Genomic DNA, 56,463 nt, shown 5'->3' with positions numbered 1-56,463 from the left:
CGTGGTCCAGGTTCGCGCCATGTCCGAGGACGTCCACGACCTGTCGGGTCTACGACAGATAGGGACTCTGCTGGCGACCGCATAGAAGTACGGCCGGCGTGCGGCGCCGGCCGTACGACGGTCGCCGGGCTGGGGTCAGCCCGCGATCAGCTCGTTGGTTCGTTCGTACTCTTCCTTGGCGGACTCGAGCAACTCGCGCCACGAGTCCACGTCAGGTCGCCGTCGAAGCAGCGCACGTCGTTCCCGTTCGGTCATACCGCCCCACACCCCGAACTCGATGCGATTGTCCAGTGCATCGGCGAGGCATTCGGTACGAACCGGGCAACCCCGGCAGATGAGCTTGGCTCTGTTCTGCGCGGCGCCCTGCACGAACAGGGCATCCGGATCCGCACCCTTACAGGCGGCACGGGAGGTCCAATCCGTGATCCACATTGTTCGACCCCACTCCCCTTAGGTGGTCAGTCGTCATTTGGGGCCGACGGGCGCGGGCGCCGAGCCTCCGTATTCAGTTGCCGCAGGGAGAACGTACGCAACTAGACGTTCGGGCCGACAGACCCCAGAGGACCAATTTCTCGCAGCAGTCTTGACCGGGAATGACTAGTCACCCCCGTCAGTCAAGGCGAAATGGTGTCGTGCTACCGGATAGGTCAGTCTTTCGACGTACCCTTGGTACCGTGCAAGCGCAGCGCAAAGATCGCTCTAACCCCGTACTCAACGTCCTGCGGCTCGTCATCGCCGGGGCCGCCGCGGGGGTACTCGCTGCCGCAGTGGCTCTGCCGGCGATCGGCGGAGCGGGCATGTCCACGAAGACCGCGGTCGAAGGGCTCAACCTCAAGCCCGAAAACCTCGACGAACCTCCTCTGCCCGAGCGCACCGAACTGTACGACGCCGATGGCAAGCAGATTGCGCAGTTCTACTTCGAGAACCGGCAGGTCGTCCGCCTCGACCAGGTCGCCCCGATCATGCAGACCGCGCTGATCGCGATCGAGGACTTCCGTTTCTACCAGCACGGGCCGATCGATGTGGAGGGAACGGCCAGAGCGCTCGTGAAAAACCTCACGAGCGGCGGCGTGATGCAGGGTGGCTCGTCGATCACCCAGCAGTACGTCAAGCAGGTGCTGGTCAACGCGGCCGAGACGCCCGAGGAGCAGGCCGCGGCCATCGCCCCCACGGTGTCGCGCAAGCTGAGCGAGCTGCGTTACGCGATGGCGATAGAGAAGAAGTACACCAAGAACCAGATTCTTGAGAAATATCTGAACATCGCCTACTTCGGCGCGGGCGCCCACGGGGTGCAGGCGGCGGCCAAGCGCTTCTTCGACAAGCCTGCCTCCAAGCTCAACCTGGTCGAGGCCGCCACCCTCGCCGGCGCGGTGCAGAACCCGGCGAGGACCGACCCCAACGTCGGCGCCGACGCCCGCAAGCGGCTGCTGGAGCGGCGCAACCTCGTCCTGGACCGGATGGCCGAGATCGGCAAGATCACCGTCCAGGAGGCCGCCGCGGCCAAGGCGAAGAAGCTGGGCTGGAAGGACGTCAAGGTCCCCGGCGGCTGCGAGGCCAGCAAATATCCGTACTTCTGCCTCTACGTCCAGTACGAGATCCTCAACAACGAGGACTTCGGCAAGAACCAGGAAGAGCGCAGGAAGCTGCTCCAGCGCGGCGGCCTGAGGATCAAGACCACGCTCGACCGCGACATGCAGGCCGCCGCCGAGCAGGCGATCAAGAAGTACGTCAGCTCCAAGGACAAGCCCGTGGCCTCGCAGGCCATGGTCGTCCCCGGCACCGGCGAGATCAAGGCGATGGCCGCCTCGCGCAAGTTCGGCCGCAGCAAGAAGAAGAACGAGATGAGCTACAACATCGTCGCCGACGGGGCGCACGGTGGCGGCCGCGGGTTCCAGCAGGGCTCGACGGCCAAGGTCTACACGCTTGCCGCGGCCCTGGAGGAGGGCCTCAAGTACGGTGACGGCTTCCCGGCGCCGTCCGGGTACAAGGCCGGCTCCTACAGCTCGTTCAAGAACTGCAAGGGCCAGAACGTCGGCGACCCCAGCCACACCGTGCGCAACTCCAGCGAGGGCGGCGGCGGCTTCAAGACCCTGGAGAGCGGCACCTGGGGCTCGGTCAACACCTTCTTCGTCAAGCTGCAGCAGAAGGTCGGGCTCTGCGACGTGGTCAAGATGGCCAAGAAGCTCGGCGTCAAGCGAGCCGACGGCCAGAAGCTGCAGGAGGTCGAGACGTTCACGCTCGGCGTCAACGAGGTCGACCCCGTCACGATCGCCAGCTCCTACGCGGTCTTCGCCTCGCGCGGCCAGTACTGCAGGCCGCTGGCCATCACCGAGATCAAGGACCGGGACGGCAAGGCCAAGCAGTACAAGCCGAAGTGCTCCCAGGTGCTGGAGGAGGAGGTCGCCGACGCGGTCAACGGCATCCTGTCCGGCGTCTTCACCAAGGGCACCATGTCCGACGTCGGCGGCATCGGGCGCGACGCGGCCGGCAAGACCGGCACGACCGACGACTACATGTCGGCCTGGTTCTCCGGCTACACCCCCAACCTGGCCTCCGCCGTCAGCCTGGGCGACCCGCGCGGCACCTCGGCCCACAAGCTGATCGGGATCACCATCGGCGGCCAGTACTACCCGTACGTGTACGGCTCGTCCATCTCCGGGCGCATCTGGAAAGACTCCATGATCAAGGCACTCAAGGGGGTCGAGGCGGCCGACTTCGCCTCGGTGGACCGGTCGCGGTTCGGCGGCTGCACCGACAACTGCGCGCCCAAGCCACCCAAGAAGAAGAAGGACGGCGACGGGCCGCGCGACCCGTTCGACATCTTCGACTTCGGCAACGGCGACAGGGACGGGCCGCGCGACGGGCGCGGCCCCGACCGCTTCGACGACGGCCCCGGCCGCGGTCGCGGCGGGGACGCCGGCCCGGTGGCCCCGCTCGGGGACACGGCCCCGATCACACCGGTCCGCTGAAGCCGCTGAGTCCTCCGCCCACGGCGTGGGAGGAGGACTCGACCTGGGCGATGACCAGGAGCGCCCCACAGGCCCGCAGAGAAGCCCTCAGCCCCTCGGGCGGGGCCGGGCGTGGTGTGCCTCGGGTCAGCCGGCGGCCAGTTTCGCCCGCACCGCCGCCGCCACCCGGCCACCCTCGGCCCGCCCGGCGACCTTCGGGTTGACGACCTTCATGACCTGCCCCATGGCTTGCGGCCCCGAGGCCCCGGTCTCGGCGACGGCCGCCTCGACCAGCGCGGCCAGCTCCTCGTCGGAGAGCTGCGCCGGCAGGTACTCCTCCAGCACCGCCTGCTCGTCCAGCTCCGCCTGAGCCTGCTCGGCCCGCCCCGCGTTGCCGAACGCCTCCGCCGCCTCGCGCCGCTTCTTCGCCTCCTTGGTCAGGACCTTGACGACCTCGTCGTCGGTCAGCTCGCGGGCCTGCTTGCCGGCGACCTCCTCGACGTTCACCGCGGCGAGTGCCATCCTGATCGTCCGGAGGCGTACCTCGTCCCGGCTCTTCAGCGAGGCCGTCAGATCGGCCTTCAGCTTGTCCTTCAATGCGCTCATGCGCTCCATCTTGCCGTCTGCGCGGACCACCAGGTCGCCTCGCGCCGGATCTCGGGCATCATGAGTACGTGAGGAAAGCCGTCGCACTGCCCCTGTCCCTGCTCGGGCTCGGCCTGGCCGGGCTGGGCTACGCCTCCGTGGTGGAGCGCAACTGGTTCCGTCTGCGCCGTTTCGACGTGCCCGTGCTGGAGCGCGGTCAGCGGCCCGTACGCGTCCTCCACCTGTCCGACCTGCACCTGACGCCACGCCGGACGATGCTGATCAACTGGGTCCGGTCGCTGGGCGCCCTGGAGCCCGACCTGGTCGTCAACACCGGCGACTCCCTGGCGCACCCGGAGGCCGTGCCCTCGCTCCTGCACGCCCTGGAGCCCCTGCTGTCGCGCCCCGGCCTGTTCGTCTACGGCAGCAACGACCTCTACGCCCCGCAGCCGAAGAACCCGGCCCGCTACCTGTGGCGCACCTCCAAGAACGACCGCCGCCAGCACGTGCCCAACCTGCCCTGGGAGGAGCTCGGGGCGGGCATGGCGGCCGAGGGCTGGCTCGACATGAACAACACCACGGCCCGCATCAAGGTCGGCGACCTCGACGTGGCCGTGGCGGGCATCCACGACTCCCACATCAACCGCGACCGCTACGACCTCGTGGCCGGCCCGGCCCCCGCCGACGCGGACCTGCGGCTCGGCGTCATGCACTCGCCCGAGCCCCGCAACATGACCCGCTTCGCCGCCGACGGCTACCAGCTCCTGCTCGCCGGCCACACGCACGGGGGCCAGCTCTGCATCCCGTTCTACGGCGCCCTGGTCACCAACTGCGGCATCGACCGCGCCCGGGTCAAGGGCCTGAGCCACCACGACTCGGCCTGGCTCCACGTCTCGGCCGGCCTCGGCACCTCCCCGTACGCCCCGGCCCGCTTCGCCTGCTTCCCGGAGGCGACCCTGCTGACCCTCGTACCGCGGCGATAAAGGCGGTCACAACCACCTTGGAAGTCCGCTAGACTTTTCCAAGCACGCGCAGCACGGCGTGCACCGGGGTGTAGCGCAGCTTGGCAGCGCGCTTCGTTCGGGACGAAGAGGTCGTGGGTTCAAATCCCGCCACCCCGACAGTTGTATCGCAGGTCAAGGGCCTGGTTCTCATGATCGAGAGCCAGGTCCTTGATCGTTTTGCCGTCATATGACCGTCCGTATGAACGCCGCCCATGGGCGCTAACGGGTTCACACGGGTTTCAGGGGGCACCGTGATCCCTGCGCTATGCGGGCGGCCAGCAGAGGCAGGTTCAAACGAAGGCCCTTGCCCGGCAGACGCCCCGCTAACGCGGCGGAGTCGTCGAGACGCCTCAGTTGTTGAGCATTGGTTCCAGGACAAGCGGCAGTGACGGTTGCGAGGTAGGGCCGACCGGCCGTACTCGGAGCAAGGTCGCTCATCACCGCGGTGCGTGGGCTGTCAAGAACGCACCGAGGCAAGGTGCCTGAGGAGCAGCTTGCTCGTGATGTCAGAGGCCTCTTCGGGAATGAAGTGCCCGATGCCCTTGAGGTTCTCCAGCCGATATGGTCCGGTGACCCAATTCTTCGTCGCTTGCACTCCCGACGGCGCGACCATCGGATCCTTCGTGCTCGCTATGAAGAGCGTCGGCACCGAAACCCGCTGCTCGTAGCCCTCGAAATCATTGGCCCGATACCAGTTCAGAGCGGCGGTCAAGGCACCCGGCCGGGAAAGCCGTCGGAAGTACTTCGCGCACTTCGCCGGGTCAACGCCCGGCAGCTTGAGCGGCCCTGAGGCGAGCATCATGTCCTCGGGGCCCGGGGCGGGCTGCCGGAAGTTGTCCATGTACTTGGAAGCCTCCTGCTGCACAGGATCCGTTCGTAGTGCTTCGGCGAACGCGCCGAGATGCGGCACAGAAACAGCGGTCAGCGAACGCACCCGCCGCGCGTACTTCGCTGCGGCGACCCATGCAACCGCAGCGCCCCAGTCGTGCCCGACAAGGTCGAACCTGCGCCAGCCCAGAGCATCAGCCATCGCCCGAACGTCCCGAACCGCATAGTCCAGCCGATATGCCTCGATCTCGGCAGGCCGTACACCTGGCGAATAGCCCCGCTGGTCAGGAGCTACCGCTCGATAACCACGCGCAGCGAGTGCCCGTATCTGGTGCTCCCACTCGATGCCGGCCTCGGGAAAGCCGTGGAGCAAGAGCACTTTCCGGCCGCGTTGCGGACCCGCGGCGACAGCATCGAAGGTGCCGGCGGCAGTGCGAATCCGTAACGGTGTGATCCGAGGAAGCTCTGCGGCACGTGCCGTACCTGAGATGCCAACGGATGCCAAACCAGCGGCAGCGCCGGCGGTCAATCGGACGAAGTCGCGCCGAGAGTGAAAGATCGACATGTGTTCAGCCTGTCAGACGGCCCAGATGCCGAAGATGAGGACTCCTGCCATCTTCTAGGTAGTGCCAGCCCTACTATCGGGGGGTTGGCGTGAGATGGCCGTCGTGATCGCCACCGCCATCACCGCCGACGGCCACCGCGAAGTGCTCCGCCTGGCCGTCTGCGACAGCGAGGACAAGGCGTTCTGGACCGAGTTCCTGCGCTCCCTGCGCGCCCGCGGCCTGCACGGGGTGCGGCTGGTCATCTCCGACGCCCACACCGGCCTGATCGCCGCGAGCCTCGACGACGCTCATACCACCGGAAGCTTCGGTCGAAACCCAGAGCCATGACCCCAGTGGGTGGTCAAGAGGTTGCTTTGAGGTACCAGAAGTCCACTTGAGCGAGTGCTTCGACGGACGTTCCCGGGGCGATGGTGCCGTACCCGCTTCCATGGACCCACTTTCCGACCAGGCGGGGAATGTAGCGGCTGGACAGGTTGGTCGCCTCGAAGATGAGGCGGCATGGCCTTTCCGCGCGCCACAGCGTTCGGGCGAAGGTGGCCATGATCTTCTCGGCGTGCGTCGCGGAGGCTTTTGTGCTGCTCGCCAGACCGTAGAAATAGATCAGGTTTTCGTTGGCGGTGGCGGCCTGTTCTTCGAGGCTCGCGCGGAATTCCGGGGAGAGCCAGTCGCAGGCGGCCAGGCCAGACATGAACAATCCGATGCAGACCAGCCGGCCCTGCTCGAATGTCACCAAGGTTTGGGTTTCGCGGTGGAAGATGGCCGCGTTGAAGGTGGACTGTGACTCCTCCATGGAGATGGGATGATGCTTGCCCAGCCAGTCGAAGCGCTCGCCGTAAAGCGCCCACAGTTGCTCTGCCAGGTGCGGATCGGCGCGTAATGAGGTGGCGTCGAGGATTGTGGCGTTCGCCTCTGCCGGGGCGCGGGGGGTCGGGTCCCTGTGGAGCGCTGCCGAGTAGGCGATCAGAGAGGCGGCGCTGCCCCGGGCGCGTGGGTCTGGGAAATCGCAGGCGACGGCTCCGGGGAAGTGTTCCGTCAGTTCTTTCTTCAGGTGATCCGTGTCGCGATGGTCGTTCTCCACGAGCACGGCGTACTCGGTGGGTAGCGTCCCTTTCCGTTGCCGCTGGAGATAGGCGGGTGGTAGCGACAGGAGAAAGGTGTTCTTCTGGGCGGTCAGCTCTCGTGTGCGGCCTGCGTCGTAACCGGTTGCGTACTCGATCGGGCAAAGGGCCGGCACCAACTGGTCGGCCACCGGGACGAGAATCGTTCGGGCGTCCTGGACCGCCGCCGCATACTGCGCTTCGGCCAGCAGGCCCAGTCTTCGAAAGCCGGTGTTCTCCCGGTCACAAAGGCTGCGATAGAACAGGAAGTTGGTCATGCGACCACCCTGCCACGGGACTTGGCGAATCGTCCGCGTAGTCGATCGCATCGTGCCGGACCGCGCGGGTGAGCACACTCAGCTGATCAGCCGCCTTCCGGTGGACGGCCTTCACTCCAAGGTAAGACCCGCGGTGGTCACAGGTGGACGGGCGATGGCGGGCGATCAGCGGCCGAGACTGCGTTATGGAGAGTTGCCCAGCAGGACACTGGCGGACAGTTACCAGCGGCGTAGCGTCAGGTCATGGGCGACGAGTTCCTGATCGAGCAAGCCAGCAGGACATTCGTGGAAGAGGGCAAAGCGTTCGCCTCGGCCAAGAATGCCAGTGAGCGGCAGCGGGCTTTATTGTCGATACGATCGGCGATCGATGCCGTCAACCCGGTTGTGTCAAGGGAGTTCCAGCGGGAGATGGTGGAGCGGCTCAATGGGGGTGACGGGGAGCTGACGATCGAGAAGGTCGGGCAGGACGACGGCCTGCGGCTGCGTGGGTCGCTCTTCGGCGAAGATCCGGAAGCGCCTTCTAGTAAGCACGACAGATTCTTACAACCCAAGAGCGGGCCGCTGTTCCCGAGCGAAAAAGAGTTCCTGACTCCGCGATATGGGCTGGATGAGTTTCGTATCGGCGGCGACGAGGAGCGGGAGTTCAAGTGGCCCTGGGAGGACAAGCCCCGTTTCTGAACGCTCCACCTGGTGACTGGGTGACGGGATAGACGTAACCCGAGGTGCAGGGGCTCCGAAAAGCGGTGGGTAGCCGGTGCACCTGAATGTCGGGGTGCGTGGTCTCGTTCGAGGGTGGGTCAGGCGTCGGTGACCCAGTTCATGTGCTCGATCCAGAGGTCGAACATGGCCCGGTCGCCCTGGATGTCCAGGGTCGAAGCCGCCGGCGGGCGGCGGCGGCTGAGGACCAGGAGGAGGTCGGTGGCTGGGCCGGTCACCACGACGTCCGCGTCCGCGTGGGTGCGCTCCAGTGTGACCTCGTCCGGCTCGCGGCGGGCCGTCCACTCGCCGGACGCGTCGGTCGCGTGGAAGTGCAAGGTCTGGCCGTTGCCGCGGAGCGCGTCGGCGAAGGCGGGCCGGTTCTCCCAGTAGCCGCGGGATGTCATCGTTGCCAGCCAGTCCTCGGTGGCCGCGACTGCGAGGTCCGGGGCCAGGTCGTACCGCTGGCCGAGGGTCGCGGCCGCATCCGCGCGGTGCACGCACGCCTCGCCGAACAGCCGGCGTGACCAGAACGGCACGCCCGCGGCGGCGCCCGACGGATCCCACACCGGCGTGTCGTCGGTGACGGAGGCGAAGGCGCGCTCCGCTTCTGCCGCCCCTTCGGTCAGCCAGGTGCGCCACTGGCTCGAATCTGCCGGGGCCGGGATGTAGCGGGCGTAGGCGCTGTCCGGCTCGGACAGTTGCTCGCCGACGAGCATGGCCACCATGCGCTGTACGGCGCCGACGTGGTCGACCAGGTCGGCCAGGGTCCACTTCGGACAGGTCGGCACCGGGGCCGTCGCATCCCTGCCGTCCACCCAGTCGGCGAACGTCCTCGTCTGCTCGGCAACGGCCTGCACATACGCGGATGTGTCCATCTGCACCTCCCGGACGCGGGGTTCTGTGCAGTGATACTTCCCTATGAGCTTCTCGGAGGGCCAGGGCAGCTATGAGGGCATTCGCCGGACATTTTCACCTTGGCTCACCTCGACATCGTGCTCCGAGAAGACCTCAAGGAGGTCGTCCAGGACGATCTTCGGGTTCCAGTACCGCAGGTCGTGGGTGGGCCGGTCGTAGCCGGGGACGAGATTCCGGCTGGCCACGTCGTGGCCGGCCGCGAGGCCGAGCAGCACCCATCGCGCGCCCGGATCCGTGATCATGGGGTTATGATGCCGCTTTCCCATGCCCAGGCGGCGATGTCGACGCGGTTGCGGGTGCCGAGTTTGTTCTGGATGCCGGCGATGTGGTTTTTCACGGTGCCGGGTGAGATGAACAGGATGGTGGCGATCTCGGCGTTGGTGTGACCGCGGGCTACCAGCCGGGTGATCTGCAGTTCGCGGTCGGTGAGGCGGGCCGTTCCCGTACGGGCCGGTCGGGGTGGCGGCGTGGTGAGGTGGCGCAGGAGTCGTACGGTGACCTGCGGGCTGATCAGGGTGTCGCCGGACATCGCGGCGCGCACGGCTTCGGTCAGCAGGGCCGGGCCCGAGCGTTTGAGCAGGAATCCGCAGGCGCCGTTGCGTAGTGCGGTGTGTACGTACTCGTCGAGGTCGAACGTGGTGACGACCACGACGCGGATGGGGTCGGGGACGTTCGGGCCGGCGAGCAGGCGGGTGACTTCGAGCCCGTCGAGGCCGGGCATGCGGATGTCAGCGAGCACGACGTCCGGGCGCAGGTGACGGGCCTGCTCCACGGCGGCGGTGCCGGTGGCGGCCTCCGCGATGACGGTCATGTCGGGTTGGCTGTCGAGGATGATGCGGAAGGCGTGGCGGATGTTCTCCTGGTCGTCCGCGAGAAGGATGCGGGTCGGGCCCTTGGTCACACCCTTGGGCGGGTTGTTCGTCGGGTTGCTGGTCGTCCGTTGATCCGTGGCGTGATCGGGCTCGCCGCTGGTCATGCGCTGATCTGGGCGGTCATCAGGCTCGGTGGTCATGTGCCGGCTCGGGTGGGGCGCAGGTTCGCCGGCGTGGGGTCCAAGGGCAACGTGGTGGTGACGCGCCAGCCGCTGCTCGGGGTGTGGGGGCCGGCGACCAGGGTGCCGCCGAGTGCTTCGACGCGTTCGGTCAGGCCGGCCAGGCCGAGGCCGCCACGCCTGCCGACGCCGTCGACCAGGTCAGTCCCGGTCATGTCCGCGCCAACCGTGGCCGAGTCGGATGTGGCCGCGCCAGCCGTGGCCGCGTGGGGTGGCGCGCCGGTGCGGGCGTCGTTGGTGACGCTGATTTCAAGGGCGGGCCCGGCGTCGTCTCGGATGCGGTGGATGCTCACCTCCACCCGGCTCGCCGTCCGCGCGTGGCGGCGCACGTTGGTCAGCGACTCGACGACGACTCGGTACGCCGTCGCGGCCACGTCCCGGGGCACCCGATCGGCCGTCCCCTGCTCGTGGAGAGCCTCCTCAAGGTCGAGGTGGACCGTGGCTGTGCCCGAGGACGAGAACCTCTCGGCCAGTTCCGCGAGGTCGGCGAGGCTCGGCACCGGCGTGCGCGGCGCCGCCGGCCCAACCGCGCCGCCCAGGCCAGAGCCGGAGCCGGCATCGGCGTCAGCGTCCGGATCGAGTCCGAGATCGGGGTCGGGGTCAGGGTCGGGGTCAGGGCCGGGGTCGTGCAGCATCCGTACGGTTCTGTCCATCGAGCCCAGCGCATGCAAGGCGGCATGCTCGATCCGTCCGAACGTCGCCACCGCCTGCTCCGGGTCATGCCCGGCGACGATCTGACCGGCCTGAGCCTGGGCGAGCATCTCGCTGATGTCGTGGGCGACGAAGTCGTGCAGGTCGCGGGCCAGTTGCAGCCGCTGCTCCTGACGGGCCACCCGTACCGAACGCGCCCGGAGATCGTCCAGTGACCGCAGATAGAGCCCGACCATGGCCGCGAGCACCGCGAACAACGCCCACACCGCGAACCCCGCCAGCGCCGCCGGATCCGGCGTTCCCAAGCCCACCCGTACCAACAGGATCGGCACGGCAACCCCGGCCAGCCCCGCGGAGACGATCGCCGGGCGGACGGGCGCGGCCCGTACCGTCAGCAGGATCAAAATCAGCAGCCCGGCGGACTCGACGAAGAGCCACCCGCTCGCTGAGCTCAGGCCCACCGCGTCGAGCGACACGACGCCGGCGGTCGCGGCCAGGGACACGACGCCTGCCGCGCCCGTGATGAGCGCGATCCGGCCGCGATCGGCCGGCCACGCGGACAGCACTCTGATGACGGCGGCCGTCGTCAACGCCACCGGCACGGTGGCCGGCGCGCCGAACGCGGGCGCGGCCGCGAGTCCGGTCAGCGTCACGACGACGATCGCGACCAGGCCGGCCCGCGCACGCCACCGCACGGTCGGGCTGCTTCCTGGGGGCATGTTTCGAGCTTAGCCAGGCGGGTTCGGCACGCCGCCAGTGCCGAACGGCACATCTTGCGCGCGCATCCACGCCCAAGATGTGCCGTTCGGCACCTCGGCCGGTGGCCTCGGGCTCCTCGATGCTGGGCCGAGGAGGTGGTGGACGTGATGAGGCGATGGTTTCGCTGGTCGGCGCACTGGCCGGTGTGGTCGGGGTATGCCGCGGCAGGAGGGTCGGCGCTCTACGGAGCGCTGGGGGTGTTCTGGGCGATGGGCGGCGGTGGTTTTCCGTTCGCGCCCGTCGAGGACGACCTCGCGTCGGGCTCGATCCTTGAGGGCAGCGAGGCCGGGGCCGTCGCGCCTGTCATGGCCGTGGTCGGGCTGATCGGTACGGTCGCGGCCCTGACGATGACTCGGCAGTGGGGACGAAACGGGGTGCGTAAGGCGCTGATCGGCTTCGGGTGGGGTCTGGCCGGGCTGCTTGTCCTGATAATTCCGGACTTCTCGTTGCTCGCGTTGATCGCCTTCTCACCCCTGCTGCTGGTGTTCGCCTTCACCGGCGTTCCCGGACCGCAGGAGGGCATCGGGGACATCCTGTACTGGCACCGGACGAACCTCATCATCCTCTTCGTCATCGGCGTCCTGTGGGCCCTGACCACCCTCGCCTACCAGCGGCGTACCAGTACCAGGCAGGTCTGCGCGCACTGCGGCCGGGGCGAGGCGACGATCGCGCGCTGGACCACTCCTGAGGCGGCGCGCCGCTGGGGCCGGTGGGCCGTGTACGTGGCCTGCGCCGCACCGGTCCCGTACGAGATCACCAGGATCGCCTGGTACGCCGGCATCCCGCTCGGCATCACCGACGACTTCCTCCGCATGATGCGGGAGACGCCCGGCATGCTGGAGGTGGGTCTCGGCTGCGCGCTCGCCTCGATCGGCGGCGCCGTCCTGACCCAGGGCCTGACCCGGCACTGGGGCGAGGTCTATCCGCGCTGGATCTGGTTCAGGGCGGGCCAACGGGTGCCGCCCGCGCTCGCCGTCGTCCCGGCGACCCTCGTGGCGCTCGCCGCGATTCCCGCCGGCTTCATGAACCTCCGCATGAGCTTCGATGCCGGCCTGGGCGAATCGTGGGGCCTCAACGCGCCCGGGGTGCTGTGGATCTTCTGGGGCGCGGGCCTCGGCCTCGCCGCGTACGCCTACGCCCTGCGCCGCCGGGGAAGCTGCCGCCACTGCCGGACACCAGCAAGGGTTCGACAGGGCCGCAGGCCGTTCACGACTTCAGCTTGAGCTTCTTCCTCGACGCGCCCGGGAACACGACGACCAGATGCTCCTCCGCCACGTCATTCACCCGGATATAAACACGGAGCCGGTAACGGCCCTTGCCCTTGATCGCCAGGTTCGGCATCGGGGCGCCCGCGCCCACCTCTCCCCCGTCCATCTCCGGCACGCTGAGCCGGCCGCTGCGGCTGATGAGCGGCACCTCGCTGACCTGGTCCCAGCCCGCCGTCCGCGGTGGCGGCGCGGTGCGGAACGCCTTCACCGTCAGGCAGACGTCGGAGACGTCCGCGACGTGCCCGACGAGCGCCGCGGTGCCGGCCACCCCGATCCCGGTGCTGTCGTCGTAGCTCCTGTCCGTCGCCTCCTCCGCCGCCTCTTCGAGCTCAGGGTCGTAGACCAGATAGCCGGGGTCGCCGTCGACGAACAGGAAATAGTTGGCCGTGGCCTGGACGACGCCCTTCGTCCGCGGCCACGGGTCGCGGCACCTCGCGTTCGCCTCGGCGATGTCATCGGCGTAGTCCGCCCGCGTCTCCGCGGTCGAGCGCAGCAGGTCGGGTCGGGTCGCGCCGACGGTCTCCGGGCAGACGTAGACGAGGTCCCACAAATCCACGCCCCAGGTGGACCGCGTGCTCCCGGCGCGGGCCAAGATCGCCTGCTGCTCGTCGCGGTCGTCCGTCCGGCACAACACCCGCCCGTACGCGAGGATCGCCTGGTCGGACATGCTGTCCGGGAACATGGGCGAAACCCCGCCCTCTGTGCTGCGCGCCCGGCAGAGGAACGCGGCGTCGCGTTCCTCCGGTTTCAGGTCGCCGAAGGCCGGCCGGTAGTAACAGTCGCTCGACCCGCCGCTGTACGTGAGGTGCGCGGCCTCCTCCGGCTGGATCAGCACGGTGAGCGGCAGTACGGTCACCGCCGCCACGAGAACGCGGTTCACCCGCCGCCGCGCGGGCGAAGGGCCGGCCGCCGGGCGGCTCTCGGCGGCCAGTTCACGGGCGGTCGCCGCGTGCCACACGGTGGTGACGAGCGCGATCGTGTTCCAGACGACCGGCATCGCCACCGTGCCGTCGCGGAAGATCTCGTCCATGAGCCGGTCGAACGGGAGGATGAGCGCGTACAGGCCCACCGACGACCACCCCGCGACCAGCGTGCCGCGGCTCCATCGGCCGTCGCGCCACTGCCCGACGACCGTGAGGACGGTCGCCACCACCGGGCTCAGCGCCGAGCTCACCGCGAGGACGTCGCTCGGACCGAACTCCGGCAGGTCCAGCCGGTCGAGGACGCCGTTGGCCGTCAGTGCCAGCTCGACCGCGAACACCACTCCGGCCGCCGCACGCAACCCGGGAGACCGCCAGCGGATGACGAGCAGGTAGAGCACGTAGACAGCGGCCCACAGGACGAGGGAGAACACCGCGTCCACCACGTCGGGAAGCAGCTCGATCGGCAACCACAGCACGAGGGTGTAGGCCACCATCAGGTACAGCAGCGCGCGCAGCGCCTTCGCCCGGCGGTCCAGCGTTCCCCGCCTGGGGGTGCGCAGGATCAGCCACAGGAGCGCGGCCTTCACCGGGGCGGCCACGATCAGTGTCACCGTCGTCGGGGTGTCGAATCCCGCGTCCGTGTAGAGCCACACACCGCCCAGCGGCGACCATTCGACGGCCATCCAGAGCCATTCGTCGCCGAGAACGAGCCCCGCGACCGCCGCCGCGAGAACCAGACCTACCGCTCCAAGCCTGATGATCCGCCATAAACCAGCCGAAGACATGGAACGCGATCTTAGTGCGCCGCCGCCCCAGGGCTCAGGCGGTTCGCCGGCGCATCAGTAGGTGGCCGCGGCGGAAACGTTCGTCCTCCAGCGGCTCGCGCAACATCCGCCCCACCTCGACGAACTCTTCCTTACGCGCCATTTCGGCCAGCTCGTCGATCGGCCACCGGTAGGCCGGCGTGACCTTGTGGTCGAACTCCTCCACCGGCCCGCCCTCGGACTCGAAGAACCCGAGCAGCAGGTGACCGCCGGGGGCCAGCACGCGGCGGAACTCGGCGAAGTACGACGGCAGCTGCGGCGGCGGGACGTGGATGGCGGAGTACCAGGAGAGCAGGCCGCCCAGCTCGCCGTCCGCCACGTCGATGGCGTCCATCGAACCGAGCTCGAAACGCAGGCCGGGATAGTCCTTGCGGGCGATGTCGAGCAGCGCGGGAGACACGTCGATGCCGAAGGCGTCCAGGCCGAGGTCCCGTAGGTGCGCCGTCATGTACCCGGGCCCGCAGCCGGCCTCGACGACGGGACGGGGTCCTCCTGCCCGGACGAGCTCGGCGAACACGGAGACGATCGCGCGGTCCATGGGGAGGCGGTCGAGCGAGTCCCGGACGAGGTCGGCGTAGAGCTGGGCGACGGCGTCGTAGGCGTCCGCGGTCGTGGTCAGGTAGGAGGAGGATTCGGCCATGGCGGACGACTGTAGCCCATCGATCGGCGTCAGCGAGCCGTCCGGTACGGGATCCAGCCGGTGCGTGCCCGCCAGTTGCGTCCGGAGCGAAGGTGGGCCACGTACGCCCGCTGCAGGGACGTTCCCTGGGGCAGATCCGCGAGCCGGCTTTCGGTGACCGGCTCTTGCCGGCTCGGCTCGCTGAAAAGGTATTCCAGCAGGTCGCCGTCCGCGAGATCCGCGTCGCCCGACGTCAGGGGCTTCAAGGTGAAGCGGCGCATGAACCGCAGGATGTTCGACCGCTCGGGGAGATATTCGGCGAGTTGCGGGTCGAGCAACCAGGAATGGCAGGCGAAGTGGGAGACCGGCTCGTCGGGGAAATGGCGCTCGAAGAACGTTCGCGCCAGGTCGAACGATTCGTCGCGGGAATCCGGGGACAGCGGCGTGCCGGACGGGATGTGCAAGTGCAGGACGGATCCGGTCGTGCCGTCCGGGCGTTCGCCGTGGCCGCGGTCGTACTCCAGGCGGCCGAGCTTGTATTCGGTGCCCCGGAATTTCAGCGGCGGGCACCACTGGTCGAATCCGCCGACCCCACCCACGCCGTGCACGGACCGGTGCTCGGCCATCATGGGCCCGAGCGTGGACAGCGTCTCCCAGGACGTCCGGCGGTCGATGCCGCGCTCGGCGTGATAGCGGAGCGTCCGCGGCAGGACGGCGAGATAAAGCCAGACGTAGAGATGAAGGGCCACCGGGCCGGCGTCGGCGGGGAAAGCCGGTAAAGCGCGATATCCGTCGGCCGGGAGCGCCGCGCCCAGATGCGAGGTCAGGTCCCGGTGGCACTGCTCCAGGCTCCGCCACAGCTCCGGGTGCCCCTGAGGGTCGGGCCGCGCCGCCAGCGTCTCGTCCCTGTCCCGGGACGAGACGCCCAGGCGCTCCAGCAGCCGCACCGCTTCCGCGTCCGAAGGAAGATCGAGCATGTGCGCCACACTACGACGCCTCATCGCTCGCGAGGTGGCGGAGGGCAGACGGTGTGTGCGGAACCTTTGCCAGCATGACATCCTGCTTCCGGCCCGCGTGCCGGCCCCGGCCGCGACACCCTGACCATCCGGTGCCGGCCTCAGCCGCGACGTCGAGGCCGTCCGGAAGTCCGCCTCGACCTGGATGCTCCACCTGGATGTCTCGACCTGGATGTACGTGAGGACATGACCACTGATCCCACCCCCGGCGAACTGCTGGAGATCGCCGCCGCGCTCCTGCCCGGACATTCCCTCGCGGATGCTCGGGTCGGCGGCGGCAATCTGCATCACGTCGTGCTCGTTCCCGGCACCGCGGCCGTACGGGTGAGCAGGCGGCCGTCGTCGGCGCGGGAGATGCCCCGCCGCGTGGAGGTGCTGCGGGAGGTCGCCGGGGCCGGGCTACCGTTCGCGGTGCCGGAGCCGCTGACGCCGGTGACCTGGTTCGGCGAGCGGGCGGCGGTCGCCGTGTCGTGGATCGAGGGCGCGGAGTTGCCCGAGGGGCAGGGCGATCCGGGCGAGATCGGGGCGTTGCTGCGCGCGGTGCGGGAAGTCCCCGTCACTCCGCGGCTGCGAGGGCTGCTGCACGTGCCGAGGGCGGCGGGATGGGCTGAGGGGCTGCTCGACGAGGTGGTGCCGCGGTTGCCCGACCGGTGGCGGGACGAGTGCCGCCGGGGGCTCGAAGCGGCGCGGGATCTGGAGCCCGTACCGGATGTGCTGGTTCATGGCGATCTGGGTGGCGCCAACGTGCACTGGAGCTCCGACGGCCGCCTGATCGGGGTCCTCGACTGGGATCAGGCCCACCTGTTCGACCCGGCGATCGACGCCGCCCTGATGGCCTGGCACGGCTGGGACAACGTCAAGGCGGCCGTGGACCCCGAGACCTACCGGCGAGCCCGGATCTACGACGCCCCGATCGGGGTCGGGCATCTCGTCGGGGTGCTCGACGGCCGCCCGCTGACGAACGTCGACGTGTACGCGCGCAGCATCGTCGCCTGGCTGGACGAGACCCCGTAAGCCGTCGAGGACGATGGGCGGTCAGGACGGAGCGAGGCGGGCTCGGATGGCGGCGGCGCCGCCTTCGGTGAGCCAGTCGGCGAAGGTACGCAGCCCGGGATGGATCACGCGCAGGGCCTCGATGTCGGCGTGCCAGCGGTGACCGGCGATCCACCGTTTCCTGGTCTCGGCGATGTCCGCGCTGATCGCGGCGGCCTCATCGTCGGTGAGCTGCTCGTACCGGATCGGGAAGCCGGTGGCCGCGGTGATCGCGGCGGCGGCCTCGACGGGGGTCGGCTGGTCACCGGCCAGTTCCAGGGTCCTGCCCGCGAACCGTTCCGGCTCCGCGAACGCGAGCGCGGCGAAGTCGGCGATGTCCTCCAGCGCGATGATCTGCATGGGCTCGTCCGGGGGGAACAGATGACGGTGCACACCGTTGGCGAGTCCGTCGATGGCGAACGTTCTGTCGCTCAGGTAGTTGGTCATGAACCGGACGGGACGCAGCACGGTGGACAGCGGGATGTGGTCGTGCAGGTACTCCTCGATCATCACCTTCCCCTCCCAGCCCGGCGAAGCGGCGGAGGCCGAGGCGACGGTGCTGAAGACGACCTGCTCGACTCCCGCGGCGGCGGCCGCGTCGATCAGCGCCCGGCCGCGGGCCGCTTCGAGCGCCGTATCGGGTCCTGAGGGCGTGAACCGCACCGGCGGTATGCCGAACACGGCGGTGACGCCGTCGAGTGCCGGCGGCAGGCCGGCCGGATCGTCGAAGTCGCCGCGTGCGAGCTGGGCGCCGGCGGCGGCCAGTGCGGCCGCGGCGGGTGCGGCCGGGTCACGCACCAGGGCTCGCACCGGCCGGCCCGCGGCGAGCAACCGCCGGGCGGTGGCGCCGCCCTGCTTGCCGGTGGCGCCGGTGACCAGGATGAGAGAGTCCGTCATGGCGTCCCTTTCTGAGACGGTGGATACTGACAACGATCCGGAATGCTCCACCCCCTTTCATCCGCGGACAAGGATTACGTGACATGACAGTGGCACCGGGCACGGTGGTCGCCGGGCGCTCCGACGCCCGCAGGAATCGGGAGATCGTGCTGCGTACCGCGATGCGCGTGTTCGCCGAGGAGGGCCTGGAGGTGTCGCTGGGCCGGATCGCGCAGCGCGCCGGAGTCGGCGCCGGGACCGTCTACCGGCATTTCCCGAGCAAGGAGATCCTGGTCGAGGCGGTGCTCGCCGAGCAGGTCCAGGGTTTCGTGGTCGCCGCGGGCGAGTGGGCCGCCCGCGCCGCGCCCGGGGACGCGCTGTTCGGGTTCCTGCTCGAGGTGATCGAGAAGTCGGCCGGTCGCCGGCACGTCTGCGACGCGTTGACCGCCGACCAGAGCTGGCCGCGCGCTCTGCTGGCCGCGGCGGCACAGCGGTTCCGCGAGGCCCTTGAGCACCTGCTGCACGACGCGAAGCGGGCCGGCGCGATCCGCGCGGATGTGCGGGTCGAGGACCTGGCCGCGCTGGCCGTCGGCGGCTCCGCGCTGCGGGCGGCGCACCGGGACCGGGCTCGGGGCACTCAGCTGGTACGGGTGCTGCTGGACGGGCTGCGCACCCCCGCCGTCACGGAACCTTCCACGTTTCGTGACACGCGTGCCCTTCAGCGTCACGAAACCGGCGCCGGCCACTGCGTGGAGTGCGGCGCTCGGCTACGGGCCAGGACCACCGGGAGGCCGGCCCGCTACTGCGGCCCGACCTGCCGGCAGCGCGCCCGCCGCCGCCGCATCGGTGAGGACGGCGGTGCGGGGTCAGGTCCGGCCGGCTGAACGAGCGGCAGGCCGTATCCGCTGATCAACACGTATGACGGGCGGAAAAGTCGGCGCGTGACGCAAACCTCTGTGGCCCCATGAGCCTCTAAATGAACAGGACGACTCAAGGGGGTCCGCGGTGCAAGGCGTGTTCGAGTACTTTCCGCTCCTGTTCGTGGCATTCGGCATCGTGGTCATCGGGGTGTCGGTCAAAGGGCTGATCGGCTTCCAGCGGTTCGCGCAGCGGGCGCTGCGGGTGCCGGGCGTCGTGAGTGACGTACGGACCACGTTCGCCGGACGGGGTGAGGGCCTGAAGGCCACGCACCGGCCGGTCCTGACCTTCACCACCGTGGACGGGCGGGAGATCACCACGGAGGCGTCCACCGCCTCCGACCTGGGCGTCGGCAACGCGACCGAGGTCCTCTACGACCCGCAGGACCCGACCAGCGCCATGCCCGCCGACACGGCCGCCGGTTACGGCGGGATCGTCGCCGGGGTCATCGCGCTCGGCATCGGCCTGGCCTTCTTCTCGGCCTTCTCCGGCGTCACGGACGTCACGACGGGCAGCAGCGGCGGCGGCCCGGCGCAGTGCGAGATCCGCCAGGCCGACGGCTCCTTCCAACCCGCCGCCTGCCCACCCGGCCTCGACCTGGACAACTGACAACGGCCGGCCCGGCGGGATCCCGCGCCGCCGCACGACAACGGTGGCGCGAGACCGGGGCGTGCGGGGTGAAGATTTTTCCCTGCTTACTGGGGTGTTCATCGTCTGGTTAAGGTGGAGCAGTGTGATCACGAGGTGTTCTCTCCCCGCTCGTGGCTCGCCACCGCGATGGCCGGCGCGCTTCTCGCCGCCGGTCTCGCCGCGCCCGCAGCCGCCGCTCCCACCCTCCACCAGGCCACAAGCACCGCGAAGGTCAAAGATCCCGTACGGCACGTCGATCCGCTGATCGGCTCGGCGGGTGGCGGCAACACCTACCCCGGTGCCGTCATGCCGTTCGGGATGATCTCGTGGAGTCCCACCAACACGGCCGGCGACCAGACCAACGCCGCCGGCGCCAACGGTTACGCCTACAACACGCCACGGGTGCGCGGGTTCGCGCTCACCCATGTCAACGGCGCCGGCTGCCATCCGGGAGCGGCCGGGGACGTGCCGATCATGCCGTTCGCGGGTGAGGTCACCTCGTCGCCGACGGCGGACACCAAGGACGCGGTCTACGCCAGCGGTTTCGGCCACGACCGTGAGAGCGCGAGCCCCGGCCGCTACACCGTCACGCTGGACTCCGGCGTCAAGACCGACCTGGCGGTGACCACCCGCGCGGGCGTGGGCGAGTTCACCTTCCCGAAGGGGTCACCGGCCAGCCTGCTGTTCCGGGTGTCGAACTCGCTGAACGGCAGCGAGGACGCCGAGATCAGCATCGACCCGGCCCGGCGTACGGTCACCGGCTCCGTCCTGACGGGCGCGTTCTGCGGCCGGCGGGCCAACGGCGGCGTGAACAACCGCAAGAGCTACTATCGCCTGCACTTCGCCGCCACGTTCGACCGCGCCTTCTCCGGCACGGGCACGTGGGTGAACGGCGAGCTGAAGCCCGGGACGACCACGGCGAGCGGCGGCGAGGGGTACGCGACCGGCGCCGACCGCGCGGGCAGGGGCTCCGGCGGGTACGTCAGCTTCGACACCGCCTCCGACGCCGACGTACGCATGAAGGTCGGCATCTCCTACACCAGCCTCGACGCGGCCAGGCGGAACCTGGCGGAGGAGGTGTCGCGGCACGACGACGTCGCCTCGGTGGCGGCCAGGGCCACCCGCGCCTGGAACGACCGGCTGCGCTCGGTCGAGGTGGCGGGCGGTTCCGCGGACCTGCTGACCACGTTCTACACCGCGATGTACCACTCCTACCTGCAGCCGAACGTCTCCAGCGACGTGGCGGGCACCTACCTCGGCAGCGACGGCAAGGTGCACCGGCTGGCGCGCGGCCAGCGGGCGCAGTACGGCAACTTCTCCGGCTGGGACCAGTACCGCGCCCACACCCAGCTCCTGGCCCTGCTCGAACCGGACGTCGCCGGCGACTACGCCCAGTCCCTGTTCAACCTGGCCGGGCAGAACGGCGGCGTCTGGGACCGGTGGGTGCACGTCAACGGCCCCACCCACGTCATGACCGGCGACCCGTCGGCGCCCGCGCTGGCCGGTTTCCACGCGCTCGGCGTGCGCAACTTCGACGTGAAGGGGGCCTTCGACTCCCTCTACCGGCAGGCGACCGTCCCGCACGAGTCCGGTCTGTCCGACAAGGGCTGTCCTGGCCAGTGCGAGGGCCAGCGGCCGAACCTGGCCGAGCACCTGCGCCTGCACTACGCCCCGCAGGACACCTGCCACTGCTGGGGTGGCGCGGCGGAGACGCTGGAGGACGCGACGGCCGACTTCGCGCTCGCCGACTGGGCCGGGCGGATCGGGCGCGGCGAGGAACGGGCCGCGCTGCTGCCGCGGGCGAGCTGGTGGCGTAACACCTTCAACCCGCAGGCCGGCGTGGAGGGCGGCTACCAGCAGGCGCGCAGGTCGGACGGCGGCTGGCAGTGGCCGTTCTCGCCCACCTCCGACTCCGGCTTCGCGCAGGGCACGAGCGCGACGTACACGTGGATGGTGCAGCACGACGTGTCGGGCCTGGCCGCGGCGATGGGCGGCAGGGAGCGGGCGGCCGAGCGGCTGGACGCGTTCTTCCACCGCGCCGACGGCTCGTGGGCGACCGGCGGCGACGGCTTCCGCTACGACCCCACGAACGAGCCGGGCATCCACGTCCCGTGGCTCTACAACGCGCTCGGCCGGCCGTGGCAGACGCAGGAGACCGTACGGGCGATGGCCGCGCTGGTCTACAAGACGGGCCCCAGCGGCCTGCCGGGCAACGACGACCTCGGCACGATGTCCGCCTGGTACGTCTTCGCCGCCCTCGGCATGTATCCCCAGGTGCCCAGCCGGGCGGAGATGCTGCTGTCCAGCCCCATGTTCACGAAGGCGTGGATCAACCGGGGCAACGGGCGCACGATCACGGTGAGCGCGCCGCAGGCGTCCGCGGACGCGATCTACGTCCAGGACGTGAAGGTGAACGGCCGGCCGTACACGCGCTCATGGCTGCCGGAGTCGCTGCTCAACCGGGGCGGCGAGGTGGTCGTCAACGTGGGCGCGGCCCCGAACACGTCGTGGGCCACGGGTGCGGCCGACCTGCCGGTCGATCACGTACCGGCCGCGCAGGACGCGATCCCGAACCTGCCGGGGCCGTGCGAGCCGGTCGGCGCGGCCTGCGCCCAGCGGCTCCAGTACGACGTGGACGGCGTCGCCACCGCCGACGCCAAGGCGCAGGGCAACCTGGACGGCAAGGGCTGGAGCTTCCCCGCCGAGCAGCTGCCGGCTCCCGGCGCGCACGACGGGTTCCTGATCCCCGACACCAGGGGCACGGCGGGCAACTTCCACAGCCTGCGCGGCCAGCGCACCTACCTGTCCAAGGGCCGCTACCAGGCGTTCGACCTGCTGGTCACGGCCGTGAACGGTGACCAGCAGACGGAGCTGACGATCACGTACGCGGACGGCACGACCTCCACGGCCCCGCTGAAGGTGACGGACTGGGCCGCCGCGTCGGCCCACTTCGGGGAGACGGCGGCGCTCACGGCCGGCACGCGCTACAACGTCAACGGCACGGCCGACGGCCGGAAGGTGACGATCTGGCGGGTCTCCGTGCCGGCCGATCCGGCCCGCGAGGCGGTCTCGTTCACCAGCCCCGCGACGCCCAACCTGAAGGTCTTCGCCCTCAGCACCAGACCCTGACAGAAGCACCAGACCCTGACCGAAGCGTTCACAACCCGAGCAGCTGGGCCGGGTCGGCGATGACGCTCTGGATGACCGACCCGGCCGCCCCCAGCACGGCGGCGTCCGGGCCGGTCCCGGAGACGACGAGGGCGGGCGGCGCGCCGCGCATCTGCGCCAGCCTGGCCCCCAGCCCATCGGAGACCGGCCCCTCCAGCCAGCGGTAGAGCGGCGCGTAGATCCCGCCGAGCACGATCCGGCCGGGGTCCAGCAGGTGCACGGCCGAGGTGAGCGCCACGCCGAGCGCGTGCCCGGCCCGCTCGCAGGTCCGCACGGCCCCGGGGTCGCCCGACTCCAGCCGCGCGACCAGCTCGCCCACCGAGCCGAGCTCGCCCAGCAGGGTGTCCTGGCCGGCGTACACCTCCAGGCAGCCCCGCCCCCCGCACCGGCACGCGGGCCCGTCCGGTACGACGACCACGTGCCCGAGCTCGCCCGCCAGCCCGAACGTGCCCCTGAACACGGCCCCGTCCACCACCAGACCGGCGCCGATGCCGATCTCGCCCGACACGTAGAGGAAGTCGCTCTCGCGCGAGCCGAACCACAGCTCACCGAGCGCCGCCAGATTGGCCTCGTTGTCGATCGTGACGGGCAACTCCACCAGGCCGTCCACGCGCACGTCGCGCCAGCCCAGATGCGGCGCGCTGCGCAGCACCCCGCCCTCGACCGTGCCGGGCACGGCGAGCGCGGCGCCGATCACCCGCAGCCCGGCCGCCTCGGCCTCGGCCGTGATCTCCTTCGCCAGGACGCGCAGCCCCTCCAGGATCGCGGCGGGGTCGGAGTTGCGGTTGTCGGCGGGCCGGGTCCGGCGCAGCCGTACGGTACGGGTGAGGTCGACGACGCACGCGGCCAGGTAGTCGATGTTGATCTCCAGCCCCAGCGCGGCCACGCGGTGCCCGCTGAGGCTCACCGCCATGCCCGGCCGGCCCCGCTCGCCCTTCTGCACCGCGCCGCTCTCGCTCACCGCCCCCGCCTCGATGAGGTCGGCGACCAGGCTGGACACGGTCGTCTTGGTCAGCCCGGTCCGCTCAGCCAGCTCCGCGCGGGTGTGCGGTCCTGATCGGTGAATGGTCGCGAGGACTACGGCCAGGTTACGGGCGCGCATGGAATCATGCCGGACCCCTCTTGACGACACCCCGGTCACCTCCTCAGGATTATGTACAGATTATGGACTAAACAAGGAGCCGCACAACAATGTCCACCTACACACCCACCCCTGACGACCGCTTCACCTTCGGCCTATGGACGGTCGGCTGGCAGGCGCGCGACCCGTTCGGCGACGCCTCCCGCCCGGCGCTCGACCCGGTCGAGAGCGTGCACCGCCTGGCCGAGCTGGGCGCGTACGGCGTCACCTTCCACGACGACGACCTGCTCGCCGTCGAGCCCGACCGCGACAAGGCCATCGCCGCCTTCAGGAAGGCCCTCGACGAGACCGGCATGAAGGTCCCGATGGCCACCACGAACCTGTTCACCCACCCCGTCTTCAAGGACGGCGCCTTCACCAGCAACGACCGCGACGTCCGCCGGTACGCGCTGCGCAAAGTCATGCGCAACCTCGACCTGGCCGCCTCGCTGGGCGCGCGCACGTACGTCTGCTGGGGCGGGCGCGAGGGCGCGGAGTCGGACGCGGCCAAGGACGTCAAGGCCGCCTTCGACCGCTACAAGGAGGGCCTGGACCTCCTCTGCCAGTACGTGATCGACAAGGGCTACGACATCCGCTTCGCCCTTGAGCCCAAGCCGAACGAGCCCAGGGGCGACATCCTGCTGCCCACGATCGGCCACGCACTGGCGCTGATCAACGACCTGGAGCACCCTGAGATGGTGGGCCTCAACCCCGAGGTCGGCCACGAGCAGATGGCCGGGCTCAACTTCGTGCACGGCATCGCCCAGGCGCTGTGGCACGGCAAGCTGTTCCACATCGACCTCAACGGCCAGCACGGCCCGAAGTACGACCAGGACCTCGTCTTCGGCCACGGCGACCTGAAGAGCGCCTTCTTCCTGGTCGACCTGCTGGAGAACGGCGGCTACGACGGCCCCCGTCACTTCGACTACAAGCCCCTGCGCACCGAGGACGCCGACGACGTGTGGGTCTCGGCGGCGGCGAACATGCGCACGTACCTGATCCTGAAGGAGAAGGCGCGCGCCTTCCGCGCCGACCCCGAGGTCCAGCAGGCCATCAGCGCCTCGCGGGTGGACGAGCTGGGCCAGTCCACGCTCGCCGCCGGTGAGACCTGGCAGGACCTGGCCAAGGACGACTTCGACCCGGAGGCGGCCGCCGCCCGCGGCTTCCACTTCACCCACCTCAACCAGCTCGCGCTTGAGCACCTCATGGGGGTACGCGGATGACTCGACCGATCAGTGTCCAGCTCTACACCGTCAGGGAACCGCTGGCCGCCGACCGTGATGCCGTGCTGAGGCGGATCGCGGAGATCGGATACCGGGCCGTCGAGCCCTACGACCCCACAAATGACCCGAAGGGCTTCCGCCAGGTCGCCGACGACCTGGGGCTCACTGTGTCGGGCACGCACGCGTCCGCGCTGCTCAACCGGGAGCCGGCGGAGGTCTTCGACGCGGTCGCCACGCTCGGGACCGACCAGGTGATCGTCCCGGCCGGCATCGCGGCCGAGCAGTTCACCACCCGCGACGGCCTGCAGCGGGCCGCCGACCTGCTCAACGGCCTGGCCGAGCAGGCGGCGGGCGCCGGGATGCGGATCGGCTACCACAACCACTGGTGGGAGCTCGAACCGCTGGTGGAAGGCCGGCACGCCATCGAGGTGCTGGCCGACCTGCTGGCGCCCGAGGTGTTCCTGGAGATCGACACCTACTGGGCGGCGGTGGGCGGCGCCGACGTGCCCGCCCTGCTCGGCCGACTGGCGGGCCGGGTGGACGCGCTGCACGTCAAGGACGGCCCCGTCGTCAAGGGCGAGCCGCACACGGCGGTGGGCGCGGGCGTCATGCCCGTGCCCGAGATCCTCGCCGCCGCGCCGGGCGCCTGGCGCGTCGTCGAGCTCGATGAGTGCGCGACCGACGTCTTCACCGCGCTCGCGGACAGCCACGCTTACCTCACCTCCTTGGAGCGCTCTTGAGCAACGGCCCGGTCGGCGTCGCACTGGTCGGCGCCGGAGTCATCAGCGGCCAGTACCTCCGCAACCTCAACTCCTTCCCCGACGTGCGCGTGGTCGCCGTCGCGGACCTCGACACCGACCGGGCCGCAACCGTGGCCAGGGAGCACGACGTGCCGGTGTCGGGCACCCTCGGCGCGGTGCTCTCGCTGGCCGAGGTCGAGATCGTGGTCAACCTCACCGTCCCCTCGGCGCACGCGGCCGTCGCGCTGGAGAGCCTGCGCTCCGGCAAGCACGTGTACGGCGAGAAGCCGCTGGCCATGAACATGGACGAGGCGGCCAAGGTGATGGCCGAGGCCGCCGACCGTGGCCTTCGGGTGGGCGGCGCCCCCGACACCTTCCTCGGCGCCGGGCTGCAGTCGGCCCTGCACGCCCTGCGCTCCGGCCTCATCGGCACGCCGGTCGCGGTCACGGCCGCCACGCAGAGCATGGGTCCTGAGTCCTGGCATCCGAACCCCGAGTTCTTCTACCAGCCGGGCGCCGGGCCGCTGTTCGACCTGGGCCCCTACTACCTGACCGCCCTGGTGTCGCTGCTCGGCCCCGTCGCTCGGGTGGCGGCCGGCACGCGCAGGGCCCGCGACCAGCGGAGCGTCGGATCGGGGCCCAAGGCGGGCACGATCTTCCCCGTCGACGTGCCCACCCACGTCAACGCCCTGCTGGACTTCCCCGGCACGGCGACGGCGGCGGCCACGTTCAGCTTCGACTCGGCCGTCAACCGCCGCATGATCGAGATCATCGGCAGCGAGGGCGCCCTGTCGCTGCCCGACCCCAACACGTTCGAGGGCCCGCTGCTGGCCCGCGGGCTGACCGACAGCGACTGGCGGGAGCTGCCGGTGACCGGGACCACGGCCGGGCGCGGCATCGGGGTGCTCGACATGGCCAGGTCGATCAGGGCGGGCACACCCCACCGCGCCTCGGGCGAGCTGGCCCACCACGTGCTCGAACTCATGTCGGCCATCACGGAGTCGGGCGAGCGGTCGGAGTTTCGCGCCATCTCCTCCTCCACGACCGCGCCGGAGCCGCTGCCGGCGGACTGGGACCCGCACGCGGCCACGCTGACCTGACGCTCTCGCCGGCTGGGCGGCGGGGACCTCCTCCGCCCAGCCGACGGAAAGTCACATACCCGTTTCACATAGGAATCCCCATGGGATGACCGGGCATCACTACATTGCGTAATCGCTCGGTAACTGCAATCCCAAGGGGGAATCCATGCGCGTACTGATCCAGCTCCGCCCGGCTCCCGACGTCGTCGCGTCCGTGATCGATCCAGGAGTCCGCAGCTCGGTGGCCGACGTCGTCACCGAGCTGCCGGGCGTCCTGCTCGACGAGGCGTACACACCGGTGCCGGTGCCGCGGCCGGTCCCCGCCCACGGCGCGCCGCTGTCGCTGCACCAGCGGGTGGGGTTCTCGCACGCGCCTGAAGACGCCTCCGTCCTCGTGCGCGGCGAGATCCCCGACGACGAGCTGTCCACGCGGTCCGTGCTGCTGTCCTCCTCCGTACGCGAGGTCGCGGGCGTCTTCGCCGACCCCGCCATCCAGCCGCACCCGGCCTGCGGCGGCGACGGGCCCGTGGGCGACTGGGAAGAGGTCAGGCGGCTGCTGCACGCGTCCGAGCTGTGGGCGGCCGGCCATGACGGCGAGGGCGTGTGCGTCGCGGTCGTCGACACCGGCGTCAACGCCGACCACGTCGGGGCGCGCATCGGCCACGACGTGACCGTGGACGCCGACCGGAGCTGGAGCCCGACGGGAGTGCGCAAGACCCCGGGCCGCTACCCGGTCTCCCACGGCTCCATGTGCGCCTTCGACGTGCTGCTCGCCGCCCCCAAGGCGACTCTGCTCGACATCCCGGTCCTGCTCAGCAGGCAGCCGGGGTCGGGGGTGGATGGCCTGCTGTCCGACGCCGTCGCCGCCTACGCCCATCTCGGCTCCGTCATCAGGGCCATGCCCGCCGAGTCCAGGTCCCTGGTCGTCAGCAACAGCTGGGGGCTGTTCACGCCCGGCATGGACTTCCCGCCGGGCCATCCGGGCAACTACTCCGACAACCCGGCGCACCCGTTCAACGTGATCGTCGGCAGCCTGGAGGGCGAGGGGGCCGACATTCTGTTCTCGGCGGGCAACTGCGGCGGCGACTGCCCCGACCAGCGCTGCGGCTACCCCGACCGGACGATCGTGGGCGCCAACTCCCATCCGCGTGTGCTGTCGGTGGGCGGCGTCGACACGCTGGGCGAGCGGGTCGACTACTCCTCGCAGGGGCCCGGGCGGCTGTCGGACCGCAAGCCCGATCTGTGCGCGTACACGCACTTCGCCGGCTCGCAGGCCGTCGGGGACGCCGACACCGGCACCTCCGCCTCCTGCCCCGTCGCCGCCGGGGTGGTCGCGGCCGTGCGCACGCGCAGGTCCGCCGCCGAGCTGTCGCCCTCGCAGCTGCGCACGCTGCTGCACCGCACGGCCGACGACCGCAGCACGGTCGGCTTCGACCACGACTACGGGTACGGCGTCATCGACCCGCTCGCCGTCCTGGCCGCCCTCGGCCGGCAGAACCGGACCCGCGCCGCCTGACATGGCCATGATCCAGGTGCGACTGCCACAGGAAGCCACACTCGCCGACGCGCTGTGCCTGCTCGGCCTGTCCGAGGAGGACGCCGACGCGGACTACGGGCTGGTGGCGGTCGCCCCCGGGCTCCAGGTGCTGCGCGTCACCGAGGAGGCGGCCAGGCGGGTAAGCCACGACCTCGCGACTGTCTTCGCCGATCCCCGCGTCGAGCCGCAGGAGCCGGGGGATGTCTAACGCGTTGGCTTGTGCTCGGCGGAACCGCAAGAATGGCGCGATGGACAGTGCCGAGACCGACTGGGTCTCCAGGTTCGCCGACGACGTGATCGCCGAGGCCGAACGCCGCGCCCCGGGCCGCCCGATCGTCTGCGCCTCCGGGCTGAGCCCGTCCGGCCCGATCCACCTGGGCAACCTGCGCGAGGTCATGACGCCTCACCTGGTCGCCGACGAGATCAGGCGGCGCGGACGCGAGTGCGTCCACCTGCTGTCGTGGGACGACTACGACCGCTTCCGTCGCGTGCCCGCGGGCATCGACCCGTCGTGGGCCGAGCACATCGGCAAGCCGCTGACCTCGGTGCCCGCGCCTCCCGGCAGCCCGCACGCCAACTGGGCCGAGCACTTCAAGTCGCCGATGATCGAGGCGCTGGCCGAGCTGGGCGTCGAGGTCCACGGCATCAGCCAGACCCAGCAGTACACCTCCGGCGCCTACCGGGAGCAGATCCTGACCGCGGTGCGCGAGCGGGCCAGGATCGACGCCGTGCTGTCGCGTTACCGGACCAAGCAGACGTCCGGACAGGCATCCGGGCAGGCTTCCGAGCCGGAGGACTACTTCCCGTACAAGCCCTACTGCGACCTGTGCGAGCGTGACCTGACCACGGTCACCGCCTACGACGACGAGACGACCGAGCTGGCCTACACCTGCGAGTGCGGCTTCGGCGAGACCGTGCGCCTGGCCGAGCACGACCGCGGCAAGCTGGTGTGGAAGGTCGACTGGCCGATGCGCTGGGCCCACGAGGGCGTGATCTTCGAGCCGTCCGGGGTCGATCACCACTCGCCGGGATCGGCGTGGATCGTCGGCGGGCAGATCGTCGGCGAGGTGTTCGGCGGGCAGCAGCCGATCGGCCCCATGTACGCGTTCGTCGGCATCACCGGCATGGCCAAGATGAGCAGCTCCAAGGGCGACGTGCCGACCCCGTCCGACGCGCTGGCCATCATGGAGGCGCCGGTGCTGCGCTGGCTGTACGCCCGCCGCAAGCCCGCCCAGTCCTTCAAGATCGCCTTCGACCAGGAGATCCAGCGGCTCTACGACGAGTGGGACGCCCTCGGCCGCAAAGTCGCCGCCGGGCAGACGCAGCCCGCCGAGCTGGCCGCCTACAACCGGGCGGTGCGCACCGCCTCCGGCCCGCTGCCCGCCACCCCGCACCCGGTGTCCTATCGCACGCTCGCCTCCGTGGCCGACATCACGACCGGCCACGCCGAGCAGACGCTGCGCATCCTGAGCGATCTCGACGGGGTCGAATCGCTCGACGCGGCCCGGCCCCGGCTCGACCGCGCCCAGCGCTGGGTGGACGACCACGTGCCCGCCGACCAGCGCACGCGCGTACGCGAAACGCCCGACCAGGAGCTGCTCGACTCGCTCGGGGCCGGCGAGCGCGAGGGGCTGCGACTGCTCGCCGACGGCCTCGACGACTGGACGCTGGAGGGGCTGACGGCGCTGGTGTACGGCGTGCCCAAGCTCCAGGCCGGGCTGCCCGCCGACGCCAAGGCCACCCCTGAGCTGAAGACGGCACAGCGCGCCTTCTTCGCCCTGCTCTACCGGCTCCTCGTCGGCCGCGACACGGGCCCCAGGCTGCCCACGCTGCTCATGGCGGTGGGCGCCGGCCGCGTCCGCAAGCTGGTGGGCGCGTGAACGGTGTCGTCCTGATCATGCACAGGCCGGGACGACACCGTAATCAGTAGCAGAGTTCGTATGCCGACAGCACCGAATAGCCACCACTATGGCTGACATGTAGTGAGATGCCGGATTCACGCCATTAGTTCGCTACATAGTTATTGTCACAGTTTTGGAACGGTTTATCGGAGCGAGCCATTCATGGACGCCGCGCACGACCACCCAGGTCAGCGCGATGCGGAGGCTCGAAACCCCGCGCATTGGACTATGGCTGGACACCTCCCGGCAAAAGGTCGAGGAGACCGTTGCGGAGATCCTTTCCAGGATGGAAGAAGCGAGAATCCCTCCTGATCCCCGATTAACGTGATCTATGCAAGGCGCTTTCAAGCGGACTGCATGCGTTCGGGAGATCCTTACTTACATGAACAAGCAGCCTTTCGCCGCCAGCGTCAGTGTCATCGTCCCCGCGATGAACGAGGCCGAGAATCTTCCCCATGTCTTCGCCACGCTGCCCGACTGGATCGACGAGGTGATCCTGGTCGACGGCAACTCGACCGACGACACCATCGCCGTCGCGCGCAGGCTGCGCCCCGACCTCCGGGTCGTCGTGCAGACGAGGCGCGGTAAGGGCAACGCGCTCATCGAGGGCTTCCAGGCCGCGCGGGGCGACATCATCGTCATGATCGACGCCGACGGGTCCACCGACGGCAGGGAGATCCGCTCCTTCGTCGCCACGCTCATCAACGGCGCCGACTTCGCCAAGGGCTCCAGGTACGCCCCTGGTGGCGGCTCGGACGACCTCAGTCCGATCCGCTCGCTCGGCAACAAGGTCCTTACCGGGATCACCAACGTCCTCTATCGCACCCGCTACACCGACCTCTGCTACGGCTACAACGCCTTCTGGGCCCGCCACCTCGACGTGCTCGACCTCGACTGCGACGGCTTCGAGATCGAGACGCTGATGAACGTGCGCGCCGCCCAGGCCGGCCTGGTCATCCGCGAGGTCCCCAGTCACGAGCGCTCCCGCATCCACGGCGTGAGCAACCTGCACGCGGTGCGCGACGGCTGGCGCGTGCTCAGGACGATCTGGCGCGAGCGCACCCGCGGGACCGCCGTGACGGCGCAGGCCGCCCAAGTGGCCCTCGCCAAGTGACGGCACCGGGCGCAGGCGACATCCGCCAGATGACGGCCCCAGGTCCGGACGACACCCGCCAGGTGACGGCGCAGGGCCCCGGTGGCACGTGGCAAGTGAGGAGTGACATCCTCGGGTAATGCGTTACATACTGATCGGAGCAGGAGCAGTCGGGGGCACGATCGGAGCCCGCCTTCACCAGGGCGGGCATGATGTGCTGCTCATCGCGCGAGGGCCTCACTACGAGGCCCTCAAGCATGAGGGGCTGCGCCTGGTCACGCCCGATTCCGACGAGACCCTCCATGTCCCCGCCGCCGACGGTCCCGTGCCCACGCGCGATGACGACGTGCTGATCGTGGCGACCAAGTCGCAGGACACGATCGCCGCGCTGGCCCCCTGGTCCTCCGACCTGCCGGTGGTGTGCGCCCAGAACGGCGTGGCCAACGAGCGCATGGCGCTGCGGCGGTTCGAGCGGGTTTACGGCATGTGCGTGTGGCTGCCGGCCCAGATCCCGCACCCCGGCGCCATCGCCGCCTCCGGGCACCCGTACTCGGGGATGCTGCACGTCGGCCGCTATCCACAGGGTGTGGACGACCTCGGCGAGCAGATCGTCACCGACCTAGGCAAGCACGGCCTCCTGGCCCGCAGCTCGCCCGAGGTGATGCGCTGGAAGTACGGCAAGCTGCTCAGCAACCTGGGCAACGCCGTCGAGGCGCTCATCGGCCAGGCGCCGGAGCGCACCGAGGTGGCCCGGCTGGCCAGGACCGAGGCGAAGCACGTGCTGGAGGCCGCCGGCATCCCGTACGCCACCCCCGAGGACGAGGCCGAGGTACGCGGCCACAACGTGGACATCCTTCCCATCGAGGGCATGGAGCGCACCGGCGGATCGTCCTGGCAGAGCCTGGCCAGGGGCAGCGGCTCGATCGAGACCGACTACCTCAACGGCGAGATCGTCCTCATCGGCCGTGAGCACGGCGTCCCGGCGCCGGTCAACGAGGTGCTCAGGCGCGAGGCCAACCGGGTCGCCCGCGAGAAGCTGCCGCCCGGCTCGATGCCCGCGCAGAGCCTGCTCGCCCTCATCGAGGAGCGTTCCGCGGTCTGATCGGTGCGGTCGCGGCCCTGATCCCCTTCACCGGCGGGTATCCCGCACCCTGCCCCTTCACCGGCGGGCGTCCCGCACCCTGGTCCCGCTCACCGGCGCGCGTTGCGCATCCTGATCCCGCTGAACTCCAGGGTGCTGGCCGTCACCTCGTTCCAGAACGGCCACAGATTGTCCAGCACCCTGAGCTGGATCCCCGCCTCCTCGTGCAGCTCGAACAGATCCCGCACGGGCTCGGGCGGGCCCAGCGGCCGCACGGGGACGGTCGAGACGACCGCGTGCGGCGGGTCCCCGATGGGCGCGAAGGTGCCGGCGGGCAGGCGGTAGGCGAACAGCCGCACGTCCATGATCGCCTTCAGCCAGCCGTACTCGATGGCGTGCACCCGCTCGCCGCATCCCGAGCCGATGATCCTGTCCCGGTCCTCCTCGGTGGTGCGGGAGCCGACCCAGGCCATCGCCCGCGGGCAGGCGCGCGGAAACCAGTAGTCAGGGCAGCGCTCCGAGCCGACCGCCCACACGTAGGGCTCGCTGCGGACGCTGGTCGGCGCCACGTGCGGGACGAACCGTTCGATGGTGGGGTCTTCCGAGAAATGCAGCACTTCCCCCTGCTCAGGTCTCATGAGCGCCATTTTCGCGCATGGACCGTCGATCTAGGGGCAGGGGAGACCCCTCTTACGACAAGGGGTGAGTTGGATGATCGTATTGGGACTGATCCTGATCCTGCTCGCCGGCGGTGCCTTCGCCCTGGTGCTCTCGGAAGAGAGCGCCAGGTACATCCTGTTCGGCTACACCTTCGAGTTCAACCACGTGGGCATGTTCCTGGCGGGGGCGGCCGCCGCGGCCGTACTGCTGCTGGGTCTGTGGCTGATGGGCTCGGGTTCGCGCAGGACCGCCAGGCAGCGCCGCCGGCTGCGCAGCGCCAGGGCCGAGACCTCCAGCCGGGTGGCCCAGCTGGAGGAGGAGAAGCGCGACCTGGAGCGGAAGCTGGAGCGCGAGCACACCGCGTCCGACGGCGACCATCTCGTCGCCCGCGGCGAGCAACAGTAGGCAGCCGTGCGGCCGAGCGAATCTAGGCGTCGGCCACCTGGCGCGAGGGCAGCAGCTTGCCCTCGCGCCAGAGCGCGATCCCGGTGATCACCGCCCCCAGCCCCTCCCAGAGCCCGACGCCGATGAACTCGGCGGGCGCCGCGCCGGTGACCACCAGCGTGGTGAAGACGGTGAACGTCACCAGCCGGAACGGCACCGTCCAGCGGAAGAACGGCGTGTAGTCGGCCGCCGCGGCGAAGACGTAGTAGACGCCCATGTTGACGGCCGCCATGGACGAGGCGGCCATATAGACCAGCGTGTAGTCCCCGGCGGCCCTGACGTCGAGCACCTCGAAGCCCAGCATGACGAGCAGGGTTCCGGGTGAGATCAGGCCGAGCAGGCCGAGCGCGAAGGCGAGCACGCCGAAGACCCACATGGTCCAGCCGGAGAAAGAACGCGGAAGACGCACAGAAATCCTTCCAAAGGGGGGTGTACTCTGCGAGGCGATCTCATCATGCACCCGGAGGTCGCATGCCCCCCACGCGTGGCCGTCCCATCGCACTCAAACTCCTCATCCTCCTGCTCGTCCCGCTGCTGTCCCTGGTGGGTCTGTGGGCGTTCGCGGCCGGTCTGACCGGCGGCGACGGCGTCCGCCTGCTCGCGATCAACGAAATGGCCACGAATCTGGCCGCCCCGTCCGAGCAGATCAACATCGACCTGCAGAAGGAGCGGCTGGCCTCGGTGGAGTTCCTGGTCACCGGTCAGGGCGCGAACGAGGTGGCCAGGCAGCGCGGCAGGACCGACCGGGCCGTGCACGCGTTCCGCGCGCTGGCCAAGCAGCAGCACGAGCTGACGCCCCCGATGACCATGCAGCTCAACCTGCTGCTCGGCAAGCTCGACCAGCTCGCCGACCTCCGCCGCGAGGTGGACGGCACCCTCGTCGCGCCGCTCGACGTCATCGACGGCTACAGCCAGATCGTGGACGCGTCCTTCCGCATGTACGACGCCATGGTCCTGGTGCCCGACATGGTCCTCTACCAGCAGGCCAGAGCGGTCACCATGATGGGCGAGGCCAAGGACCTGCTGTCCAGGGAGCAGGCGCTGATCGCGATCGTGCTGGCCAAGGGCCAGGTGGATCCGCGCGAGCGGGAGGCGTTCACCGGGATGGCGGCCACCAGGCGGCTGCTCTTCACACAGGCGCTGTCGCACCTGGACTCCAGCCTGCGCGGGCCGTACGAGAAGCTGTCCACCGCTCCCGTCTACACCGAGTTCCTGCGGACCGAGGACGACATCAAGGGGCCCGCGACCGTCAACGGGCTGCCCGCGAGCGCGGCCACCTGGCCCGTCGACGCCCAGAACCTGTGGAACGCCGTCGAGCGCGACCAGGCGCTGGCCGTGCGGGGCATCACCCAGCGGGTCACCCCGACCGCCATCGGCATGCTGGTCAAGCTGGGCATCGCCGGCGGTGTGGGCCTGATCGCGGTCATCGCCTCCATCATGATCTCCCTGCGCTTCCGCAAGCGCCTGGTGCGAGAGCTGGCCGGGCTGCGCGACGCCGCCACGGAGCTGGCCGACGTACGGCTGGCCGGGCTGGTCAAGCGGCTGCGCGGCGACGCCGGGCCGCCTTCGGCCGAGGAGGTGGCGCCGCTGGAGGTCAAGGCGCAGACGTCGGAGATCGTCGACATCGTCAAGGCGTTCAACGACGTCCAGTCCACCGCCGTGGAGGCCGCCGTGGACCAGGCCAGGCTGCGCCACGGCGTCAGCCAGGTGTTCGTGAACCTGGCCAGGCGCAACCAGTCGCTGCTGCACCGGCAGTTGTTGCAGCTCGACAGCATGGAGCGGGCCACCGAGGCGCCAGAGACGCTGGCGGACCTGTTCAAGCTCGACCACCTCACCACCCGCATGCGCAGGCACGCGGAGAGCCTGATCATCCTGTCGGACCAGACCCCCGGCCGGGGCTGGCGCAACCCGGTGCCGATCCACGACGTGCTGCGCGCGGCCGTGGCGGAGGTGGAGGAGTACGAGCGGGTCGAGGTGGTGCAGCCGCCGCCGGTCGCGCTGGTCGGCGCGGCGGTCACCGACGTGGCCCACCTCATGGCCGAGCTGATCGAGAACGCCACCCTCTTCTCCCCGCCCCAGACCAGGGTGGACGTGCGCTGCGGCACCACCCCGCACGGGCTCATGGTGGAGATCGAGGACCGTGGCCTGGGGCTGCCGCGCACCGAGCTGGACGAGCTGAACGACCGCCTCTCCAAGACCCCCGAGTTCGACCTGGCCCAGAGCGACCGGCTCGGCCTCTTCGTGGTCTCCAGGCTGGCGGCCAGGCACGGCATCAAGGTGACCCTGGCGCCGTCGCCGTACGGCGGCCTGGCCGCCATGGTCGCGCTGCCGTCAGCTCTCCTGGCCGACCAGCCCGCGATGGCCGGGCGGTAGGTAGGTCAGGCCGCCGGAGGCGCGGGCGGCGGCGGTGGCCAGCAGGCGTTCGTACGCGTGGCCGGCCAGCAGCCCCTCCGCCTCCTCCACCGTGAAGAAGCCGTAGTCGTCGAGCTCTTCGGCCTGCAGCGAGATCGGCGTGCCCGACGGGATCTCGCCGCAGTCGAACATGAAGGTGACCACCGGGTAGGGCACGTTGGGCAGCCCGTCGACCCAGCTCACGGTCAGCAGCCTGCCGACCTCGACCGAGAGGCCCACCTCCTCGGCCACCTCTCTGGCGCACGCCTGCGCGGGATGCTCGCCGGCGTCGACCATGCCGCCGGGGAACGACCAGTGCTCCCTGTAGTTGGGATCGACCAGGAGCACGCGGCCGTGCTCGTCGGTGATGTACGCCGACGCCCCCGCGATGGCGCGGTGCACCGTGGACCAGAAGTCATCGCTCACAAAAGGCACTATGGCAGAGCGGGTGGCGACGCCCGCGGCTTCGCCGTGGCGGGTCGCGATTCCGTGGCGTCAAGCCCGCCCGGCCCTCTCACGGACGCGGGAACGGCCCGCTCACAGGCCCGCTCAGAGGCGCACTCACAGGCACGCTCACGGGCGCGCTCACAGGCGCAGGAACGGCTCGCTGAAGTGGGCGGTGGCGAGAATGGCGTGTTCGGCCCGCAGCCGGTCGAGCACCTCGGTCCGGGTGCGCGCGGCCGCCTCCTGGTCGTCGTCGTACAGGTAGCGGATGCCCGGATCCGCCAGTTGCACGGGATGCAGGACCAGGTCGCCGGTCATGGCCACCTCGCCCACCCGGGCGATCTGATGGCCGGGGGTGTGCCCGGGGGCGGCGTGGACGTGGACGCCCGGCGCGACCTCGGCGTCGCCCTCGACGACGTGGAGCTGCCCCTTGATGGTGGTGACGACCTCGTCGAGCATCGGGCCGCTCGCCGCGTCCAGCTCGGCCCGCTGCACGACGTAGCGGGCGTTCTCGAACGCCGGCCCGCCGTCCGCGATCGCGCCCGAGGCGTGGTCGCTGTGCAGGTGGGTGAGGATGACGGTGGTGACCTCGGCGGGCTCGACGCCCACGGCGGCCAGCTCACCCGCCAAGGTGCCGGGGACCGGCGCCCAGCTCGCGGCCGGGGAGTCCGCGGCGCCGATGCCGGTGTCGACCAGGGTCAGCCGTCCGTCCGCCGCACGGATGAGATAGCAGTGGAAGTGCAGGACCCACGGCTCGTCGGGAAGAGCGGACCCGGCGAACATCGTCGCCGGCGGGCGGCGGATGGCCGCTCCCATGGGACCCACGGCGTCGCAGAGAGGCGTCACTTCGACGCCCGACACGGTTATCGGCTTGTGTGGCACCCGGCCAGACTAGGCGGCGACGGGCTGACGCGGAACGTACTCGTTCTCGACGTCGGCCGCGAAGACGGCGCGGCGGCAGTGTGCGCACCGGTACATGATCGGGCCCTCGTCGAGCTCGTGGTGACAGCGCGGGCAGTTGACGGTCTTCATAATGCTGCTCCCCCAAGGAGTTTTCTGTCGGTTCCTATGGAACCCTCATCGAGTTGCAGAGATCCTGCATGCCACTTGACACGATGACGCCGCGTCGATGGGGGTTCTGCGCCTTTCGGTACACCGGAGTGCGGTAATTTTCCTCGCCGTTCGGTGCCGAGAAGAACATTGTCACGCACCTGCCCGGGAGACGCGGCTCAACACACCAGAACCGCCCGGGAATAGCCCAAGAGGGCTAGGCGTTGTATGGGCCGGAAGATGTGGTACTTTGCCACCAGGCGTAGAGCTCCAGCTCCGCCGATCTTCATCAGGTTCGGCCCCGTTTCCTCGGGCCCAGCCGTCTTCATCCTTCGCCGGGCCTTCACCTGGCTCAGGCGCGTTTCCCCTGAGGGGTTCCATCATGTCTGTGCAAACCATTCCGCGGCAGCGTTCCGCCGTGCCGGTTGAGCAGGTCAGCGGCCTGCTCGACCTGCGCGACAAATCCGCTTTCATCCGGGCCGGGCAACTCCCCGGCCCCGGCGATATGCGGCTGCAGGCCGACAAGGCCCGCCAGTACGGCCTGCGCCCCGGCGACCACGTCGTCGCCTCCTTCGCCGGCAACAAGCTCGTCGGCGTCGAGTCGGTCAACGGCACCGACGACTGGCGCGACCGGCCGCACTTCGCCGAGCTCACCCCCGTCCATCCGACCGAGCGGCTCAACGTCGAGACCGAGTCGCTCAGCACCCGCGTCATCGACCTCTTCGCCCCCATCGGCAAGGGCCAGCGCGGCCTCATCGTGGCGCCGCCCAAGGCCGGCAAGACGATGGTGCTCCAGGCGCTGGCCGCCGGCGTCACCCGCAACCACCCCGAGGCGCACCTGATGGTGGTGCTGGTGGGCGAGCGGCCCGAGGAGGTCACCGAGATGCGCGCCTCCATCAGCGGCGAGATCTTCGCCTCGACCTTCGACCACCCCGACCGCGACCACACCGCCGTCGCCGAGCTCGCCGTCGAGCGGGCCAAGCGGCTCGTGGAGTCGGGACGCGACGTGGTCCTGCTGCTCGACTCGCTGACCAGGCTGGGACGGGCCTACAACAACGTGGCGCCCAGCGGCGGGCGCGTGCTCACCGGCGGCATCGACGCCGCCGCCCTGTATCCGCCCAAGCGCTTCTTCGGCGCCGCCCGCAACGTCGAGGGCGGCGGCTCGCTCACCATCCTCGCCACCGCGCTCGTGGACACGGGATCGCGGATGGACAACAGCCTGTACGAGGAGTTCAAGGGTACGGGGAACATGGAGCTGCACCTGACCCGCGAGCTGGCGGAGCGGCGGCTGTTCCCGGCCGTGGACCTGGAGTCCTCAGGCACGCGGCGCGAGGAGATCCTGCTCCACAACGAGGAGCGGCAGGTCGTCTGGCGGCTGCGGCGCATGCTCGCCTCGCTGGACAAGCGTCAGGGCCTCGAAGTCCTGGTCGACCGGCTCCGCTCCACCCCCTCCAACGCCGCCTTCCTCCTTGAAGCGCAGGCCGCCTGAGCACACCTCACGCGCCTGCGTACGGGACAGTGCACGACGGACGGTGCACGACGGACGGTGCACGACGGACGGTGCACGACGGACGGTGCACGACGGACGGTGCACGACGGACGGTGCACGACAATGGGCCGCATGCTGGCTGACATCGTCGACTACCTCATCTGTCCTGTCTGCCGGGCCGACGTGCGGCTCGACGGGAGCACGCTGCGATGCGCCGCAGGCCACTCGTTCGACGTGGCCAAGCAGGGATACGTGAGCCTGCTGGTCGGAAACCGGCCGCCGGGCACCGCCGACAGCCAGGAAATGGTGGCTGCGCGGGCCGCCTTCCTCGACCGGGGCCACTACGCGCCGCTCGCGGACGCGGTTGCCGAAGCAGCCTCGGAAGCAGCGCGAACATATACGGCAAGCGACAACGTTCCCGAAAAACATGAGTCCTCTACCGAAACGAATGACGGCGGGGAGTTGAGGGCGTACCGTGTTGCGGGAGTGGAGGCCGGTTTCGGCGTGGGACAAGGTGGTCCCGGGCAAGAACCGGGTTTCGTCGAAGATCGTCGCGCGGAGGGCAGGGCCGCGCCGGTGATCGTCGACGCGGGCACGGGCACCGGACACTATCTGGCGGCTGTGCTCACCGCGATCAACGATGGCATCGGGATGGCGTTCGATGTGTCGAAGCACGCTGTACGCCGGGCGGCACGGGTGCATCCGAGGGCAGGGGCGTTCGTGGCCGACGTGTGGCGTCCGCTTCCCATCAGGAGTGGGGTGGCCGACGTGGTGATCGACGTCTTCGCGCCCAGGAACGGGCCGGAGTTCCGACGGATCCTGCGTCCCGGCGGCGTCGCGGTCGTCGTCACCCCCGCACCGTCGCATCTCAGCCCGCTGGTCGAGGAACTCGGCCTGCTCTCGGTCGATGAGGAGAAAGAGCGCAGGGTGGCTCGCAGCCTGGACGGTTTCGCCGAGTCGGAGCGGCGCTCGATCGCGTTCGAGATGGAACTGGAACATGGCGACATCGCCAAAGTCATCGGGATGGGACCGAATGCATGGCATAACGAGCCGGCCGGGCTTGATGAGCGAATCGCCGCATTTGTCGCTCGAAACGTCACAGAAGGACAGCGAAAAGTGGTGACGCGTGCGGCGTTCCAGCTGTCTATCTTCGAACCGGCCCCCCGATCAAGACCCGTTGCTTGACGGGCATGTGCGACCGGTGTTACTGATGGGGCATTTAGTCCGAAATTCCCCCACATTCTTGGAGTATTTCCCCGACGCAGGCGCAATACTGGACGGCATCCCGCGCCGGGAGGCGCGGGTCACTCAAGGGAGGGGGCGCGTCGGATGAAGGCGGAGGAACGCTGGCAGGCCAGGTTCCGGGCCTCGCGCATGACGCTGCCGTCCTGGGCGCGTCAGGCCCCGAACCGCTCCATCTACCGCTCCAACGCCACGGGAAAGTGGGAGGTCTACGCCTGGGACCGGCTGACCGGCACCACCCGCCAGGTCACCGACCGGCCCATGGGCACCGCGTACGCCGCCATCGACCCCACCGGCCAGTGGATCTACTGGTTCGCCGACACCGGCGCCGACTTCGGCGAGTGGCGGCGCCAGCCGTTCACCGGCGGCCTCGACGAGCCGGTCGCCCCCGACCTGCCGCCCGGCCAGCCCGGCGGCATCGCCCTGTCCACGACGGGCGTCGCCGCGATCAGCCTGGCCGCCGAGCGGGCCTTCCGCGTCCACCTCGTCCGCGAGGGCGAGCCCACCGAGCTGCTGTACGAGCACACGGAGGCCGCGTGGGTGGCCGCCATGTCACTCGACGGCTCCCTGATCGCCATCAACCACGGCGAGTACGGCAACTTCCGCCACCCGGCCCTGCGCGTCGTCCGCCAGAACGGCCGCACGGTCGGCGAGCTGCACGACGGCGTCGGCAAGGGCGTGACCGGCCTCGCGTTCGCCCCGGTCGTCGGCGACCGGCGCCTGCTGGCGCTGCACGAGCGCCGCCAGCGCCACGAGCCCCTCGTCTGGGACCCGGTCACCGGCGAGCAGCGCGAGATCTGGCTGCGCGACTCCGGTGACCTGAACGCCGAGTGGTACGACGACGGCCGCGGCCTGCTCATCCTGCGCGACGACCGCGGCCGCAGCTACCTGCACCGCTACGACCTCGCCGGCGGTGGCCTGACCCTCATCGACACCCCGCACGGCGTGATCGAGGAGGCCGCTCCCCGGCCCGGCGGCCAGATCGAGTACTCGTGGTCGAGCGCCTCGCGCCCGCCGGTCATCCGGTCGAGCACCGGCCAGGTCGTGGTCAACCCCAGCGGCCCGCCCGCCCCGCCGAGCGTGCCCGTCGAGGACGTGGACGTCGAGGGCGAGGGCGGCCGCATCCACGCGCTGGTCTCGAGGCCGGAGACCGGCGCCGTGCCGTATCCCACGGTGTTCCTGCTGCACGGCGGCCCGACCTCGAACGACCGCGACGCGTTCTCGCCGGAGGTCGCCGCCTGGGTGGACGCCGGCTTCGCCGTGGTGCGGGTCAACTACCGGGGCTCGACCGGCTACGGCTCGGCCTGGCGCGACGCGCTGCACGGCGACGTCGGCCACATCGAGCTGGCGGACGTCGCCGCCGTCCGGCAGTGGGTGGTCGACCAGGGCATCGCCGACCCGGCCAGGACGGTGCTGGCGGGCTCGGCGTGGGGCGGCTATCTCACCCTGCTCGGCCTCGGCACCCAGCCCGACCTGTGGGCGTGCGGCATCGCCGCGGTGCCGATCGCCTGCCACCAGACGTCGTACGAGGACGAGGCCGAGAGCCTGCGCGCCTTCCACCGCGCCCTGCTCGGCGGCTCCCCCGACGAGCAGCCGGAACGGTACGCGGCCAGCTCCCCGATCACCTACGTCGACCAGGTCAAGAGCCCGCTGCTGATCCTGGCCGGCGACAACGACGCGCGCTGCCCGCTGCGCCAGATCGAGAAGTACGTGGCCAAGCTGGCGGAGAACGGCCTCGAACACGAGGTCTACATGTACGACTCCGTCCGGGGCGCGCTCGTGGTGGCCGAACGGCTCGCGCAGACGGCGCTGCAACTGGAGTTCGCCCGCAAGCACGTGAGCCCGGCCTGGCGGCCGGTGGGCTGACCCTCCCGGGCCCCGACCTCCCGGCCGCACGCTTCCGGATGCTGTCCTCAGGCCCGCGTGCTCCCTGACCATGCCCTTGACCAGCGGCCGTTACGCCTGTCATCATCACGGCCACCGCAAGTAGCCGGAGGGCACACCATGAGCACCACCCCCAAGGGCCCGAGCCGGTCGGCGACATCCCAGGACCGCCCGCGCCCGTGAGGACCACGGTACCCCCGCACGACCCCACGCCCCCGGCGTGGAGCCACAGCGGCACGCGAACCGATCTAGCGGGCGCGCAGGACCACGATGGCCAGGTCGTCGGCGCTGGGCTCGGAGGCGAAGTCGGCCGCGCCCCTGCGGATGCGCTCGGCCACCGCCCTGGCCGACAGCCCGGCGCACTCGGCCAGCAGCTTGGCCAGGCCGCCGTCGTCGTCGAGCAGCCGCCCGCCCGAGCGCCGTTCCGTCACCCCGTCCGTCACCGCGAGCAGCACGTCACCGGGGTCCAGATGGATGGTGTCGGCCTCGAACATGACCTCGTGGAAGACCCCGAGCAACGACTGCGGCGTGGTCACGGCCTCGACCTTGCCGCCCGGCCGCAGCCGCAGGGCCTCGGGGTGACCGGCCGAGACCAGACGCACTTCCAGCCCGTCGGGCACGGGCGTGATGTCGCCGTGGAGCAGCGTGAGGAACCTGGCCCGCTCGCCCTCCTCCAGGATCGCCTGGTTGAGCCGGCCGAGCACCGCGGCCACGCCGTAGCCCTCGCGGGCCAGCAGTCGCAGCGTGTGGCGGGCCAGCCCGGTCACGGCCGCGGCCTCGGGGCCGGTGCCGCAGACGTCGCCGATCGCGAAGCGCCACGAGTCGTCGCCCGCCTTGAACAGGTCGTAGAAGTCGCCGCCGACCTCGTTGGCCTCGCCCGCGGGCTCGTAGATGACGCCGTAGTCGAGCCCGGGGACCTCGGGCTCGTTGGGCGGGAGCAGGCTGCGCTGCAGCGCCCGGTTGGCGGCGGCCTGCTGGGCGTAGAGCCTGGCGTTGTCCATGGCGAGGGCGGCGCGCCTGCCGATGTCCTCGGCGAACTGGATGACCTCGTCGGGGAAGCGGTCGGGCCGGCCCAGGCACATCATGCCGAGGCCACGCCCGCGCGCGGTCAGCGGCACGGCCAGCACCTGCGAGTCGGGCAGATGGATCGTGGAGGTGACCCTGGTGTCGGCGGCGTCGATGTCCATCCCGGCGAGCTGCTCGCGCAGGCCGTCGATCCTGGCCTCGTCGGCGTGCCAGAGGTAGACCAGCCGCAGCGGCCCGGAGTTGGCGGAGGTGTAGACGGCGCACCAGTTGGCCAGGCGCGGCACCACGACCTGGGCGATGATGGCCGGCACCATGTCGGGGTCGAGGGTGCCCGCCAGCAGGTCGCTGGCGTCGGCGAGAAACCCCAGCCAGTGGGGCCCTCTGCTGCTCTCCTCCAGCCATTCGGCGGCCACCCGGTCCACGGAGCCAGGTAGCGTGAGCCTAGCCCAATGGACACGGGAATCACCCGCAAAGGTGACTCCCCACTCCTCTACGTTGACAGAAGGGGGTTTCGGATCGCCCTGGGAAAGGTTTCGCTGCCGCAACTCCACTTGGACTGCGTCCCCGAAATGCTTCCAAATCACCTCAAACGGCTCGTCAGCGACCTGTTCGGTCAGGTCTCCTGCGACCTGCTCGGCGGTATGGAGCACGCCTCCGGTGGCCCACGCGGTCATCACCTCGCGCGTGAACCTCATCGCAGACGTCACAGCGGTCTCGCCGGGCGCGAACGTCGCAGCGAGTACCGCATGGGGAGAAGCAGTCATCCCACCGTGCCTACCACACTTCCCGCTGACTTGGGGTAAATCCAAGGGCAGGACTACGAGCTACTCATCGTGACAGACTTGAATCACTCGCCGGAGCCAGGTGCGAGTGAAGGAGGCCCCATGACCACGGCCAAGGCCGCGCCAAGCCCGGAGGAGAGGACTTACACCGAGTCGGATCTCGTGCCCATCCTGGAGACTCTCTTCTCCTGGCGTGACGGCGACTTCCGGCGGCGGGTTCCTCATGCGCCTCCCGGCATTCTCAGCGAGGTGCGGCTGCTGCTCAACGAAGTGGCCGACCGTCGCGAGCACCTCGCCAATGAGCTCGTACGCGTGCGTAAAGAAGTGGTCAAGGAGGGCCGCTTCGCCGAGCGGCTGACGCCCGGCCCCGGCGTCGGCGCCTGGGCGGAGAGCGTCGAGTCGGTCAACATGCTGATCGACGCCCTGGTGAGCCCGGTGAGCGGCGCGGCCGACGTCATCGACGCGGTCGCCAAGGGAGACCTGTCGCGGCGGATCGACCTCGACCGCTCCGCGCGCGGCGAGGTGCGCCGTCTGGGCAAGGCCATCAACGGCATGGTCGACCAGCTCGCGCTGTTCAACTCCGAGGTCACGAGGGTGGCGCGCGAGGCGGGCACCGAGGGCCGGCTGGGCGGCAGCGCCAACCTGCGCGGCATGTCAGGGAGCTGGCGCGACCTCACCGAGGCCGTCAACACGATGTCGTCGCGCGTGGCGGCCCAGGTGCGCGACATCGCCGTGGTGACCACCGCGGTGGCCAAGGGCGACCTGAGCCGCAAGGTCACGGTCGACGCCGTGGGCGAGATGTTCGAGCTGAAGAACACCGTCAACACGATGGTCGACCAGCTGTCCGGCTTCGCCGAAGAGGTGACCCGAGTCGCCCGCGAGGTCGGCACCGAAGGACAGCTCGGCGGCCAGGCGCAGGTGACCGGCGTGTCGGGCGTCTGGAAAGACCTGACCGACAACGTCAACTTCATGGCCAACAACCTGACCTCCCAGGTGCGCAGCATCGCGACCGTGGCGACGGCGGTGGCCCAGGGCAACCTGTCGAAGAAGATCACGGTGGACGCGCAGGGCGAGATCCTGCAGCTGAAAGACACCCTCAACACCATGGTGGACCAGCTGTCCTCCTTCGCCGACGAGGTCACCCGCGTCGCCCGCGAAGTGGGCACCGAGGGCAAGCTGGGCGGCCGGGCCGAGGTGAAGGGCGTGTCGGGCGTCTGGAAGGACCTCACCGACAACGTCAACTCCATGGCGAACAACCTGACCTATCAGGTCCGCAACATCGCCCAGGTGACGACGGCCGTGGCCAACGGCGACCTCACCCGCAAGATCGACGTGGACGCCCAGGGCGAGATCCTTGAGCTCAAGTCGACCATGAACACGATGGTCGAGCAGCTCTCCTCGTTCGCCTCCGAGGTGACCCGAGTCGCCCGCGAGGTCGGCACGGAGGGGCAGCTCGGCGGCCAGGCGCAGGTGCGCGGCGTGTCCGGGGTCTGGAAGGACCTCACCGACAACGTCAACTCCATGGCCAACAACCTGACCTCGCAGGTGCGCCAGATCGCGGCCGTGTCGTCCGCGGTGGCGCAGGGCAACCTGTCGAAGAAGATCACGGTGGACGCGCAGGGCGAGATCCTGCAGCTGAAGGACACCCTCAACACGATGGTGGACCAGCTGTCCTCCTTCGCCGACGAGGTCACCCGAGTGGCCCGCGAGGTCGGCACGCAGGGGCAGCTCGGCGGCCAGGCCAGGGTGAAGGGCGTGTCGGGCGTCTGGAAGGACCTCACCGACAACGTCAACTCCATGGCGAACAACCTGACCTATCAGGTGCGCAACATCGCCGAGGTGACCACAGCGGTCGCCAACGGCGACCTGACCCGCAAGATCGACGTCGATGCCCAGGGCGAGATCCTGGCGCTCAAGACCACCGTCAACCGGATGGTCGACCAGCTCTCCTCGTTCGCCTCCGAGGTGACCCGAGTCGCCCGCGAGGTCGGCTCCGACGGCCAGCTCGGCGGTCAGGCCCGGGTCGAGGGCGTCGAGGGCACCTGGAAGCGGCTCACCGAGAGCGTCAACGAGCTGGCCGAGAGCCTCACCACGCAGATCCGCGCCATCGCGACCGTGACCAGCGCCGTCGCCCGCGGCGACCTGACCCGCTCGATCGCCGTCGAGGCGCAGGGCGAGCTGGCCGAGCTGAAGGACAACATCAACTCGATGGTGGGCAGCCTGCGCGAGACCACGCAGGCCAACCAGGAGCAGGACTGGCTCAAGTCCAACCTGGCCCGCATCTCCCGGCTCATGCAGGGCCACCGCGACCTGCTCGAAGTGGCCAAGCTGACGATGAGCGAGCTGACACCGCTGGTCTCGGCCCGCTACGGCGCCTTCTACAGCATCGACCCCGAGGGCGACCACGAGCTGATCCTGATCGGCGGCTACGGCGTGCGGCCCGACCGGGGCCCGCGCCAGCGCTTCGGAATCGGCGAGGGCATCGTCGGACAGGCCGCGGCCGAGGGCAGGCACATCGTCCTCGACGACGTGCCGCCGCAGTTCATCACCATCGACAGCGGGCTCAGCCGCTCCACGCCGGCGCAGATCGTGGTGCTGCCGATCCTGTTCGAGAACCGCGTGCTCGGCGTGCTGGAGCTGGCCTCGTTCACGCCGTTCGGCGAGGTGCACCTCGACTTCCTGACACAGCTCGTCGAGACCATCGGCGTCACGATGAACACCATCATCGCCAACTCCCGCACCGAAGACCTGCTGACCGAGTCCCAGCGGCTCACCCGCGAGCTCCAGGAGCGCTCCGACGAGCTGCAGCGCCAGCAGGAGGAGCTGCGCAGGTCCAACGCCGAGCTGGAGGACAAGGCGGCGCTGCTGGCCAAGCAGAACCGCGCGATCGAGATCCAGAACTTCCAGATCGAACAGGCCAGGCGGACGCTGGAGGAGCGAGCCGAGCAGCTCGCGGTGTCCTCGCGCTACAAGTCCGAGTTCCTCGCCAACATGTCCCACGAGCTGCGCACGCCGCTCAACAGCCTGCTGGTGCTGGCCAAGCTGCTGACCGAGAACGCCGAGGGCAACCTGACCTCGCAGCAGGTCGAGTTCGCCAGGACGATCCACAGCGCGGGCTCGGCGCTGCTCCAGCTGATCAACGACATGCTCGACCTGTCGAAGGTCGAGGCGGGCCGGATGGACATCCATCCGATCCAGGTGTCGCTGCCGAAGATGGTGGATCTGCTGGAGGCCGCGTTCGCGCCGCTGGCCCAGGACAAGGGCCTGTCGTTCAGCGTCGAGGTCGACTCCGACGTGCCCCACGAGCTGCGCGCCGACGAGCAGCGCCTGCAGCAGGTGCTGCGCAACCTGCTGTCCAACGCGGTGAAATTCACGCCGCGCGGAGAGGTGAAACTGCGGATCACGACGCCGCCGGCCGGGGTCCAGTTCGACGACGACACCCTGCACGAGGCCGACGACCTGATGGCGTTCCAGGTGATCGACACCGGGATCGGCATCGCGCCCGACAAGCGCGACGTCATCTTCGAGGCGTTCAGGCAGGCCGACGGCACCACGAGCAGGAAATACGGCGGCACGGGCCTCGGCCTCGCGATCTGCCGCGACATCGCCCGGCTGCTCGGCGGCGAGATCCACGTGGACAGCGAGCTGGGCAAGGGCAGCACGTTCACGCTCTACCTGCCGGCCTCCTACACCGGCCCGCTGGCCGCGACCGACGGCGGGGCGGCGACCCGCCGTCAGCTCATGACGCCGCCGTCGGACGACAGCTCCGCGGCCACGCCCGAGCCGCCGCTGCCGCTCGACCTGCCGATGCCCGAGCTGGTCGAGCCGCCGGTCGAGACGCCCAGCCAGTGGCAGGGCGACGATCCGCTCAGCGGCGCCAAGATCCTCATCGTGGACGACGACATCCGTAACGTCTTCGCACTCACCAGCGTGCTGGAGCGACACGGTTCAACCGTCGTCTACGCTGAAAACGGACGGGAGGGTATCGAGCAGCTCGAACGCAACGAGGACGTCGCGCTCGTACTGATGGACATCATGATGCCGGAGATGGACGGCTGGGCCACGACCTCGGCCATCCGCCGCATGCCGCAGTTCGCGGACCTGCCGATCATCGCGCTGACCGCCAAGGTCATGCGGGGCGATCGGGAGAAGAGCATCGCCTCGGGCGCGTCCGACTACGTGCCCAAGCCGGTCGACGTGGACCGCCTGCTCGAACGCCTGCGCGGCTGGCTCAGCCGCGGACGGGGTGCCGCGTCCGACTCCTCACCGTCCGCCTCGTCAGCCGAAGGGTCGTGATCGATGCCGGATCGTGCCAAGATCCTCCTCGTCGATGACCGCGAGGAGAACCTGATCGCCCTCGAGGCCATCCTCAGCTCACTCGACCTGGTGCCCGTACGCGCCAGATCGGGTGAGGAGGCGCTCAAAGCGCTGCTCAACACCGAGTTCGCGCTGATCCTGCTGGACGTGCGCATGCCCGGCATGGACGGCTTCGAGACCGCCGCGCACATCAAGCGGCGCGAGCGCACCCGCAACATCCCGATCATCTTCCTGACCGTGGTCGACAGCGCTCCCGACTACGCCTTCCGCGGTTACGCCGCCGGCGCCGTGGACTATCTGACCAAGCCGTTCGACCCGTGGGTGCTGCGGGCGAAGGTGTCGGTCTTCTCCGAGCTGTACAACATGAACAAGCGCCTGGCCGAGCAGGCGAGCCTGCTGCGCGACCGCCTCAACGGCGAGCTGCCGCCGGGTGCGGGCGACCAGGCGTCGGTGCTGCCTGAGCTGTCGCGGCGGCTGACGGCGGTGGAGGACGAGCTGGCCCGGGTCAGGGAGCTGGCCCGCAAGTCGCAGGATCCGGCGCTGTCGGTGCCGCTGGCCGACCTGAACGAACGCCTGAGCCACCTGCGCGCCGGCTTCGACGCGCTCTCCTGATCTCCCACGCTCCGCCCCCGGGACATCCACCGCCCGGGGGCGTTTCGGTGTGTGGGGTCAGGCGGTCGCGCGGGCCTCGGCGACGGGCGAGGCCGGTCCCGGCGACCTGTGAGGGGTTACTGACGGGCGCGTTCCAAAGCGTCCCAGAAGCCGCGTCGCAGGGCGTGGCGTACTTCGTCGTGCAGCAGGAAGTCGATCGGCAACGACGATCCCTGCAGCAGCCGCGCCTCAAGGTCGGACGGCATGCGCGGCTTGCGCGCCAGGACGGCCTCCAGCCACAGCGCGGGCGCGTCGCGGGCGACGGAGTCGCCGAAGTCGTGGCCCTCACGGTGGGCGGCCTTGACGGCGTCGGACAGCGTGGTGGCGCCCGCCGTGGCCGCCGGCTGCGCGACGGGGGCCGGCTGCGGCCCGGTGTAGGGGCCGAGCTGCGCGGGCTGGTAGGCACCGCTCGACGGCGAGGAGAACTGGCCGGTGGTGGGGCTCGACTGCTGCGACTGCGCCTGGATCGGCCCGGTGGCCGGGGCGGCGGGCGGCGGCTCCTGCTGGTAGGTCGGCTGCTCCTGCTGGTAAGTGGGCTGCTCCTGCTGGTAGGACGTGTACGTGGGCAGCGCGGGCGGCGTCTGCGCACGTCCTGAGGAGTGCCCGTTCGACGAGGGCTGGCCGTTGTGCGAGGAGGAGCCGGCGGCGTGGCTGCCCGAATGACCGCCCGTGTGACTCGTCGTGTGGCCGCCGCTGTGACCGCCCGTGGTGGAGCCCATGGTGGAGCCCGTGGCGGACGGCAGCGAGGAGGGCGGCAGCGACGACTGCTGCGGGGCGGGCGGCAGCGAGTGGGAGGCGTGGCCGTTGCCGGCGGGCTGGTGGTGGCCGTTGGACGACTCGGTGATGCCGGTCAGCGTGCTGACGTAGGGGCGCAGGTGGACCGCTCCGAGCTCGACCAGGTCGTCGCACTCCTGCCGGAGCGAGCGCGAGACGGCCCAGCCGCCGTCGGCGGCGATGTGGATGACGCTCACCCTGATGCCGAGGTCCTGGGCGTCGCAGACGACCTGCGCGAGGTCCTCGTCGCCGCTGACCACCACCGCGTCGCAGATGGCGTTGTTGCGCGCGAGCGTCATGAGGTCGCGGTGCACCTGGGCGTCGACGCCCTCGCGCCGGCCCGGCCGGATGCGGGACAGCCTGAGCTTGAGGCCCGGTATGTCGGCCAGCGCGTCGTGCTCGGGAGTGCGCCGGCCCTCGACCGTCGCCTCGTACCAGTAACACCGAAGCAGCGGCAGCCCGGTGCGCTCGCGCGCCAGGTTGGTCATAAGCGCCAGCAGCCCTGGATAGTCCCAGGAGACCGCTTCGCGATGACGCGTGCCGTGCACGGCCATCGCCCCGTCAGCCAGCAGATAGCCAGCGTCCACGAACAGCGCACAGCGATCCACTGACACCGCCCCTTTCATGGTGGTCCGACCTTGCTGGCTCTGCACCGTCAGAGACCGGACTCGGCGGCCCTCTCTCAGGGTAATGAAAGCAGGTGATCGCGCGAGGGTTAATCCCGACGATTCGGCACTCGCGCATAGGTGCGCCAGAGCAATCAGGCGAACCGTACCAGTTTGTCCTGTTCGTGGTCACGAGCGCGCTCGCACGCTCAGCGCGGCGACTCCGAACAGCACCACGTCCTTGTCCGTGAGGATCGTCAGCGCGGGATCCACCCCGAGTTCGGCGCCGACCGTGTCGACGTCCATGCCGAACGTCAGCTCCCCCGCGCCGCTCGACGAGCCGTCGAAGACGTTCGCCAGGGCGCGCTCGCCGCCGGCGGGGGTCAGCGCGCCGGACCCGAGCGAGACCTTGTCGCCCTTGAGGTCGGCGTCGCCCTCCCACGTGACCAGTTCGACCCGCGCGGGCGCGGCCGCCGGGCTCAGCCCGCCGAGCGGGATCCGCGCCCGCCGCGCGCCGCCGCCGATCACCGCCGCCGTGTCCAGCACCACGGCCTGGCTGTACGGCTCCGCCGGATCCGTGACGATCAGCACCAGGCTCCATCCGGCATGGCGTGACACCCCTTCCTTCATGGGGGCGTCGGCCGCCCACCAGGTGCCGTTCGCGCGTACGTCGCCGACCAGCTCGCTCACGTCGGCGAACGCCTGGTAGACGGGGCCCAGCGGCAGCTCGCGCACCGTCACCTGGCCGGGCCGCACGGTCAGGTACTTCTTGCGGCCCGGCGCCCTGAGCTTGATCGGCCCGGCCCGCTCGCCCGTCGCCGACCAGTAGAGCCCCGCCCACACGACCTCGCCGCCCTTCGGCACGGACAGCTCGGCGCCGCTGGAGGAAGCGGTGTCGGACCGGTCGTCCTGGTCGAGCGCGGTCATCGGCCACAGGTCGTTGTCGCGCTGGGCTCCCTCGCGGCGCCTGGCCTCCAGGCAGCCCGCGCGCTCCTGCGGGCAGCTCAGCAGCGCGTTGCCGATCGCCCGCACGGTCACCTTCCCGTCGGTGGCGAACCTGGCGGGCGCGCCCGACCCGCGTACGCCCGTCTCGGCCTTGGCCAGCAGCCGCAGTGGGCCCGCCGCGATCCTGACGGCGGGCCCCGGGCCCTGCGGCGCCTCGTCGGCCACCAGCACCCGGAGGAACACGGTCGTGCCCTGCCCGGCGGCCAGCGCCTTCCTGACGCACCGCGCGCCGCCTTCGGCCGGGCGGCAGGCCCAGCCGTCCACCGTCCCCACCGTGCCCCCTGGACCCGCGGAACGCACAACGCCCGCGAAACCCCCTGTGCCCGCGGAACCCCCTGTGCTCGCAGCGCTCGTAGCCTTCGCAGAGCCCTCTGTGCCCGCAGCGCCCCCAGCGCCCCCAGCGCCCCCAGCGCCCCCAGCGCCCGCAGAGCCCGCAGAGCCCGCAGAGCCGGTAGAACCCGTCGCACCCGAGGAGCCCGGGTGCGCCGCCCTGTGGGCGTGGCGTGCGGTCGGGACGAGGGTGACGCCGGGTGGGAGGTCCACCTGGGCGGCCAGTTCTTCGCTGGGGGCGTCGCCGTAGTTGCGCAGGCGCAGGGCGACGATGCCGGGCTGGGCACGTACGAGGGAGCCGAGCGCGTCGATCGTGGCCCGCAGCCGGGCCCGGCCCGGCCGGTCCTTCCTGACCGGGGGCGGCACCTGGGCCGGCCGCTCGCTCGGCGGCGGCACCCGCACGCGTACCCGTGCCGGGTCGTCCTTCGCGGGAGGCTGCGCGACCCGTGGCGCCTCGGACGGCCGCACGGCCGGCCGCTCACTGGAGACCGGCAGCAGCACGGCGGCCGCAGCCACCGCGGCCGCCACGCTCATCGTGGCGCCGGCCACCGCCGCCTGCCGCCCCTTCGGCGCCCGTCGCAGCCGGCCGAAGGCGCGCAGCACGCCGCCCGCGCCGCCGCCGGCGACGGACGTCCTGGCCAGCGCCGCCGCGTAGCCGCCGAACAGCGGCCCGGCGATGAGCGGCCCGACCATGACGCGCAGCCCGCGGTTGACGTCGGTCAGCTCAAGCAGCACGCCGTGGCACTCCTCGCAGCCGTCCACGTGCTCGTCGATCGCCTTGGAGTCGCGCCTGGCCAGCCCTCCGCGCACGTAGGCGCCCATCTTGGCCAGCATCGGCCGGCACTCGTGCTCAGGCAGCGTCCCCAGGTGCAGTTGCAGGTACGCCTGCCGCAACCCCTCCCTGGCCCGGTACGCCAGCGCCGCCACGCCGTTGGCCGACAGCCCCAGCAGCGGCGCCACCCCGGCCGGCTTGAGCCGCTCGACCTCGGTGTGCCACAACACCGCCCGCCAGCGCTCGGGCAGCGACAGGAAGGCCCTGGCGATCAGCGACTTCTCCAGGCCGACGAGCGCCGGGTCGACGAAGGGCACCCCCGGGTCGTACAGCTCGATCTCTCCCGTGGTCACCTGGCGGCTCTCGACCCTGGACCGGTCGTAGACCGTGCGCCGGACGACGGTGAGCAGGTAGGTGCGGAAACCGGAGTCGGGACCACTGCCCCTGCCCACCAGGTCGAGGATCTTCGTGAACGACTCCGCGACCACGTCCTCCACCTCGGCGCCCCTGACGAGCTGCCGGGCCAGCGCGCGGGCGGCGGCGACGTGGCGCTCGTAGAGCTCCCCGTACGCGGCGGCGTTACCCGCCCTCACCGCCTGTAGCAGCTCCGCATCGCTCTGCGGCGTTTCGACACCCATAGTGACCTCACGATTACACGGGGTTGCCCCGCGCAATCATTCCGCATTCCCTGTCGTGGCTAAACCGCGTCGGCGGCTTTACTCGCGGAGCGGACGGGGACGTCCTGGCCGGAGGCATGGGCGGAGGCATGGGCGGCGGGCTCTCGCGCTGATCAGGACCATAAGCTTGGACCCATGACGGATCGCGACAACCTCCTGGCCGAGATCAAGCGCAAGGCCATCGTGCACGGCAAGGTCACCCTGTCCTCGGGCAAGGAGGCCGACTTCTACCTCGACCTGCGGCGGATCACGCTCGACGGGGTGGCCGCGCCGCTCGTCGGCAACGTGATGCTCGACCTGACGGCCGACCTCGACTACGAGGCGGTGGGCGGGCTCACCATGGGGGCCGACCCGGTGGCCGTCGCGATGCTGCACGCGGCGGCGGCGCGGGGGCGTTCGCTCGACGCGTTCGTGGTGCGCAAGGCGCAGAAGGCGCACGGCATGCAGCGGCGCATCGAGGGGCCGGAGGTCAAGGGGCGGCGGGTGCTGGCCGTCGAGGACACCTCGACGACGGGCTCGTCACCGCTGACGGCCGTGGAGGCGCTGCGCGAGGCGGGCGCCGAGGTGGTGGCCGTAGCGACCATCGTCGACCGGGGGGCCAGGGAGCGCGTCACCGCCGAGGGACTCGACTACCGCACCGCCTACACCCTCACCGACCTCGGCCTCTGACCGCCCGCGGACTCCGGCCTGGCTCGGGCTCCGGCCTGCCTCGAACGCCGGCCTGCCTCAGGCCCCGGCCTGGCTCGGGCTCCGGCCGACCGACCGGTCAGGACCGCGATCAGTCGGCGATCAAACGATGCTCAGCCGTCGTCGGAGTCGGACTCTGCCGGGGTGGCGGACTTCTCCGGGCCCCGGACGGTGAAGGCTTCGCGGGCGCCCGGCTTGCCCGGTTCGCGTAGTTCGCCGTTCTCCGTGACGCGGACCGTGCCGGCGTCGCTGAGCACCACGTCGAGCTCCGGCTCGAAGTAACTGACCTCCTCGCCCCTGCTCATCTCCCGGTACTGCAGCACGTCGCCGCCGGGCACGCGGACGGTGACGAGGGGGCAGGTCTCCGCGAGGCATTCGATCCGGACGGTCGGCGCCTGCGCGGTGGCAGCCGGTTCCGCGGCCCCGGGGGTGGTGTCCGTGGCCGGGGCTGAGGCGGGCTCACGCTCGGGCGGTGCCGTGACGTCCGAGCCGACCAGCGCGACACCGCCGATGACCAGCAGTGTCACCACGACCCCCGCCGCCACGAGGAGGAGCGCTAATCGGGCGATGCCCATCGGTTCTGAGCTGTGGCGTCCCACATGGGGCAGCGTACCCGCTGATGATCCTCCGCCCCAGCGCCGTCAGCCCCGTCTCAGAGCTGGTTGTCGCCGGCCTGGCCCACGCGGTGGTGCTTGCCGTTGGGCACGGGGAGCGACTTGGCCGCCCTGCGGTGCTTGATCGCCTCCACGAAGATGGGGATCAGCGAGATGAACACGATGACGAAGACGCCCGGCAGGATGTACTTGTCGATCTGCTTGGGATCGACCTGGCCGCCGAGGAAATGGCCGACCAGGATGAGGCCCTCGACCCAGACGATGCCGCCGACGACGTTCCAGACGAAGAATCGCTTGGGGCTCATCTCCAGCACGCCCGCGACGGGATTCATGAACGTGCGCACGATCGGCACGAACCTGGCCAGGATCACGGCCTTGGCGGGCCCGAACTTCTCGAAGAACTCCTCCGCCCGCAGCACGTGCTCCTTCTTGAACAACCGCGATTCGGGTTTGTCGAAGAGCCGGCGGCCGAAGCGGGCGCCCAGGAAATGCCCGAGCTGGGCGCCGGCGATGGCGCACAGCGGTGTGCCGATCAGCAGCACGGGCAGGGAGAGCGGGGCGATGCCCATTCCCGCCGCCACCGAGGCCGAGCTGAAAATCCCCGCGGCCACGAGCAGCGAGTCGCCGGGCAGGAAGAACCCGAGCAGCAAACCCGTTTCGGCGAAGATGATGGCGAGAACGCCGATGGTGGCGAATGCACCGAGAATGGTGAGCCACCAAGTCGGGTCGAGGAGATTCAGAAGCCAGTCCACGCCGAGAGCCTACTAGGAGCGGGCATGCGCGACATGACCATCCGAGAGGCGTTGTCACTACCACAGCGGGTAGTGAGCCGGGATACTGGGCCCTGGCGCGAAGCCGTAACTTCTCAGGGAGATGAATCATGCCTATTGCGACTCCAGAGGTCTACGCTGAGATGCTCGACCGGGCCAAGGCCGGCGGATTCGCCTACCCGGCGATCAACGTGACCTCCTCGCAGACCCTGAACGCCGCTCTGCGCGGCTTCGCCGAGGCCGAGAGCGACGGCATCGTGCAGGTCTCGACAGGCGGCGCCGAATTCCTCTCGGGCGCGACGGTCAAGGACATGGTCACGGGCGCGACGGCGCTGGCCGAGTACGCGCGGGTCGTGGCCGCCAAATACCCCGTGACGGTCGCCCTGCACACCGACCACTGCCCGAAGAACAAGCTCGACGGCTTCATGCGGCCGTTGATCGACATCTCGCTGGAGCGGGTGGCCAAGGGCCTCGACCCGCTGTTCCAGTCGCACATGTGGGACGGCTCCGCCGTACCCCTGGACGAGAACCTGGAGATCGCCAAGGAGCTCATCGACAAGTGCGCCAGGGCGCGGATCATCATGGAGATGGAGATCGGCGTCGTCGGCGGCGAGGAGGACGGCGTCGTCGGCGAGATCAACGAGAAGCTCTACACCACGGCCGAGGACGCGCTGGCCACCGCCGAGGCCGTCGGCATCGGCGAGAAGGGCCGCTACATGCTGGCGGCCACGTTCGGCAACGTGCACGGCGTCTACAAGCCCGGTCACGTCAAGCTGCGGCCGAGCGTGCTCAAGGAGATCCAGGAGGCGGTGGGCGCCAAGTACGGCAAGGAGAAGCCGTTCGACCTGGTCTTCCACGGCGGCTCCGGCTCGCTGCTGGAGGAGATCCAGGAGGCCATCTCCTACGGTGTGGTCAAGATGAACGTCGACACCGACACCCAGTACGCCTTCACCCGCCCGATCGCGGACCACATGTTCAAGAACTACGACGGCGTGCTCAAGGTCGACGGTGACGTCGGCAACAAGAAGGCCTACGACCCGCGCGCGTACGGCAAGTCCGCGGAGGCCGGGATGGCCGCCCGCGTCGTGGAGGCGTGCCAGAGCCTGAAGAGCACTGGGACGAAGATCTCCTAGCCAGTTCAGCGGCTCGGCGGGTATGACTTGTCCTATGGATAACCTTCTCGCCGGGCCGCCCCCGACTCACCTGCCGGACCTGCCCGAGGCCAGGGAGGCGCTTGAGGCCGGGGCCAAAGCCTCCGACGTGGCCGCCCGCTTCCCCGCCTACCCGGCGGCGTGGGCCGCGCTCGCGGAGGAATACTTCGCGCAGGGACACGCCGTCACCTCCTATGCCTTCGCCCGTACGGGCTACCACCGCGGGCTCGACGCGCTGCGCCGCAGCGGCTGGAAGGGTCATGGGCCCA

The 56,463-nt window shown here is 70.2% G+C and carries 50 protein-coding genes, 1 tRNA gene and 1 pseudogene (2 of these 52 only partly in view); 29 read left to right on the top strand and 23 right to left on the bottom strand.

The window, feature by feature from the left end:
* Nucleotides 1-85 carry the final stretch of an ArsA family ATPase gene (locus tag AB0C28_RS04055; protein ID WP_358073033.1) on the top strand. Its footprint begins 1,043 nt before the window's first position, so the window shows 85 of its 1,128 coding nt (coding positions 1,044-1,128); its start codon lies off the left edge, out of view; its stop codon occupies nt 83-85.
* A 50-nt stretch (nt 86-135) separates the two neighbouring features.
* Here the strand turns inward: AB0C28_RS04055 and AB0C28_RS04050 are convergent, their stop codons facing one another.
* Nucleotides 136-432 (bottom strand): WhiB family transcriptional regulator, encoded by a 297-nt coding sequence (locus tag AB0C28_RS04050; protein ID WP_020542548.1) that lies wholly within the window; start codon nt 430-432, stop codon nt 136-138.
* A 365-nt stretch (nt 433-797) separates the two neighbouring features.
* Between AB0C28_RS04050 and AB0C28_RS04045 the strand changes: the two genes are divergently transcribed.
* Entirely contained in the window at nt 798-2,969 is a 2,172-nt protein-coding gene (locus AB0C28_RS04045) for a transglycosylase domain-containing protein (RefSeq protein WP_357838840.1), read from the top strand.
* Between the two features lie 126 nt (nt 2,970-3,095).
* Here the strand turns inward: AB0C28_RS04045 and AB0C28_RS04040 are convergent, their stop codons facing one another.
* Nucleotides 3,096-3,554, bottom strand: coding sequence for a GatB/YqeY domain-containing protein (locus tag AB0C28_RS04040; RefSeq protein ID WP_357838842.1), 459 nt, complete (start codon nt 3,552-3,554; stop codon nt 3,096-3,098).
* Between the two features lie 68 nt (nt 3,555-3,622).
* On the opposite strand from AB0C28_RS04040, the gene AB0C28_RS04035 reads away from it, so the two are divergent.
* Both AB0C28_RS04035 and AB0C28_RS04030 read left to right on the top strand, forming a co-directional pair.
* Complete coding sequence (locus AB0C28_RS04035) at nt 3,623-4,516, top strand: metallophosphoesterase (protein ID WP_357838845.1); 894 nt, start codon at nt 3,623-3,625, stop codon at nt 4,514-4,516.
* Between the two features lie 64 nt (nt 4,517-4,580).
* Nucleotides 4,581-4,654, top strand: a tRNA-Pro gene (locus AB0C28_RS04030).
* A 340-nt stretch (nt 4,655-4,994) separates the two neighbouring features.
* On the opposite strand, the gene AB0C28_RS04025 is transcribed toward AB0C28_RS04030, so the two are convergent.
* Nucleotides 4,995-5,930 (bottom strand): alpha/beta hydrolase, encoded by a 936-nt coding sequence (locus tag AB0C28_RS04025; protein ID WP_357838847.1) that lies wholly within the window; start codon nt 5,928-5,930, stop codon nt 4,995-4,997.
* Between the two features lie 97 nt (nt 5,931-6,027).
* Here AB0C28_RS04025 and AB0C28_RS04020 point away from each other — a divergent pair.
* Nucleotides 6,028-6,204, top strand: a pseudogene (locus AB0C28_RS04020) (transposase); the annotation flags it as partial.
* A 67-nt stretch (nt 6,205-6,271) separates the two neighbouring features.
* Here the strand turns inward: AB0C28_RS04020 and AB0C28_RS04015 are convergent.
* Complete coding sequence (locus tag AB0C28_RS04015; RefSeq protein ID WP_358073032.1) at nt 6,272-7,306, bottom strand: hypothetical protein; 1,035 nt, start codon at nt 7,304-7,306, stop codon at nt 6,272-6,274.
* Between the two features lie 243 nt (nt 7,307-7,549).
* Between AB0C28_RS04015 and AB0C28_RS04010 the strand changes: the two genes are divergently transcribed.
* A complete protein-coding gene (locus AB0C28_RS04010) occupies nt 7,550-7,984 on the top strand; it encodes a hypothetical protein (RefSeq protein WP_358073031.1) in 435 nt (144 codons plus the stop codon).
* Nucleotides 7,985-8,103: 119 nt separating this feature from the next.
* On the opposite strand, the gene AB0C28_RS04005 is transcribed toward AB0C28_RS04010, so the two are convergent.
* From AB0C28_RS04005 to AB0C28_RS03990, 4 genes are all read right to left on the bottom strand, one after another.
* On the bottom strand, nt 8,104-8,880 hold the full coding sequence (locus AB0C28_RS04005) for a maleylpyruvate isomerase family mycothiol-dependent enzyme (RefSeq protein ID WP_358073030.1): 777 nt from the start codon (nt 8,878-8,880) through the stop codon (nt 8,104-8,106).
* 69 nt (nt 8,881-8,949) lie between these two features.
* Nucleotides 8,950-9,162: a hypothetical protein gene (locus tag AB0C28_RS04000; RefSeq protein WP_358073029.1), complete on the bottom strand. Its 213-nt coding sequence runs from the start codon at nt 9,160-9,162 to the stop codon at nt 8,950-8,952.
* Nucleotides 9,159-9,896: a response regulator transcription factor gene (locus AB0C28_RS03995; protein ID WP_358073028.1), complete on the bottom strand. Its 738-nt coding sequence runs from the start codon at nt 9,894-9,896 to the stop codon at nt 9,159-9,161. The genes AB0C28_RS04000 and AB0C28_RS03995 overlap by 4 nt, the downstream gene beginning before the upstream one ends.
* Nucleotides 9,897-9,928: 32 nt before the next feature.
* Complete coding sequence (locus AB0C28_RS03990) at nt 9,929-11,341, bottom strand: histidine kinase (protein ID WP_358073027.1); 1,413 nt, start codon at nt 11,339-11,341, stop codon at nt 9,929-9,931.
* Nucleotides 11,342-11,488: 147 nt separating this feature from the next.
* Here AB0C28_RS03990 and AB0C28_RS03985 point away from each other — a divergent pair, with 147 nt between their 5' ends.
* A complete protein-coding gene (locus AB0C28_RS03985) occupies nt 11,489-12,604 on the top strand; it encodes a hypothetical protein (protein WP_358073026.1) in 1,116 nt (371 codons plus the stop codon).
* Here AB0C28_RS03985 and AB0C28_RS03980 read toward each other — a convergent pair.
* The 3 genes from AB0C28_RS03980 to AB0C28_RS03970 are packed head-to-tail and all read right to left on the bottom strand — an operon-like array spanning nt 12,588 to nt 15,992.
* Nucleotides 12,588-14,357 carry a hypothetical protein gene (locus AB0C28_RS03980; protein ID WP_358073025.1) on the bottom strand — a complete coding sequence of 590 codons (1,770 nt, stop codon included), beginning with the start codon at nt 14,355-14,357 and terminating at the stop codon, nt 12,588-12,590. The two genes, AB0C28_RS03985 and AB0C28_RS03980, sit on opposite strands and share 17 nt — an antisense overlap.
* A gap of 34 nt (nt 14,358-14,391) precedes the next feature.
* Nucleotides 14,392-15,036: a class I SAM-dependent methyltransferase gene (locus tag AB0C28_RS03975; protein WP_358073024.1), complete on the bottom strand. Its 645-nt coding sequence runs from the start codon at nt 15,034-15,036 to the stop codon at nt 14,392-14,394.
* 29 nt (nt 15,037-15,065) lie between these two features.
* Complete coding sequence (locus AB0C28_RS03970; RefSeq protein WP_358073023.1) at nt 15,066-15,992, bottom strand: acyltransferase domain-containing protein; 927 nt, start codon at nt 15,990-15,992, stop codon at nt 15,066-15,068.
* Nucleotides 15,993-16,217: 225 nt separating this feature from the next.
* Between AB0C28_RS03970 and AB0C28_RS03965 the strand changes: the two genes are divergently transcribed.
* Nucleotides 16,218-17,045 (top strand): aminoglycoside phosphotransferase family protein, encoded by an 828-nt coding sequence (locus tag AB0C28_RS03965; RefSeq protein WP_357838880.1) that lies wholly within the window; start codon nt 16,218-16,220, stop codon nt 17,043-17,045.
* A 21-nt stretch (nt 17,046-17,066) separates the two neighbouring features.
* Here the strand turns inward: AB0C28_RS03965 and AB0C28_RS03960 are convergent, their stop codons facing one another.
* Nucleotides 17,067-17,960 (bottom strand): NmrA family NAD(P)-binding protein, encoded by an 894-nt coding sequence (locus AB0C28_RS03960; RefSeq protein ID WP_358073022.1) that lies wholly within the window; start codon nt 17,958-17,960, stop codon nt 17,067-17,069.
* 83 nt (nt 17,961-18,043) lie between these two features.
* On the opposite strand from AB0C28_RS03960, the gene AB0C28_RS03955 reads away from it, so the two are divergent.
* From AB0C28_RS03955 to AB0C28_RS03945, 3 genes are all read left to right on the top strand, one after another.
* The gene (locus AB0C28_RS03955; RefSeq protein WP_358073021.1) at nt 18,044-18,823 is read left to right on the top strand and encodes a helix-turn-helix domain-containing protein; all 780 of its coding nucleotides are present in this window, start codon (nt 18,044-18,046) and stop codon (nt 18,821-18,823) included.
* 130 nt (nt 18,824-18,953) lie between these two features.
* Nucleotides 18,954-19,466 (top strand): DUF3592 domain-containing protein, encoded by a 513-nt coding sequence (locus AB0C28_RS03950; protein WP_358073020.1) that lies wholly within the window; start codon nt 18,954-18,956, stop codon nt 19,464-19,466.
* A gap of 135 nt (nt 19,467-19,601) precedes the next feature.
* Nucleotides 19,602-22,616, top strand: a complete 3,015-nt coding sequence (locus AB0C28_RS03945) for a GH92 family glycosyl hydrolase (protein ID WP_358073019.1) — start codon at nt 19,602-19,604, stop codon at nt 22,614-22,616.
* Nucleotides 22,617-22,644: 28 nt separating this feature from the next.
* On the opposite strand, the gene AB0C28_RS03940 is transcribed toward AB0C28_RS03945, so the two are convergent.
* A complete protein-coding gene (locus AB0C28_RS03940) occupies nt 22,645-23,757 on the bottom strand; it encodes an ROK family transcriptional regulator (protein WP_357838897.1) in 1,113 nt (370 codons plus the stop codon).
* An 89-nt stretch (nt 23,758-23,846) separates the two neighbouring features.
* On the opposite strand from AB0C28_RS03940, the gene xylA reads away from it, so the two are divergent.
* The 8 genes from xylA to AB0C28_RS03900 all read left to right on the top strand — a co-directional run bounded on the left by xylA (nt 23,847) and on the right by AB0C28_RS03900 (nt 32,450).
* Entirely contained in the window at nt 23,847-24,998 is a 1,152-nt protein-coding gene (gene xylA / locus AB0C28_RS03935; RefSeq protein ID WP_357838900.1) for a xylose isomerase, read from the top strand.
* Nucleotides 24,995-25,738 (top strand): sugar phosphate isomerase/epimerase, encoded by a 744-nt coding sequence (locus tag AB0C28_RS03930; RefSeq protein ID WP_357838903.1) that lies wholly within the window; start codon nt 24,995-24,997, stop codon nt 25,736-25,738. Before xylA ends, AB0C28_RS03930 begins: the two co-directional genes overlap by 4 nt.
* Nucleotides 25,735-26,838, top strand: coding sequence for a Gfo/Idh/MocA family oxidoreductase (locus AB0C28_RS03925; protein ID WP_346107287.1), 1,104 nt, complete (start codon nt 25,735-25,737; stop codon nt 26,836-26,838). The genes AB0C28_RS03930 and AB0C28_RS03925 overlap by 4 nt, the downstream gene beginning before the upstream one ends.
* A gap of 145 nt (nt 26,839-26,983) precedes the next feature.
* Nucleotides 26,984-28,333: a S8 family serine peptidase gene (locus AB0C28_RS03920; RefSeq protein ID WP_358073018.1), complete on the top strand. Its 1,350-nt coding sequence runs from the start codon at nt 26,984-26,986 to the stop codon at nt 28,331-28,333.
* 7 nt (nt 28,334-28,340) lie between these two features.
* Nucleotides 28,341-28,562 carry a hypothetical protein gene (locus tag AB0C28_RS03915; RefSeq protein WP_357838910.1) on the top strand — a complete coding sequence of 74 codons (222 nt, stop codon included), beginning with the start codon at nt 28,341-28,343 and terminating at the stop codon, nt 28,560-28,562.
* 40 nt (nt 28,563-28,602) lie between these two features.
* Nucleotides 28,603-30,234 carry a lysine--tRNA ligase gene (gene lysS, locus AB0C28_RS03910; protein WP_357838912.1) on the top strand — a complete coding sequence of 544 codons (1,632 nt, stop codon included), beginning with the start codon at nt 28,603-28,605 and terminating at the stop codon, nt 30,232-30,234.
* Between the two features lie 403 nt (nt 30,235-30,637).
* Entirely contained in the window at nt 30,638-31,369 is a 732-nt protein-coding gene (locus AB0C28_RS03905) for a glycosyltransferase family 2 protein (protein ID WP_357838915.1), read from the top strand.
* A 118-nt stretch (nt 31,370-31,487) separates the two neighbouring features.
* A complete protein-coding gene (locus tag AB0C28_RS03900) occupies nt 31,488-32,450 on the top strand; it encodes a 2-dehydropantoate 2-reductase N-terminal domain-containing protein (protein ID WP_358073017.1) in 963 nt (320 codons plus the stop codon).
* An 89-nt stretch (nt 32,451-32,539) separates the two neighbouring features.
* Here AB0C28_RS03900 and AB0C28_RS03895 read toward each other — a convergent pair whose 3' ends face one another.
* Nucleotides 32,540-33,067, bottom strand: coding sequence for a DUF6886 family protein (locus AB0C28_RS03895; protein ID WP_357838921.1), 528 nt, complete (start codon nt 33,065-33,067; stop codon nt 32,540-32,542).
* 73 nt (nt 33,068-33,140) lie between these two features.
* Between AB0C28_RS03895 and AB0C28_RS03890 the strand changes: the two genes are divergently transcribed.
* On the top strand, nt 33,141-33,494 hold the full coding sequence (locus AB0C28_RS03890; RefSeq protein WP_357838924.1) for a hypothetical protein: 354 nt from the start codon (nt 33,141-33,143) through the stop codon (nt 33,492-33,494).
* A 22-nt stretch (nt 33,495-33,516) separates the two neighbouring features.
* Here the strand turns inward: AB0C28_RS03890 and AB0C28_RS03885 are convergent, their stop codons facing one another.
* Nucleotides 33,517-33,942 carry a hypothetical protein gene (locus tag AB0C28_RS03885; protein ID WP_346107304.1) on the bottom strand — a complete coding sequence of 142 codons (426 nt, stop codon included), beginning with the start codon at nt 33,940-33,942 and terminating at the stop codon, nt 33,517-33,519.
* Nucleotides 33,943-34,004: 62 nt separating this feature from the next.
* Here AB0C28_RS03885 and AB0C28_RS03880 point away from each other — a divergent pair, with 62 nt between their 5' ends.
* Entirely contained in the window at nt 34,005-35,906 is a 1,902-nt protein-coding gene (locus AB0C28_RS03880) for a nitrate- and nitrite sensing domain-containing protein (protein ID WP_357838928.1), read from the top strand.
* Here AB0C28_RS03880 and AB0C28_RS03875 read toward each other — a convergent pair.
* The 3 genes from AB0C28_RS03875 to AB0C28_RS03865 all read right to left on the bottom strand — a co-directional run bounded on the left by AB0C28_RS03875 (nt 35,865) and on the right by AB0C28_RS03865 (nt 37,400).
* Nucleotides 35,865-36,350: an NUDIX hydrolase gene (locus AB0C28_RS03875; protein WP_346107308.1), complete on the bottom strand. Its 486-nt coding sequence runs from the start codon at nt 36,348-36,350 to the stop codon at nt 35,865-35,867. The two genes, AB0C28_RS03880 and AB0C28_RS03875, sit on opposite strands and share 42 nt — an antisense overlap.
* Nucleotides 36,351-36,509: 159 nt before the next feature.
* Nucleotides 36,510-37,184 (bottom strand): MBL fold metallo-hydrolase, encoded by a 675-nt coding sequence (locus AB0C28_RS03870; protein WP_357838933.1) that lies wholly within the window; start codon nt 37,182-37,184, stop codon nt 36,510-36,512.
* A 75-nt stretch (nt 37,185-37,259) separates the two neighbouring features.
* The gene (locus AB0C28_RS03865) at nt 37,260-37,400 is read right to left on the bottom strand and encodes a hypothetical protein (RefSeq protein WP_346107312.1); all 141 of its coding nucleotides are present in this window, start codon (nt 37,398-37,400) and stop codon (nt 37,260-37,262) included.
* A 400-nt stretch (nt 37,401-37,800) separates the two neighbouring features.
* Here AB0C28_RS03865 and rho point away from each other — a divergent pair, with 400 nt between their 5' ends.
* The 3 genes from rho to AB0C28_RS03850 all read left to right on the top strand — a co-directional run bounded on the left by rho (nt 37,801) and on the right by AB0C28_RS03850 (nt 42,015).
* A complete protein-coding gene (gene rho, locus AB0C28_RS03860) occupies nt 37,801-38,907 on the top strand; it encodes a transcription termination factor Rho (RefSeq protein WP_357838936.1) in 1,107 nt (368 codons plus the stop codon).
* A gap of 132 nt (nt 38,908-39,039) precedes the next feature.
* Nucleotides 39,040-40,092 carry a putative RNA methyltransferase gene (locus AB0C28_RS03855; protein ID WP_358073016.1) on the top strand — a complete coding sequence of 351 codons (1,053 nt, stop codon included), beginning with the start codon at nt 39,040-39,042 and terminating at the stop codon, nt 40,090-40,092.
* Between the two features lie 144 nt (nt 40,093-40,236).
* On the top strand, nt 40,237-42,015 hold the full coding sequence (locus AB0C28_RS03850) for a prolyl oligopeptidase family serine peptidase (protein ID WP_358073015.1): 1,779 nt from the start codon (nt 40,237-40,239) through the stop codon (nt 42,013-42,015).
* 266 nt (nt 42,016-42,281) lie between these two features.
* On the opposite strand, the gene AB0C28_RS03845 is transcribed toward AB0C28_RS03850, so the two are convergent.
* On the bottom strand, nt 42,282-43,481 hold the full coding sequence (locus tag AB0C28_RS03845; protein ID WP_357838945.1) for a SpoIIE family protein phosphatase: 1,200 nt from the start codon (nt 43,479-43,481) through the stop codon (nt 42,282-42,284).
* Nucleotides 43,482-43,943: 462 nt separating this feature from the next.
* Here AB0C28_RS03845 and AB0C28_RS03840 point away from each other — a divergent pair, with 462 nt between their 5' ends.
* Both AB0C28_RS03840 and AB0C28_RS03835 read left to right on the top strand, forming a co-directional pair.
* The gene (locus AB0C28_RS03840; RefSeq protein ID WP_357838948.1) at nt 43,944-48,137 is read left to right on the top strand and encodes a HAMP domain-containing protein; all 4,194 of its coding nucleotides are present in this window, start codon (nt 43,944-43,946) and stop codon (nt 48,135-48,137) included.
* A 3-nt stretch (nt 48,138-48,140) separates the two neighbouring features.
* Nucleotides 48,141-48,770, top strand: a complete 630-nt coding sequence (locus AB0C28_RS03835; RefSeq protein WP_346107323.1) for a response regulator — start codon at nt 48,141-48,143, stop codon at nt 48,768-48,770.
* Nucleotides 48,771-48,886: 116 nt separating this feature from the next.
* Here AB0C28_RS03835 and AB0C28_RS03830 read toward each other — a convergent pair whose 3' ends face one another.
* Both AB0C28_RS03830 and AB0C28_RS03825 read right to left on the bottom strand, forming a co-directional pair.
* Nucleotides 48,887-50,191, bottom strand: a complete 1,305-nt coding sequence (locus AB0C28_RS03830; RefSeq protein ID WP_358073181.1) for an NYN domain-containing protein — start codon at nt 50,189-50,191, stop codon at nt 48,887-48,889.
* Between the two features lie 186 nt (nt 50,192-50,377).
* A complete protein-coding gene (locus AB0C28_RS03825; RefSeq protein ID WP_358073014.1) occupies nt 50,378-52,933 on the bottom strand; it encodes a sigma-70 family RNA polymerase sigma factor in 2,556 nt (851 codons plus the stop codon).
* Between the two features lie 174 nt (nt 52,934-53,107).
* On the opposite strand from AB0C28_RS03825, the gene pyrE reads away from it, so the two are divergent.
* Nucleotides 53,108-53,641 carry an orotate phosphoribosyltransferase gene (pyrE, locus tag AB0C28_RS03820; RefSeq protein WP_346102362.1) on the top strand — a complete coding sequence of 178 codons (534 nt, stop codon included), beginning with the start codon at nt 53,108-53,110 and terminating at the stop codon, nt 53,639-53,641.
* Nucleotides 53,642-53,772: 131 nt separating this feature from the next.
* Here the strand turns inward: pyrE and AB0C28_RS03815 are convergent, their stop codons facing one another.
* Together AB0C28_RS03815 and AB0C28_RS03810 are read right to left on the bottom strand one after the other, a co-directional pair.
* Nucleotides 53,773-54,258: a hypothetical protein gene (locus AB0C28_RS03815; RefSeq protein WP_358073013.1), complete on the bottom strand. Its 486-nt coding sequence runs from the start codon at nt 54,256-54,258 to the stop codon at nt 53,773-53,775.
* Between the two features lie 53 nt (nt 54,259-54,311).
* Complete coding sequence (locus tag AB0C28_RS03810; RefSeq protein WP_357838961.1) at nt 54,312-55,025, bottom strand: VTT domain-containing protein; 714 nt, start codon at nt 55,023-55,025, stop codon at nt 54,312-54,314.
* A gap of 128 nt (nt 55,026-55,153) precedes the next feature.
* Here AB0C28_RS03810 and fbaA point away from each other — a divergent pair, with 128 nt between their 5' ends.
* Together fbaA and AB0C28_RS03800 are read left to right on the top strand one after the other, a co-directional pair.
* Nucleotides 55,154-56,176: a class II fructose-bisphosphate aldolase gene (gene fbaA, locus AB0C28_RS03805; protein WP_357838964.1), complete on the top strand. Its 1,023-nt coding sequence runs from the start codon at nt 55,154-55,156 to the stop codon at nt 56,174-56,176.
* Between the two features lie 34 nt (nt 56,177-56,210).
* Nucleotides 56,211-56,463: the 5' portion of a DUF3151 domain-containing protein gene (locus AB0C28_RS03800; RefSeq protein WP_357838966.1), read on the top strand. 158 nt of this gene lie beyond the right edge of the window; the window shows 253 of its 411 coding nt (coding positions 1-253); the start codon lies at nt 56,211-56,213; its stop codon lies beyond the right edge, outside the window.

Source organism: Nonomuraea sp. NPDC048892, assembly GCF_040649735.1.
GTDB classification, from domain to species: domain Bacteria; phylum Actinomycetota; class Actinomycetes; order Streptosporangiales; family Streptosporangiaceae; genus Nonomuraea; species Nonomuraea maheshkhaliensis.
The sequence above is the reverse complement of the archived record's forward strand: the minus strand, read 5'-3'. Positions and strand labels throughout refer to the sequence as shown.

Coding starts and splice junctions, on each gene's coding strand:
- rho (WP_357838936.1), top strand. CDS start 37,801: ATGTCTGTGCAAACCATTCCGCGGCAGCGTTCCGCCGTGCCGGTTGAG.
- AB0C28_RS03840 (WP_357838948.1), top strand. CDS start 43,944: ATGACCACGGCCAAGGCCGCGCCAAGCCCGGAGGAGAGGACTTACACC.
- AB0C28_RS04015 (WP_358073032.1), bottom strand. CDS start 7,306: ATGACCAACTTCCTGTTCTATCGCAGCCTTTGTGACCGGGAGAACACC.
- AB0C28_RS03940 (WP_357838897.1), bottom strand. CDS start 23,757: ATGCGCGCCCGTAACCTGGCCGTAGTCCTCGCGACCATTCACCGATCA.
- AB0C28_RS03890 (WP_357838924.1), top strand. CDS start 33,141: ATGATCGTATTGGGACTGATCCTGATCCTGCTCGCCGGCGGTGCCTTC.
- AB0C28_RS03850 (WP_358073015.1), top strand. CDS start 40,237: ATGAAGGCGGAGGAACGCTGGCAGGCCAGGTTCCGGGCCTCGCGCATG.
- AB0C28_RS04050 (WP_020542548.1), bottom strand. CDS start 432: ATGTGGATCACGGATTGGACCTCCCGTGCCGCCTGTAAGGGTGCGGAT.
- AB0C28_RS03855 (WP_358073016.1), top strand. CDS start 39,040: ATGCTGGCTGACATCGTCGACTACCTCATCTGTCCTGTCTGCCGGGCC.
- AB0C28_RS03995 (WP_358073028.1), bottom strand. CDS start 9,896: ATGACCAGCGGCGAGCCCGATCACGCCACGGATCAACGGACGACCAGC.
- AB0C28_RS03825 (WP_358073014.1), bottom strand. CDS start 52,933: ATGGGTGTCGAAACGCCGCAGAGCGATGCGGAGCTGCTACAGGCGGTG.
- AB0C28_RS03915 (WP_357838910.1), top strand. CDS start 28,341: ATGATCCAGGTGCGACTGCCACAGGAAGCCACACTCGCCGACGCGCTG.
- pyrE (WP_346102362.1), top strand. CDS start 53,108: ATGACGGATCGCGACAACCTCCTGGCCGAGATCAAGCGCAAGGCCATC.
- AB0C28_RS03980 (WP_358073025.1), bottom strand. CDS start 14,357: ATGTCTTCGGCTGGTTTATGGCGGATCATCAGGCTTGGAGCGGTAGGT.
- AB0C28_RS04010 (WP_358073031.1), top strand. CDS start 7,550: ATGGGCGACGAGTTCCTGATCGAGCAAGCCAGCAGGACATTCGTGGAA.
- AB0C28_RS03880 (WP_357838928.1), top strand. CDS start 34,005: ATGCCCCCCACGCGTGGCCGTCCCATCGCACTCAAACTCCTCATCCTC.
- AB0C28_RS04025 (WP_357838847.1), bottom strand. CDS start 5,930: ATGTCGATCTTTCACTCTCGGCGCGACTTCGTCCGATTGACCGCCGGC.
- AB0C28_RS03895 (WP_357838921.1), bottom strand. CDS start 33,067: ATGAGACCTGAGCAGGGGGAAGTGCTGCATTTCTCGGAAGACCCCACC.
- AB0C28_RS03960 (WP_358073022.1), bottom strand. CDS start 17,960: ATGACGGACTCTCTCATCCTGGTCACCGGCGCCACCGGCAAGCAGGGC.
- xylA (WP_357838900.1), top strand. CDS start 23,847: ATGTCCACCTACACACCCACCCCTGACGACCGCTTCACCTTCGGCCTA.
- AB0C28_RS03970 (WP_358073023.1), bottom strand. CDS start 15,992: ATGCTCGATCTTCCTTCGGACGCGGAAGCGGTGCGGCTGCTGGAGCGC.
- fbaA (WP_357838964.1), top strand. CDS start 55,154: ATGCCTATTGCGACTCCAGAGGTCTACGCTGAGATGCTCGACCGGGCC.
- AB0C28_RS03920 (WP_358073018.1), top strand. CDS start 26,984: ATGCGCGTACTGATCCAGCTCCGCCCGGCTCCCGACGTCGTCGCGTCC.
- AB0C28_RS04000 (WP_358073029.1), bottom strand. CDS start 9,162: ATGATCACGGATCCGGGCGCGCGATGGGTGCTGCTCGGCCTCGCGGCC.
- AB0C28_RS03835 (WP_346107323.1), top strand. CDS start 48,141: ATGCCGGATCGTGCCAAGATCCTCCTCGTCGATGACCGCGAGGAGAAC.
- AB0C28_RS03955 (WP_358073021.1), top strand. CDS start 18,044: ATGACAGTGGCACCGGGCACGGTGGTCGCCGGGCGCTCCGACGCCCGC.
- lysS (WP_357838912.1), top strand. CDS start 28,603: ATGGACAGTGCCGAGACCGACTGGGTCTCCAGGTTCGCCGACGACGTG.
- AB0C28_RS03905 (WP_357838915.1), top strand. CDS start 30,638: ATGAACAAGCAGCCTTTCGCCGCCAGCGTCAGTGTCATCGTCCCCGCG.
- AB0C28_RS04005 (WP_358073030.1), bottom strand. CDS start 8,880: ATGGACACATCCGCGTATGTGCAGGCCGTTGCCGAGCAGACGAGGACG.
- AB0C28_RS03985 (WP_358073026.1), top strand. CDS start 11,489: ATGAGGCGATGGTTTCGCTGGTCGGCGCACTGGCCGGTGTGGTCGGGG.
- AB0C28_RS03930 (WP_357838903.1), top strand. CDS start 24,995: ATGACTCGACCGATCAGTGTCCAGCTCTACACCGTCAGGGAACCGCTG.
- AB0C28_RS03965 (WP_357838880.1), top strand. CDS start 16,218: ATGACCACTGATCCCACCCCCGGCGAACTGCTGGAGATCGCCGCCGCG.
- AB0C28_RS03900 (WP_358073017.1), top strand. CDS start 31,488: ATGCGTTACATACTGATCGGAGCAGGAGCAGTCGGGGGCACGATCGGA.
- AB0C28_RS03870 (WP_357838933.1), bottom strand. CDS start 37,184: ATGGGAGCGGCCATCCGCCGCCCGCCGGCGACGATGTTCGCCGGGTCC.
- AB0C28_RS03990 (WP_358073027.1), bottom strand. CDS start 11,341: ATGCCCCCAGGAAGCAGCCCGACCGTGCGGTGGCGTGCGCGGGCCGGC.
- AB0C28_RS03865 (WP_346107312.1), bottom strand. CDS start 37,400: ATGAAGACCGTCAACTGCCCGCGCTGTCACCACGAGCTCGACGAGGGC.
- AB0C28_RS03975 (WP_358073024.1), bottom strand. CDS start 15,036: ATGGCCGAATCCTCCTCCTACCTGACCACGACCGCGGACGCCTACGAC.
- AB0C28_RS04040 (WP_357838842.1), bottom strand. CDS start 3,554: ATGAGCGCATTGAAGGACAAGCTGAAGGCCGATCTGACGGCCTCGCTG.
- AB0C28_RS04045 (WP_357838840.1), top strand. CDS start 798: ATGTCCACGAAGACCGCGGTCGAAGGGCTCAACCTCAAGCCCGAAAAC.